Source organism: Nonomuraea sp. NPDC004186, assembly GCF_053603495.1.
In genome coordinates this window covers 1-45294 of record NZ_JBSGFQ010000102.1, presented here as the reverse complement: position 1 = coordinate 45294, position 45294 = coordinate 1, and the positions used below count along the sequence as shown (strand labels likewise).

Below are 45294 nucleotides of genomic sequence, written 5' to 3'. Positions count from 1 at the left end.
GTGCCCGATCAACCGGGCACGCGGGCAGGCTGGTTGAATGGACGCATGTCCCTTGACCCCAAGATCGCCGCGCGGTTGAAGCGCGACGCCGACGGCCTGGTCGCCGCCATCGCCCAGCAGTACGACACCGGCGAGGTGCTCATGCTGGCCTGGATGAACGACGAGGCGCTGCATCGGACGCTCACCACCGGCCGGGCCACCTACTGGTCCCGCAGCCGCGCCGAGCTCTGGGTCAAGGGCGGCACCTCCGGCCACGTCCAGCACGTCAAGGCGGTGGCCCTCGACTGCGACGGCGACGCCGTCCTCGTCAAGGTCGACCAGGTCGACGGCGCGTGCCACACCGGAGACCGCACGTGCTTCGACGCCGACCAGCTCGAGATCCCGCTCGGATAGCAGGCCGCATGGGGCACAGAGAGCTGTGGAGCTGGCTGGGGGCGACCGTCCTCGGATGCGTGCTCGTGCTGTTCGGCGCGAGCCGGGCCTGGGTGCGGATCCTGGAGCCGGGCGTGGCCGCGCCCACCGGAGCCGAGCTCAGCCCCGTCCTGACCCCCGTCGCCCTGGCCGCGCTGGCCGGGGTGGTGGCCGTGCTGGCCACCAAGGGCGCGGGGCGCCGCGTCGTCGGGGCGCTGGTCGCCCTGTGCGGGGCGGGCGCGGCGGCCGGGACGTGGACGGCGCTCGGCGGCGACACGGTCACCGGCTGGCTGCGCGAGCAGAACGTCCTGCGCGGCGCCGCCGACCTCCCCTGGGAGGCCGCCCCGCTCTGGCCGGCGGTCACGGCCGCCGGAGCGGTCCTGGTGATCGCCGGCGGGATCGTCGCGATCGTGCGCGGCGGCAGGTGGGCGGGCATGTCGGCGCGCTACGACAGGGGCACCGAGACGGGCGCCGGCGGGGGCGCCAATGGGGGCGCCGATGGGGGCGCCGGCAAGGCCCGCGCCGAGGTCAAGGACGACCGGGCGCTGTGGGACGCGCTCGACCGCGGCGACGACCCCACCGACTCCCGCTGACTCTCAGCGCTATGACGATTTCTTTACTGTTCTGAACCTCTGTCTGCTTGGCAAACGTTTCCTCAATAAGCTGCCGTTGCAACTCGCCACGAACACTTAGGAGCCAGGCGCATGAGCTACGGGGATCAGGGCAGCGGCGGCGGCTACGGCGCGCAGCAGCCCGGCGGTGGGTACGGCCAGCAGCCCCCCAGCGGCGGCGGCGGTTACGGCCAGCAGCCGCCCAGCTACGGGGGTGGGTACGGGCAGCAGCCACCGACCGGGGGTGGCGGTTACGGGCAGCAGCCTCCGAGCTCGGGCGGGTACGGCCAGGGCGGGTACGGGGAGCAGCCGCCCAGCTATCCGCAGGAGCCGCTCGGCTACGGCCAGCAGCCCCCGAGCGCCGGCGGCTACGGCCAGCAGCCCCCCAGCTACGGCCAGCAGGCCTACGGTCAGCAGGGCTACGGCCAGCAGGGTTACGGCTACGGCGCGCCGCCCCAGCAGCCCAGGTCGACCAACGGCATGGCGGTGGCCTCGCTCGTCCTGGGCATCATCGGCCTGATCTTCTGCGGGATCACCAGCATCCCGGGCGTGATCCTCGGCCACATCGCCCTCAACCGGATCAAGAAGACCGGCGAGGAGGGCTCGGGCATGGCCGTCGGCGGTCTGGTCACGTCCTACATCACCGTCGTGATCTGGGTGCTGTGCTGGCTCATCTTCGGCGGGCTCATCCTGTCGATGATCGGGCTCAGCGCCGCCGCCACGTCGTCCTCGTACGACTACTGAACCGGCCGGTAACCCTCCGCGAGTGTGGCCGGACCGTGACGAGCCGCTTGCGGTCCGATTACGAATTGTCCGCAAAATGGACGTTCTTCCACGTAGGGGGCGTATCCTCGCTAGGCTGCCGCGCGCAACTTGCCACGGATAACAACATGAGAGGTCCTTCATGAGTTACGGCAATCAGGGCGACGGCGGCTACGGCTCGCAGCCGCCCGGCGGCGGTTATGGCCAGCAGCCCCCGAGTGGTGGCGGCTACGGCCAGCAGCCTCCGAGCGGCGGCGGTGGCTACGGCCAGCAGCCCCCGAGTGGTGGCGGCTACGGCGGTGGTTACGGCCAGCAGCCCCCGAGCGGCGGCGGTGGCTACGGCCAGCAGCCCCCCAGCGGTGGCGGCTACGGCCAGCAGCCCCCCAGCGGTGGCGGCTACGGCCAGCAGCCCCCGAGCGGTGGCGGCTACGGCGGTGGTTACGGCCAGCAGCCCCCGGCCGGTGGCAACCCGCCGGACAACCACCTGGTCGCGGCCATCCTGACCACCCTGTTCTGCTGCCTTCCCCTGGGCATCGTGTCGATCGTCAAGTCTTCGCAGGTCAACTCGAAGTGGCAGATCGGCGACTTCCAGGGTGCCGCGCTGGCGAGCGAGGAGGCCAAGACCTGGTGGAAGCGGTCGTTGATCGCGGGCATCATCTGGTGGGTGCTGGTCATCCTCTTCTACGTGGTGGTGTTCGTCCTCCTGGCCGCCAGTGTCCCGAGCTCGAGCTACTGAGCCGGAAGGCGGATACTGAGAGCATGAGCATCGCAACAACCGAGCGGCGCGGCGCGGCACGTCTCAAGGGCCTGCTCGCGCCGCTCGGTGTTGCGGGCGCGACGGGCGCCGTGTTCGCGTTCGTCGGGATGGTGGACCCCAACCAGCCGGGCCACTACCCGACCTGCCCGTTCCTGTGGCTCACCCACCTCTACTGCCCGGGCTGCGGCACGCTGCGGACCATCCACGCGCTCGCCCATCTCGACCCGGCCACCGCGCTCGGGATGAACCCTCTCGCCGTGGCCATGATGCCGTTCCTGCTGTTCTGGTGGGGGAGATGGGTCGTACGCGCCTGGCAGGGCAGGCCGAGACGCACCACGCTCGCCCATCCGGCGTGGCTGTGGGCGTTCCTCGCCCTCGTCATGGTCTACTGGGTCGTCCGTAACCTGCCGTTCGGGGCGTTCCTCGCTCCGTAGGGACTCCCAGCCGGGGGGCCTGTGGTGAGGTGACCCCGTGCGGGCCGATACCATCGCAGGACAAGGCAGAGAGCGGACGCGACGCGAACTCTCCGCCGCCCCCACAGTCGACCGGAGGGACCTCAAGCGCGTGAGTGAGCGGACGGAAGGGCCGAGTGTCCTCGACGACATCCTCGACGGGGTGCGCGCCGACCTCGCCGCACGTCAGCAGGCCGTGTCCATTGACGAGCTCAAGCGGCGGGCCGAGCGTGCCCAGGCGCCCAGGGACGCCATGGCCGCGCTCGGGGGCGACAGGATCTCGGTGATCGCCGAGGTCAAGCGGTCGAGCCCGTCCAAGGGCGCGCTGGCCGCCATCGCCGACCCGGCCGCGCTGGCGGCCGACTACGAAGAGGGCGGCGCCCACGTCATCAGCGTGCTGACCGAGCGGCGCAAGTTCGGCGGCAGCCTCGAAGACCTGGCGGCGGTTCGCGCCCGGGTCGACATCCCGATCCTGCGCAAAGACTTCATCCTGACCTCCTACCAGCTCTGGGAGGCCCGGGCCCACGGCGCCGACCTGGCGCTGCTGATGGTCGTCTGCCTGGAGCAGGAGGCGCTGGTGTCGCTGATCGAGCGGGCCGAGTCGATCGGGCTCACCCCGCTGGTCGAGGTGCACACCGAGGAGGAGCTCGAGCGGGCGGTCGCCGCCGGTGCCCGGGTCATCGGGATCAACGCGCGCAACCTCAAGACACTCGAAGTCGATCGCGAGGTCTTCACGAAGCTGGCGCCCAAGATCCCCGATAATGTGATCAAGATTGCCGAGTCGGGCGTGCGCGGCCCGCACGACCTGCTCGCCTATGCCAGGGCCGGCGCCGACGCCGTCCTGGTCGGGGAGAGCCTGGTCACCGGCAAGGACCCGCGCAAGGCAGTGGAGGCCCTGGTGACCGCCGGCGCCCATCCAGCGACGCGCCCCGACCACTCAGCAGAGGGATAGCAGTGGCACACGAAGGCTCCATCCTGACCGCCGCCGACCTGACGGGCAACGGCCCGCTCGGCGACGACCCAGACGTGCACGGCAAGTTCGGCATCTTCGGCGGCCGGTTCGTCCCCGAGGCGCTCATCCCGGCGCTCGACGAGGTGGCCGCGGTCTACGAGAAGGCCAAGAACGACCCGGAGTTCCTGCGGGAGTTCGACCATCTGCTGCGCACGTACGCGGGCCGGCCGACCACGCTGACCGACGTGCCGCGCTTCAGCGAGCACGCCGGCGGCGCCAGGATCGTGCTCAAGCGTGAGGACCTCACCCACACCGGCGCTCACAAGATCAACAACGTGCTCGGCCAGGCCCTGCTGACCAAGCGGCTGGGCAAGAAGCGCGTGATCGCCGAGACCGGCGCGGGCCAGCACGGCGTGGCCACCGCCACCGCGGCCGCCCTGCTCGGCCTGGAGTGCGTGATCTACATGGGCGCGGTCGACTGCGAGCGCCAGGCGCTCAACGTCGCCAGGATGAAGCTGCTCGGCGCCATCGTGGTGCCGGTGACCAACGGCTCCCAGACGCTGAAGGACGCCATCAACGAGGCGTTCCGCGACTGGGTGACCAACGTCGACTCCACCCACTACCTGTTCGGCACGATCGCGGGGCCGCACCCGTTCCCCGAGATCGTCCGCGACTTCGCGCGCATCATCGGCGTCGAGGCCCGCCGCCAGATCCAGGAGCTGACCGGCGGCCTGCCCGACGCGGTGTGCGCGGCGGTCGGCGGCGGCAGCAACGCGATCGGCATCTTCCACGCCTTCCTCGGTGACGAGGGCGTCCAGCTGCACGGCTACGAGGCCGCCGGGCGCGGCCTGGAGTCCGGCGAGCACGCGCTCACGCTCACGGCCGGCTCGATCGGCGTGCTGCACGGCTCGCGCACCTACGTGCTGCAGGACGACGAGGGCCAGACCATCGAGTCCCACTCGATCTCGGCCGGGCTCGACTACCCGGGCGTCGGCCCCGAGCACGCCTGGCTGAAGGATTCGGGCCGTGCCACCTACCACGGCGTCACCGACGACGCGGCGATGGCCGCGTTCTCGCTGCTGGCCAGGACCGAGGGCATCATCCCGGCCATCGAGTCCTCCCACGCCCTGGCGGGCGCGCTGGAGCTGGGCCGCGAGCTCGGCCCCGAGGCGACCATCCTGGTCAACCTCTCCGGCCGCGGCGACAAAGACATGGGCACGGCGATGAAATACTTCAACCTCTGACGAGCCGCCACCCCGGCGTGGGGTCCCGCGCCGGGGGATAACTGGTGGGACTCGACCTTCGAAACGGACAGACATGACGACTCTTCAGACGGTTTTCGCCAAGGCGAAGGCGGACAACCGGGCCGCGCTCGTCGGCTACCTGCCCGCGGGCTTCCCCTCCAAGGGCGGCGACGTCGCCGCGGCAGCGGCCCTGGTCGAGGCCGGCTGCGACGTCATCGAGATCGGCCTGCCCTACTCCGACCCGCTCATGGACGGGCCGACGATCCAGGACGCGGTGCACCGCTCGCTGGTCAACGGCACGCGCATCGCCGACGTGCTGCGCACGGTCGAGGGCGTCGCCGCCACCGGCGCCGCCACGCTCGTCATGACCTACTGGAACCCCATCGACAAGTACGGCGCCGAGCGGTTCGCCCGCGACCTCGCCAACGCGGGCGGCGTGGGCACGATCACGCCCGACCTGACGCCCGAGGAGTCGGAGCCGTGGCGGGCGGCGTCCGCGTCCGCCGGCATCGACACGGTGTTCCTGGTGGCGCCGAGCTCGACCGAGCAGCGCATCAAGGCCGTCGTCGACTGCTGCACGGGCTTCGTGTACGCGGCCTCGCTGATGGGCGTCACCGGCGCCAGGGAGAGCGTCAACATCGCCGCCGAGGGCCTGGTCGAGCGGACCCGGGCGCACACGGACCTGCCGGTGTGCGTGGGCCTCGGCGTGGGCACGGGCGCGCAGGCGGCCGAGGTGGCGACCTACGCCGACGGGGTGATCGTGGGGTCGGCGTTCATCCGCCGCATCCTCGACGCGTCCGACGAGGCCGAGGGCCGGGCCTCCATCGGAGCCCTGGCCAGGGACATGGCCCAGGGGGTCCGCCGGTAAGGGCGCTTTACCGCCTATGTGACGAAATTTCGGGATTGCTGCAAGGATTTGGCGCGTAGGTCCTTGGCGTGCGGTCCGGGGCGGGTGATGATCGGGGCCCCGAAGCGGTGTGACGCACGACCCCGAAAGGACACCGATGCGTCCCAGCCCCCTCACGTTCGCAGCGGCCCTCGCACTCGCGGTCACGGCCATGACCGCCCCGGCGTCCGCCGATCTCGTCCCGGCGTCCGTCGGTCCTGCCCCGGTGTCGGTAGGCCCCGAACCGGCGTCTGCGAGCCCCGAACCGGCGGCCACCCCGCCGCCCGACGCGGAGCCCACCCCGACGTACGAGTTGCCGTCCCCGGAGACGCCGCCCACCGGGACGCCCCCGCCCAGCCCCACCGCGCAGAACGAGCCGCCCAGGCCCGCGCGGGTGGCCCGGCCGATCGCGATCTCGTCCCCGGCGCTGCGCGTCGAGCTCGACCCGGACTTCCCGCGCGTCCTGAGCTACACCGACCGGGCCGGCGGCGCCACGCTCGGCGGCAGCGTGGGCGTGCCCGCCGTCGTCCTCAACGGCCAGGCGCGAGCCGCCACCGTGGCACTGACCGGGAACGACGGCGCGACCGCCCGCTACCGGCTGACCTTCCCCGATCTCGGCGGCGTCGCGCTCGGGGCGAGCATCGGCGTCAAGGGCCGGGTGACGACGTTCCGGATCGACTCGGTGGCCGACACCGAGGCGTTCCGCGTCAACACCATCGACCTGCCCGGCCATGACCTGGTGTCGGTGTCGAGCGCGCAGCCGGGCGCGGCGACCGCGTTCACCCGGCTGGACCCCAACTCCACCCGCACCGCCGACGTCTTCGCCCAGGTCACGCCGGGCACCGCGCCCGACGACGGCCCGGTCGGGGCCACGTACGCGATCGTGAACACCGACCGGCTGGCCGCCGCGATCGAGACGAACTCCACCTACGACCGCCCCTCGGGCGTCACCGACCGGGACGCCGCCAGGCTCTGGCACCAGGCCAGGAAGGACGCCGGTGGCACCGTCTCCGTGGGCGTGTGGAGCGGCCAGTGGACGCACCGCGCGACCGGCTCGCCGTTCACCGAGGAGCCGCCCTGGGCCAAGGTCGTGGTCACGCCCGACGCCAACGGCGACGGGACGCTCGACTGGCAGGACGGCGCGGTGGCGTTCAGGACCGTCGCCGTCAAGGCGGCCGGCGCCGAGCGGACCAGGGACCGCGTGGTCACGCACATCCCGTTCAACTTCTCCAGCCAGGCCACGCACCCGTTCCTGCGCACCCTGGACGACGTCAAGCGCATCTCGCTGGCCACCGACGGCCTCGGGCAGCTCGCGCTGCTCAAGGGCTACCAGTCGGAGGGCCACGACGCGGCGCACCCCGACTACGGCGGCAACTACAACCGGCGCGCCGGCGGGCTGAAGGACCTGAACACGCTGCTCAAGGCCGGCAAGGGCTGGAACGCCACGTTCGGCGTGCACGTCAACGCCACCGAGTCCTACCCCGAGGCCAGGAACTTCAGCGAGCAGCTCGTCGACAAGGCCGCCAAGGGCTGGAACTGGCTCGACCAGGCGTACCTGATCGACCAGCGCGGCGACCTCACCAGAGGCACCCTGGCCGGGCGCTTCGCGCAGCTGCGCGCCGAGACCGACCGCAACCTCGCGGTGCTGTACGTGGACGTGTTCAGGCCGTTCGGCTGGGTCGCCGACCGGACGCTGGCCGAGCTGCGCGAGCAGGGCTGGCAGGTGACCACGGAGTGGTCGGACAAGCTCGAACGCGCGTCCCTGTGGTCCCACTGGGCCAACGACCTCAACTACGGCGGGGTCACCAACAAGGGGCTGAACTCCCAGATCATCCGGTTCATCCGAAACGACGAGAAGGACGTCTGGAACGCCCACCCGATCCTCGGCAACGCCCGCATCGTCGAGTTCGAGGGCTGGCAGGCGAAGAACGACTTCACCGCGTTCTACCGCAACATCTGGGAGCACAACCTGCCGGTCAAGTTCCTGCAGCACTACAAGATCATGGACTGGAACGCGGACGAGATCGTCTTCTCCGGCGGCGTGCGGGGCACGTACCGGGACGGGAGGCGCGAGCTGTTCGCCGGCAGGCACAAGGTGCTCGACGGGGGCGCCTACCTGCTGCCGTGGCAGGGCAGGTACTACCACTACAACCCGGCGGGAGGGGTGACGACCTGGGACGCCGACCGGCCGATGACCGTCTACCGGCTCACCGGCCAGGGCCGCGTGGCGGTCGGCACGGTCACCCCGGAGCACGGGAAGATCACGTTGCGGGCGGAGGCGGGCGTGCCGTACGTGCTCTATCCCGGCAAGGCGCCCCGGCAGCCGGACCCGGACTGGGGGCAGGGCGCCGGCGTGCGCGACCCCGGCTTCAACGGCGACCGGCTCGCCGGATGGACCGTCACGGGCCCCGTGAGCGTCCGCGAGAACGACCTGGGCCAGCGGGTGGCGCTGCTCGGCGGCGGGGCGCGGGCGCGGCTGGAGCAGCGGCTGACGGGCCTGCGGCCCGGCCGCACCTACACCGCCTCCGCCTTCGTCGAGGTCGAGCCGGGCAGGACCCGCGAGACCACCCTGGAGGTCGCCGGGCAGGCGGTGACCGTCAGCCGGTCCACGGCCAGGAACTACATCGCCTCCGACGAGAAGCACGACACCTTCTTCCAGCGGGCCAAGGTGACCTTCACCGCGCCCGGCACGTCGGCCACGCTGCGGATCACGGCCGCCGCCGCGGACGGGGACGTGCGGGTGGACGACGTACGGCTGTTCGAGCGGGAGCCGGCCGGTGACGTGGAGACGTTCGAGTCGAACGAGCCCGGCTGGGGGCCGTTCGTGAAGGGGGACGCGGGCGGGTCGTTCGACGCGCGCACGCACCTGTCCGAGCGGCACGAGCCGTACACGCAGGCCGGGTGGAACGGCAAGACGATCGACGACGTGCTGAACGGCGACTGGTCGCTGAAGGCGCACGAGGAGCGCCAGGGGCTCATCTACCGCACGTTGCCGTGGACCGCGCGGTTCGAGCCGGGGCACGCGTACGAGGTGTCCTTCGCCTACCAGAGCGCGCAGGCGGACGCGTACCAGTGGGTGACCGGCTACGACAAGGGCGGCGCCGGCGTCGAGACGCGGCGCACGCCCATCCCCGAGCGGCGGACCACGGGGACGTTCAGGGAGCGGGTGGTGGCGGGGTGCGGGGACGTGTGGGTCGGGCTGCGCTCGCTCAAGGCCGAGCAGGCCGGGGCCGACTTCGTCCTCGACGACTTCTCCGTGACCGACCTCGGCGCGGCGCCGGACGCGCAGGCGTGCGGGTCGCTGGAGGTGGTGCCCGCCGGCGTCTTCGAGCAGGGAAGGGCCAACGAGGTCGTCACCACGTTCACGAACCTCGAGGACTCGACGGCCCAGGACGTGCGGGTGACGCTGGACGTACCGGACGGGTGGACGGTCACCGGCGACGGGACCGGCGTCGTGGAGCCGGGCGCCAAGTTGACCACGACCTGGCAGGTCACCCCGCCCGCGGACGCCTCCGGGAGCTACGAGCTCGGGGCCGCGGCCGGCTACTCCGTGGGCGGCGTGGCGAAGCGGCTCACCGCGTCCGCGACCGTGCGCACGCCGCCCCGGCCGCCCGCGGAGGACGCCTACGCGAGCGACCTGGAGTGGGTGACCGCGGACAACGGCTGGGGGCCGGTGGAGCGCGACCGGTCCAACGGCGACACCGGCGAGGCCGACGGCGGGCCGATCGTCATCGGCGGGCGGACGTTCGCCAAGGGGCTCGGCACGCACGCGCCGGCCAGGGTTCGCTTCCACCTGGGTGGCGCGTGCACGGGGTTCACGGCGTTCGTAGGGGTCGACGACGTGCAGGCCACGCGGGGGTCCGTACAGTTCGCCGTGGTGGCGGACGGGGTGGAGAAGGCGCGCAGCCCGGTCCTGCGGGCCGCCGACGCGGCGTACGAGCTGAGCGCCGACCTGACCGGAGCCCGTTACGTGGACCTGGTGGCCGGGGACGGCGGCGACGGGAACGGCAACGACCACGCCGACTGGGGCGAGGCCAGGTTCGCGTGCGGCTGAGCGGGCCCCTCAGGCCCGGACCGCCCTGGCGAACAGCGCGGCCAGCCCGTCGGCGTACTCGTCCGGGTCGGCGTCGGGGTCGGCCTCCAGCAGGAACGGCAGCCCGTCCAGCGCGCGCTGGACCGCCATCGCGGTCACCCGCACGTTGAACGCCCCGAACTCGCCGCTCTCCTGCCCCCAGACCAGTAACCGCTCGAGGTGGGACAGAGCCGACAGGCCGGTGGCCCCGGGGCGGTGGTTGAGGAGGATCTCCGTGGCGGCGCGCATCTCGGCGCGGTGCTCGCTGACATACGCCGCTAAGGAACGGATGTACGTCTCCAGCGCCGCGCCGGCCGTGCGCTGTGTGCTCACCCGCTCGGCCATGAACGCCGAAAGCCGCCCCTGGATCGTCGCGATCACCTGAGCGATCAGCTCGTCCTTGCCCGCGAAGTGGTACGAGATCAGGCGCGTGCTGCTGAGCCCGGCAGATCGGGCGATCCGGGCGAACGACGCCTGATGGTAGCCGAGCTCGGCGATCGTCGCGATGGTCGCCGTCACGATCTGCGCTCGTCTTGCGGAGCCCGTGACCGTTACTTGCATGAGTAAATTTTTACTTGACTGCGTAATTCCCGCAAGAAACACGGCTTAGCCGGTGCTTATCCGCCGCGTGGTCATATGGATTCCCGATACTGTGCCCATCCCGGCGCAGAGAAAGAGGAGATGGCGTGTGGACGCGTCACTATCGTCACGCAGAGAGTTCTCGGCGATACCCTGGGTGACGACCGTCGCCCGGCTGGTCCTGGGCGGGGTGCTGATCGCGGCGGGTGGGCTCAAGATCGGAAACCCGGCCGATTCGGTCGTGGCGGTCAAGGCTTACCAGCTGCTGCCCGAGTCGATCGCCGTCACGGTGGGCTACGCCCTGCCGATCCTGGAGATCGTCGTCGGGCTGCTGCTGGTCGTCGGTCTGCTGACCAGGGTGGCCGCGGTGATCGCCGGGCTGCTCATGTTCGCCTTCGTGTTCGGCATCGCCTGGGCCTGGGCGCACGGTCTGCGGATCGACTGCGGCTGCTTCGGTGGCGGCGGCCAGCTGGGGGTAGGGGAGGAGCCGACGTACTTGCTCGACATCCTGCGCGACTTCGGGCTCGTGCTGCTCGGCGCCTGGGCGGTGCGTTTCCCGCCGGGCCGTTTCGCGCTCGACGGCGCCCTTGGACTGGGGGGCGACAATCGTATTGAAGGGGATGACGACGATGAGCAAGGCTGAGCGCACCAAGACGAAGACGGCGCGCGAGAAGATCAGGGAACAGCAGGCCGAGGCACGCCTGCGGGAAAGGCGCAGGCGCATCGCCACGTACGTGACCGCCGGGGCGGTCGCGGTGGCCGCCGTCGGGCTCGGCTGGTGGTACGCGGCCAGCAACTCGCAGTCCGAGCAGGCCGCCGGAGCGCTCGCGTCGGTCACGGTGCAGCCCGACGGCTCGGTCGTGATGGCCAACCAGGGCGTCGCCGGGCCCGTGGTCGACATCTACGAGGACTTCCAGTGTCCCGCCTGCAAGGAGCTCGAGCGGGTCAGCGGCCAGACCTTCAAGAACCTCGCCGCCGAGGGCAAGGCCAAGGTCGTCTACCACCCGATCACGATCTTCTCCCAGGAGCCGACCAAGTCCAACTCCGTACGCGCGGGCAGTGCCGCCCGATGTGTCGCCGACGGCAAGCAGTGGGTCGCCTTCCATGACCTGCTCTACCAGAACCAGCCGTCCGAGACCGAGGCCGGCTTCACGGTCGACCAGCTGAAGAACTGGGGCAAGCAGGCCGGGGTGACCGCGCCGGGCTTCGACCAGTGCGTCGCCACGCAGAAGCACGCCGACGCGCAGCTCTCGTACAGCAAGAAGATCATCGATGCGCAGAAGATCGACCATACGCCGACGGTGAAACTGAACGGCAAGGAAATCGACAATCCCGTACTCTTCAGCCCGCAAGATCTGCGCGAAGCGATTACGAAGGCGGCCAAGTAGTCTCTCTTCCGCTACCCTCACGTGACATGCCCCTTGCCTCGATTCCCAGCCCTTCCCAGGGGGTCTGGTATCTCGGAATCATCCCGATCCGGGCTTATGCGCTATGCATCGTGCTCGGCGTCATCGTCGCCGTCTGGCTGAGCGAGCGGCGCTGGCAGGCCCGCGGTGGCCAGAAGGGGACGATCGTCGACATCGCGGTCCCCGCGGTCATCTTCGGCCTGATCGGCGGCCGGCTCTACCACGTCATCACCGACTGGCAGACCTACTTCGGCAGCCGCGCGATCAAGGAGCCCATCCAGGCGCTGTTCATCTGGGAGGGCGGCCTCGGCATCTGGGGCGCGATCTCACTCGGCGCGCTCGGCGTCTGGTTCGCCGTGCGCAAACGCGGCATCTCCATGAGCGCCGTCGCCGACACGGTCGCGCCCGGCATCGCCTTCGCCCAGGCCATCGGCCGCTGGGGCAACTGGTTCAACCAGGAGCTCTACGGCTCGCCGACCACGCTCCCGTGGGGCCTGGAGATCGACGCCGACCACGGGGGCGAGCCGGGGGTGCTCTACCACCCGACCTTCCTGTACGAGTCGCTGTGGGACGTGGCGCTCGGCTTCGTGCTCCTCTTCGCGGGCCGGCGCTTCGCCCTGCGCCACGGGCGGCTGTTCGCCCTCTACGTCGCCGGCTACACGCTGGGCCGCTTCTGGATCGAAGGGCTGCGCATCGACCCGGTCGGCGGCGTGGACCACGCGGTGACGTTCCTCGGGCTGCGGATCAACCAGTGGACGTCGATCGTGCTGTTCGTGGCGGCGCTGGCGTACTTCTGGCTGTCCAGGAACCGGGACAGCGTGGAGATCGTGGCCCCGGCCGACCCGGCTCACCCCGCCGACCAGGCGGACGCCGACTCCGAGGACACGCAGGAGCCCACCTCGGCCGACGACGGAGAGGACGCTCCGAGCCCTCGACCATCGGCCGATACGTCCAAGGACCCCGAAGCCACGGACGACCCGGCTCCGGAGACCGACAAGACCACGGACGCGGAAGTCACGGACGCTCCGGTGCCGGGTGCCGAAAAGGCCGAGAAGCCTGAGCAGGCCGAGAAGGCCGAGGACGACGGAGCGAAGGATGCCCCGCCGCCGGCGGATGATGTGACCCCCGCCGACGGGGTAGAGGCATCTGACGCCGAAGTCGTGACGAAGGAGAAGAACTCGCGATGAGTGGTCGCGCGGAGATCCACCACCAGCATCGCGACGTCACCGGAGGCTGGTTGCGGCCCTCGGTGTTCGGCGCGATGGACGGCCTGGTGTCGAACTTCGCGCTCATCGCGGGTGTCGCGGGCGGGACGACCAACACGAAGGTCATCGCCCTCGGAGGCGTCGCCGGGCTCGCCGCCGGCGCGCTGTCCATGGCGGGCGGCGAGTACGTCTCGGTCGCCAGCCAGCGCGAGCTGGCCCAGGCCGAGATCGCCGTGGAACGGCGCGAGCTCGCCCGCCACCCTGACGACGAGCAGGCGGAGCTGGCACAGACGTTCGTCGACAAGGGCGTGGAGCCCGGCCTGGCCGCCGAGGTGTCCAGGCAGATCTCCCGCAACCCGGACCGCGCGCTGGAGGTCCACGCCCAGAACGAACTGGGCGTCGCCCCCGGCGAGCTGCCCTCACCGGTGGTGGCCGCGGTGTCGTCGTTCCTGTCGTTCAGCTTGGGGGCGGTGCTGCCCCTGCTGCCGTACCTGCTCGGCGCCAGGGACCTGGCGCTGTCGGCCGCGGTGTCCTGCGTGGCCCTGTTCGCGGCGGGCGCGCTGGTCTCGGCGGTGACGGCGCGCAGCTGGTGGTTCTCAGGGCTGCGCCAGCTCGTGGTGGGCGTGATCGCCGCGGCGGTCACGTTCGGCCTCGGCAACCTGATCGGGGCGGCGGGCCTGTGATGGCCCGCAGGAGAGCCGGTTCGGGCGGTCACGGCAGATCCTCCTCCGGCCAGGACGGCCAGGACGGCACGGGCCGCACCCGCGGCGGCCGCTCTCCCGGCAGAGACCAGGACAATCCCACCCCCGCCTCCGGCCATCCGACCCCAGACCCGAACGCCGCCGCCGGCCGGGCCGGCGGTAGTTGGCCTGCGCGAGAGGTGCAGGACGCGGGTGGTAGCTGGCCGGCGCGTGATGTGCAGGACACGAGCGGGAGTTGGCCGGCTCGGGATGGTGGCCGTGCTGGTGGTCGCCGGGCGGCGGGTTCGGATGGTGCTGGCCCGGCTGGTGGCAGTTGGCCTGCTCGGGATGTGCAGGACGCCGGCGGTAGCTGGCCCGCGCGGGACGTGCAGGATGCCGGTCGTGCTGGTGGCCGCCGGGCGTCGGGTGCCGATGGTGCCGGCCAGGCTGGTGCCAGTTGGCCCGCGCGAGAGGTGCAGGACGCGGGTGGTAGCTGGCCGGCCCGTGATGTCCAGGACACGAGCGGGAGTTGGCCGGCTCGGGATGGTGGCCGTGCTGGTGGTCGCCGAGCGGCGGGTTCGGATGGTGCTGGCCCGGCTGGTGGCAGTTGGCCCGCGCGAGACGTTCAAGACGCCGGTGGCAGTTGGCCGGCGCGGGATGTTCCAGATGCCGGCGGTAGTTGGCCGGCGCGTGATGTGCAGGACGCCGGTGGTAGTTGGCCGGCGCGGGACGTTCCAGACGCTGGTGGTACCTGGCCGGCCCGTGACGTGCAGGATGCGGGCGGCAGCTGGCCGGCGCGGAACCTGCAGGACGCGGGTGGTAGTTGGCCTGCTCGGGATGTCCAGGACGCCGGTGGCAGCTGGCCCGCTCGAGAGGCGCAGGACACCGGCGGTGCCGGGGGTCGCCGGGCATCAGGCTCGGATGACGCCGGCCGTACCGGCGGCGGCGGTCGGCCCGCGTTGGAGGGGCGAGGCAGCCGTCGTGCCGGTGGTCGCCGGTCGGCGGGCGCGGCCGACTCGGGGCGGGCCGGTCACGCCCGGCCGTCCGTAGACCCGGACGGTGGAGGCCAAGCAGCTGGCGGCTGGCCGGCGGCAGGCGCGGACGGTGGCTGGCAGCCGAGCGGCGACGGCCAGCCGACGCCGGGTGTAGGTGGCCGGCACGCTGGCGACGAGGGTAGGCCCAGCGCCGGTGCTGGTGCCGGTGCCGCTGCCAGGCCTGGCACTGGTCCTGGTGCCGCTGGCGGGGTGGGTGCTGGCGGGGCTGGAGTCGGCGGCGGTGGCTGGACTGCCGGAGGCCAGGGCGACGATGGTCAGCTGTTGGCCGAGGCGACCGGCGGCGGGCGGTTGCCGTCCGGTAAGAGCGGTGAAAGGCGTTCCGGGCGCAGGCGGGCGAAGACGAGCCACGGCGCGGATGACCAGTCGGCGAGCGGCGGCGACCGCGGAAACTGGGCAGCAGACGGCGACCTCGGAAACTGGGCGGCCGGCGGCGACGAGCCCGCGGCCGATGCGGTCGGCGGTGACTGGGCGGTCAGCGGTATGCGGTCCGTCACCGAGGGGACCCGACCCCGCAGATCCGGCGGCCGACGTTCGGCGGCCGAGACCGATGGAGGCCGTTCGGCATCCGGAGGCCGCGGTCGTCGTTCGGCGGCGGCCCATGGCGGCCGTTCGGCGGCTGAGACCGACGGCGGTCGCGCGGTGGCTGGGACGGAAGGCGGCCGCTCGGCAGCAGGTGCCGAAGGCGGCCGATTGGTGGCCGGCGCCGATGGTGGTTGGTCAGTGCTCGGGGCCGAGGACGATCGGTTGGCCGACGACGGTCCATTGGGCTTCGGGGCCGACGGTGGATTTGCGACTTCTGAGACTCGCGACGGGAAGGCCGATGGTGACGGGCGGCCTGGGAAGTTCTCGCGTACGCGACGGCGTCCGCCGCCTTCTGACTGGCAACTCCCGCTGCTCACCCACATGGGCTTGCAGCCCAAGCACCAGCGGCTGATCGTCATCATCGCCACGATCGTCGGCGTGCTGGCGGGCGGGGCCGGGCTGGTGGTCGCCATCAACTCCATCGGCGGCTACTCCCCGCAGCGGCAGGCCGGCTCCTCCATGATCGCGCCGGACACGGCGCTCCCGCACGTCTTCCGGGGGTGGGGTTCGCCCAAGCTGTTCGACCCCGTCACGGACAGGGCCAAGGACCAGCGGGCCCTGACCGAGAAGGAGGTGTTCGGGCAGAGCGAGCTCGCCGTGTCCAAGAAGCTCAAGCTCAAGCTGGTCACCAAGAAACTCGATTCCGACTGCTCGGCGGCGCTGTGGGGCGCGAACCTCCTCGAACTGGTGTCCGACGCCGGATGCACTCAAGTCGCCCGCGGCCTCTACGCGAGCTCCGACGGCCGGTACATCGGCCAGTACACGCTGCTCAACCTCAAGGACGGCAAGTCGGCCGCCGACCTGGTGGAGTCCTTGAAGACGCTCTACCGGGGCGGTTGGACGCGCCCCCTGGAGTCCGCCAAGGCCGCCTTCCCCGCCGGCGGCTACTCCGAGGCTGGCGGCTACGCCCTCGGCCACTACGTCGGCCTGGTGTGGCTGGGGAAGACCGACGGCGCGGATCCCGGACCCAAGGACGACTTCGTCTCACTCACTCTGGCGCTGCGCGGCGCGGAGAAGGCCGTCTACCGCCGCGTCGTCACGATCACCGGACCGTCCTCCTGATGCCGAACCACATACCCCCGAACAACACCCGCCCCTGGCACCGCTCCCGTAACGTCATCACGATCGCCAAGGACGGTTGCTGCCTGAGGTCCGGGAGAGTTGCCGCGATGGTGGAGGGCGGCGGCTCGGGGCCTGGGGATGTCGTCACGATCGCTGAGGGCGGTCGGCTGGGGCCCCGTGGAGTCGTCGTGATCGTGGAGGGCGCTCGCCCGGGGTCTCGGGATGACGTCACGATCACTGAGGGCGGTCGGCTGAGGCCTGGGGGAGTTGCCGTGATGGTGGAGGGCGGCCGCCTGAGGCCACGGGATGTCGTCGCGATTGCGGAGGTGACCTGCTGATGTCGCGTCGTGTTGTTATTCCCTTGGGGCTCGCCGTCGTGGCGGTCGTCGCGGTGACCGGTTGGCTGTGGCTACGGCGCGAGGATCCCAGGCCCGCCAGCTTCCACGCTGAGCCCACCTCCGCCTTCTACTCCGCCATCGACAAACGCCAGAACGACACCGCGCCTCTCACCCTGAACGAGGTCTTCACCCCGGCCACCCAGACCCTGGGCGCCATGCGTCTGGACGCCACGCAGCAGTTCAGCGACTGTGACGAGGTTCTCTGGGGGGTCTCGGCCACGGGCTGCACGCAGGCGCTCCAGGCTACGTACAAGGGGGGTGCGGTGGCGGGCCAGTTCGTCATCTTCAACCTGAGCGACGGGCGGGCGGCTGACGCGCTGGTGTCGGCGCTGGGCAAGGATGGCTTCGTACGGCAGGACATCGCGTTCGAGCCGGTCGGCAGCCGTGCCCAGGCGCGGGCGATGGGCCACTACGTGACTGTGAGCTGGGCCGGAGGATCGGCGCCCGCCCAGGACCTGGTGGCCACCCTCGTGGCGCTGGACGGTTTGGGGCGCGTAGTCCAGGGCCGCATCGTCGCCGCAACCTGAAGCCACCGCCACCCACCCGCCTCCGATGGCGACCCGCTCCTGTGGTGGCGACTCGGGGCGGCGGCCGCGACTGCGATGGCAACCCCTGAGAGAGGCGGAAGCCGCGACTGCGATGGCGACCCCTGACTGCGATGGTGGCCGGGACCCGCGACTGTGGCGGCGATCAGGGCGACTTGCGGCATCGGCCTGCTGCTGGCCTCGACCTCCACTGGACTCCACCTGGCTGGACTCCGCCTGACTGGGCCCGGCCTCGGCTGGACTTGGCCGTGGCGCATCGGCCTGGCTTTGGCAGTGGCTGGAAGCCCGGACTCCTCGGAGGGCGGGGTTTCCCGGGTCAGGTGGTTGTGGTCAGGGCCGAGATGGTTGTGGTGACTGCTTCGGGGAGGGCGGACAGGCGGTGGAGGGGGGCGTCCAGGGGGGTCAGGGCTTCCGACCAGGGCGCGGCTTCGGCGATGAGGGTGCGGGCCTCGTTCTTGGTCAGGGTCGAGCCTTGGGTACGGGCCACCGCGATGAGGGCCTCGCGCCATGTGTTGGCCAGCTTGGCGTGCCCGTTGTCCAGGATCCTGCGCAGTACCGAGGCCGCGTCGCCGGGCGGTTGTGGCAGGCGTACGGCGTCCAGGACGTCGCCGCCGGCGCTCAGCTTGTAGACGGTGGACAGCACGTCAGGCAGCGGCGGGAGGTCGGAGCCCACGACGCGTACGTGGGAGGCGCGGGTCGCCAGGAGGATGCGGGGGAGGGCGGCCTCCAGGCCCGGGGGCAGGGCCACGGCCACGCGGTCCAGGGTGGCGGCGTACGGCTTGGAGAGCCAGGTCGAGAGCCGGACCCGGGGCTCGGTGAGGTCCTTGGGCCATTCGCCCACCAGCAGGTCGGGGTCGAAGCCCTGGATGGCCTCCTGCGGGGCTGAGAGGACGTTATGGGCGCTTTCGACCGATTGTGGGCCTTGGGTGTAGATAGTGGTGGTTTGACGGCTCAGGCGGGACGTCACGGCCGGGCGCGTCTTGGTGGTGGGGCGGAGGATGTACATGTCTGCGGCCGAGCCGATAGCTTCTGCCCCGAAATATCGGTTGAAGTCAGGATAGATGGCTTCGTAGGCGAGGTTGAGGTCCGCCAGGGCCTGCTGGACCTTGAAGGCCAGCATCGGGGTGCGTTCGCTGGCTCCGTACGCGAGCAGGATGCGGCCGTTGTCCGTCAGCGCCTCGGCGGCGCGCGCCACGAACAGGCCCGTGCCCTCCGGCGTGTACGGCGGGTCGGTGAGCGCGAGGTCGTGGTCCCGGGCGGACGCGGGCAGGCCGAGGCGCAGGTCGGCCCAGCGGGTGCGGACGCCCAGGCGCTGGGCGTCGATGTACGCCAGGATGCGCTCGTCGATGTCGACCACCGTGACGTCGGTCTCCGGATGGATCAGCTTGACGGCCAGCGAGGTCAGGTCGTGGTCGCCGACGCACAGCAGGCGCGTGCCGGGGAGCCAGAAGCGGGCGCCGAGCAGCAGCGCCCGCCTCAGGATCGTTTCGGGGGTGGCCGAGACGTGGTCGAGCACGTGGCGGGCGCGCGGAGCCCGGGCCACGAGGTCTTTGAGGCGAGCGAGCTCGGAAGCGTAGTGGGGGAGCAGGTGGGCCACCGGATCCTCCGGCGGCGGGGCCAGCGCGAGGAGGTCCTGGTAGTCGTTGGTGTGGGTCAGCGGGATCCGGAACGCCTCGCCCTTCCGCTCCAGGGGGAGCTCGCGCAGGAGGGCCTCGACGGTACGCCTGGACGTGGCGGTCTCCCTGACCAGGTCGGCCAGCGTCCACCACTGGGCGTCGCACAGGAGGGTCAGGGCGTGCCGCAACCGCCTGCTGTCCGGCCCTGCCTCCGCAAGCAGGCGCTCTACCCCGTCACGCTCCATCAGATCCGCGCGGACTCCGCTGCCTGCCTCGGCCGGCGGAGGAGTCCGCGCTCCCTCCCTCCAGATTTTGTCGGCGCATGCCGATAGCGTGATGGTCTCGTTACTGAGGGTGGGAGGTGGTGGTGCACGGATCGTCCGCGTTCCTGCTGTGCCCCACCGGTGAGCAGGCGTACGGCGTGATCGATCGGACCGGGTGTGACGTCGCCGGTATGTCTGGAGCGAGATTGAGTGGATCGATCCTGGACGTGGGTCGGGGGGTGTCGGTGACGGTGCTTGTGCACGGGGCTGCCGGCATCTCCCGTGTGTGTTCTCGTCGCTCGCACTGTGCGCACGTCGATGACGACGGCGATGTCGATGTCGGCGCGTCGATCGAGCTTCGCGACGCTGCGCAGGCGGCTTGGCGAGAAGCCGCTCCCTTCGAGGAGCGGAGGAGTCACGAGGGCAACCCTATCGAGGTACGAGGGTGGACAGCCCGAGCGCGTGTCCGTGCGAGGCGTCGGTGTCCCCGGCCCGGCCACCCGTCCGTGCGAGGTGGTGGCGTCCGTGGCCCGGCCATGTGCCCGTGCGGGGAGGCGGCCCTGCTCTCTCGCGGTCATGGCGTGAGCGGGTGGCTCGGCGGTGGGGAAGGTCTGGGCAGGTGGGTTCGGCGGTGAGGGTCCGAGCGGGTGGTTCCGTGGTGAGGGAGGTCGTCGCGGAGTTGGCTGGCGTCGCGACATGTGGTGGCAGTCAAAGCGGGGTGGCTGTGGTGGTGGGTGGGAGTCATGAGGGCCGTGGGCGGTGGCGCGGGGGTGAGGCGGGGGAGTGATCGCGGCGGTGTGCCGGTTGAGGAACGGCGGATTGTGGTGGCTCTGGGGTGGGGGCAGTGGGTTGTGGCGCGCGTCAGGTGGGGAGCGGGGGATGGTGGCAGGGCGTGGGTGAAGCGGGGGAGTGATCGCGGCGGTGTGCCGGCTGAGGAGCGGGCGATGGTGGTGGCTCGTGGGTAGTGCGGTGGGTGATTGCGGCGGGGCGGCGGTGCCTCCGGTGAGGCGTGGGGGAAGTGTCGCAGGGCTTGGGTGGGGTGGTGGAGTGGTCGTGGTGGCGGGTGGGTGAGGTGGGCGGGTGATCGGGGCGGCGCGGGGGTGAAATCTGGGGGTGGGCGGGGTGGTGTGCGGGCGGATTGGTCGGGTTGGGGTTTGGGCGGGGGGTGGAGTGGGGACGAATCGCTCCCCATGCCGTAAATCGTGGACGTGTAGCGGGAATTTCTTTGCCTACGTCCGGGGTTTGGGATAGGGAGTTCGGATGCTGGGATAGGCCCCAATGTTCGCAATGCGGACGTGCCGGGCACCATTCCGGCAGCGTGCGGTAACCTCTACCCACGATATGCAGCAGGGCCAACGTCGTCCCCGCCTGTAGCGCAGTTAGAGACAGACGATGACGACGGGAGGGATTAAATGCCTGCTGCCCACCTCGGGTTCCCCGAGCCCCAGGGCCTGTACCACCCCGCCAACGAGCATGATGCCTGCGGTGTCGCCATGGTTGCCGACGTCGCTGGACGCCGTGGGCACGGGATCGTGGTCAAGGCGCTGACGGCTCTGTGCAATCTTGATCATCGGGGGGCCAAGGGTAGCGAGCCGGACACCGGCGACGGAGCCGGGATCCTGACGCAGATTCCCGATGGGTTCTACCGCGCGAGCGTGCCGTTCGCGCTTCCCCCGGCCGGCGCGTACGCGACCGGCATCGCCTTCCTGCCGTTCGACGAGCAGGCCAGGGGCATCGCCACCGGCCTGATCGAGGAGATCGCGGCCGAGGAAGGCCTCACCGTGCTCGGCTGGCGCGAGCTGCCGGTCGACCGCGAGTTGCCCGGGCCCAGCGCCAGGGCCGTCATGCCGCACTTCGCCCAGCTGTTCGTGACCGACCCTGAGGGCCGGGAGGGGCTGGAGCTCGACCGGCTGGCGTTCTGCCTGCGCAAGAGGGCCGAGCACGAGGCGGACGTCTACTTCCCCTCGCTGTCCGCCAGGACGATCGTCTACAAGGGCATGCTCACGCCCGACCAGGTCGAGCCGTTCTTCCCCGACCTGAGCGACGAGCGTTACGAGACGGCGATCGCGCTGGTGCACTCGCGCTTCTCCACCAACACGTTCCCGAGCTGGCCGCTCGCCCACCCGTACCGCTACATCGCCCACAACGGCGAGATCAACACGGTCAAGGGCAACCGCAACTGGATGCGGGCCCGCGAGGCGATGCTGGAGTCCGCCCACATCCCGGGCGATATTTCACGACTTTTCCCCATCTGTGACCCAGATGGCAGCGACACCGCCAGCTTCGACGAGGCCCTGGAGCTCCTGCACATCGGCGGCCGGAGCCTGCCCCACGCCGTGCTGATGATGATCCCGGAGGCGTGGGAGAACCACACCGAGATGGATCCCGCGCGCCGGGCCTTCTACGAGTTCCACTCCTCGATGATGGAGGCCTGGGACGGCCCCGCGTCGATCACGTTCACCGACGGCACGCTGGCCGGCGCCGTGCTCGACCGCAACGGCCTGCGCCCCGGACGCTTCTGGGTGACCGCCGACGGCCTGGTCGTGCTGGCCTCCGAGGCCGGCGTGCTGGACTTCAAGCCCGAGGACGTGGTCAGGAAGGGCCGCCTGCAGCCGGGCCGCATGTTCCTCATCGACACCGCCCGCGGCAAGATCATCGAGGACGACGAGATCAAGGCCGAGCTGGCCGCCGAGCTCCCGTACGAGGACTGGCTGCACGCGGGGCTCGTCCGCTTCGAGGAGTTGCCCGCGCGGCAGCGGGAGATCCCCACGCACGAGGCGCTCGTCAAGCGGCAGCAGACCTTCGGCTACACCGAGGAAGAGCTGCGCATCATCCTGTCGCCGATGGCCAAGGCGGGCCAGGAGCCGATCGGCTCCATGGGCACCGACACGCCCGTGGCCGTGCTGAGCGAGAAGCCGCGGCTCCTGTTCGACTACTTCACGCAGCTGTTCGCGCAGGTCACGAACCCGCCGCTGGACGCCATCCGTGAAGAGCTGGTCACGTCGCTGGCCAGCACCATCGGTCCCGAGGGCAACCTGCTCGACCCGGGTCCGTCGTCGTGCCGCCAGCTCGTGCTGCCGTACCCGGTGATCGACAACGACGAGCTCGCCAAGATCATCCACATCAACGACGAGCACGACCTGCCGGGCTTCCACCCGTACGTCATCAGCGGCCTGTACGAGGTCGCCGGCGGCGGCGAGGCGCTGCTGAGCCGCCTGGAGGAGATCAGGGCCGAGGCGTCCGAGGCGATCGCGGGCGGCGCGCGGATCATCGTGCTGTCCGACCGCGGCTCGTCGGAGACGCTGGCGCCGATCCCGGCGCTGCTGCTGACCGGCGCGGTGCACCACCACCTGATCCAGGAGAAGACCCGCACCAAGATCGGGCTCGTGGTCGAGACCGCCGAGGCCCGCGAGTGCCACCACATGGCGCTGCTCATCGGGTACGGCGCCGGCGCGATCAACCCGTACCTCGCGATCGAGACCATCGAGGACCTGGTCGACACCGGCGCCCTCCAGATGGACAAGCGCAAGGCCGTGCGCAACCTGATCAAGGCGTACGGCAAGGGCGTCATCAAGGTCATGTCCAAGATGGGCGTGTCCACGGTGGCCTCCTACACCGGCGCGCAGATCTTCGAGGCGCTCGGCCTGAGCCAGCAGGTCATCGACTCCTGCTTCACCGGCACCACCTCCCGCCTGGGCGGCGTCGGCTTCGACGTGCTGGCCGAGGAGGTCGCGCAGCGGCACCGCCACGCCTACCCGCGCGCGGAGAACGCCCACCGCAGGCTCCAGGTCGGCGGCGAGTACCAGTGGCGGCGCGAGGGCGAGCCGCACCTGTTCAACCCCGAGACCGTCTTCAAGCTGCAGCACGCCACCAGGACCCGCCGCTACGAGATCTTCAAGGAGTACACGAACCTCGTGGACTCCCAGGCGGAGCGGCTGATGACCCTGCGCGGCCTGTTCAAGCTGCGCAAGGGCGCCCCGATCCCGATCGAGGAGGTCGAGCCCGCCTCGGAGATCGTCAAGCGGTTCTCGACGGGCGCGATGTCGTACGGCTCCATCTCCATGGAGGCGCACGAGACGCTCGCCATCGCGATGAACCGGCTCGGCGGCAAGTCCAACACCGGCGAGGGCGGCGAGGACCCCGAGCGGCTCTACGACGCCACCCGCAGGTCCGCGATCAAGCAGGTCGCCTCCGGTCGGTTCGGCGTCACCAGCGAATACCTGGTGAACGCGGCCGACCTGCAGATCAAGATGGCCCAGGGCGCCAAGCCCGGCGAGGGCGGCCAGCTGCCCGGCCACAAGGTCTACCCGTGGATCGCCAAGACCAGGCACTCCACGCCGGGCGTCGGCCTCATCTCGCCGCCGCCGCACCACGACATCTACTCGATCGAGGACCTGGCCCAGCTCATCCACGACCTGAAGAACTCCAACCCGGAGGCCAGGGTCCACGTGAAGCTGGTCGCCGAGGTCGGCGTCGGCACGGTCGCCGCGGGCGTGTCGAAGGCGCACGCCGACGTGGTGCTCATCTCCGGGCACGACGGCGGCACCGGCGCCTCGCCGCTCACGTCGCTCAAGCACGCGGGCGCGCCGTGGGAGCTCGGCCTGGCCGAGACCCAGCAGACGCTCCTGCTGAACGACCTGCGCGACCGCATCGTCGTCCAGGTCGACGGCCAGCTCAAGACCGGCCGCGACGTCGTCATCGCCGCGCTGCTCGGCGCCGAGGAGTACGGCTTCGCCACCGCGCCCCTCGTCGTCAGCGGCTGCGTCATGATGCGGGTCTGCCACCTCGACACCTGCCCCGTGGGTGTCGCCACGCAGAACCCGGAGCTGCGCAAGCGCTTCAGCGGCAAGCCGGAGTTCGTGGTCAACTTCTTCGAGTTCATCGCCGAGGAGATCCGCGAATACCTGGCCGAGCTGGGCTTCCGCACGCTCGACGAGGCGATCGGGCACGTCGAGATGCTCGACATGTCGGCGGCCGAGGACCACTGGAAGGCCAGCGGCCTCGACCTGGCGCCGATCCTGCACCGGCCCGAGCTGCCCGCGGGCACCGTGCTGCGCAGGGTCGTCGAGCAGGACCACGGTCTGCAGCACGCGCTGGACAACACGCTGATCCAGCTCGCCGAGGGCGCGCTCAACGAGGGCACCCCGGTCACGCTGGAGCTGCCCATCCGCAACGTCAACCGCACGGTCGGCACCATGCTCGGCTACCAGGTGACCAAGCGGTACGGCGGCCAGGGCCTGCCCGACAACACGATCGACATCTCGTTCACCGGCTCGGCGGGCAACTCGCTCGGCGCGTTCGTGCCGCGCGGCGTCACGCTGCGGCTGACCGGCGACGCCAACGACTACCTCGGCAAGGGCCTGTCCGGCGGGCGGATCACCGTCCGGCCGCACGAGGAGGCCCCGCTCGACGGCCACATCATCTCCGGCAACGTCGCCCTGTACGGCGCCACGTCCGGCGAGGTGTTCATCCGCGGCGTCGTGGGCGAGCGGTTCTGCGTGCGCAACTCCGGCGCCACGGCGGTCGTCGAGGGCGTGGGCGACCACGGTTGCGAGTACATGACCGGCGGCCGGGCCGTCGTCCTCGGCCCGACCGGGCGCAACTTCGCGGCCGGCATGTCGGGCGGCATCGCCTACCTGCTCGACCTCAGGTCGGAGCGGGTCAACCGCGAGATGGTCGCCATCGAGACGCTCACCGAGGAGGACGGCGAGTTCCTCAAGGAGACCGTCGAGAAGCACTTCGCGGAGACCGGCTCGCCGGTCGCCAAGGAGCTGCTGGCCGACTGGGACGCGGCGCTGGGCCGGTTCGGCAAGATCATGCCGACCGACTACAAGCGGGTGCTGGCCGCCGCCGAGGCCGCCCGCATCGAAGGCAGGGACATCGACGAGGCCGTCATGGCGGCCGCGGTTCAAAGCTAGGGAGGCGTAACCGAATGGCTGACCCGAAGGGTTTTCTCACGCACGACCGGGAGCTGCCGGCGCGCCGCCCCGTGGACGTCCGCATCAGCGACTGGCGCGAGGTCTACCAGGACTTCTCGCAGGAGAAGCTGACCAAGCAGGCGGCCCGCTGCATGGACTGCGGCATCCCGTTCTGCCACAACGGCTGCCCGCTCGGGAACCTCATCCCCGAGTGGAACGACCTCGTCTACCGCACCGACTGGCGCGAGGCGATCGAGCGGCTGCACGCCACGAACAACTTCCCCGAGTTCACGGGCCGGCTCTGCCCGGCCCCGTGCGAGGCGGCGTGCGTGCTCGGCATCAACTCCGACCCCGTGGCGATCAAGCGGGTCGAGGTCGAGATCATCGACCGGGCGTTCGCCGAGGGCTGGGTGACCCCGCAGCCCCCGGCCGTCAAGACCGGCAAGCGGGTCGCGGTCGTCGGCTCGGGCCCTGCGGGCCTGGCCGCCGCGCAGCAGCTCACCAGGGCCGGGCATGACGTGGTCGTGTTCGAGCGGGCCGACCGGATCGGCGGCCTGCTGCGGTACGGCATCCCCGAGTTCAAGATGGAGAAGCGGCACATCGAGCGCCGCCTGGAGCAGATGCGGGCCGAGGGCACCGAGTTCCGCACCGGCGTGAACGTCGGCGTCGACATCACCGCCGCCGAGCTGCGCGAGCAGTTCGACGCCGTGGTGCTGTCGGGCGGGGCCACCCAGTGGCGCGACCTGCCGGTGACCGGGCGCGAGCTCAAGGGCGTCTACCAGGCGATGGAGTACCTGCCGCTGTCCAACAAGGTCCAGGAGGGCGACTTCGAGACCGCGCCCGTCTCGGCCGAGGGCAAGCACGTTGTGGTGATCGGCGGCGGCGACACCGGCGCCGACTGCATCGGCACGGCGATCCGGCAGGGCGCCGCGTCCGTCACCCAGCTCGAGATCATGCCGCAGCCGCCGGCGAGCAGGCCCGGCAGCCAGCCGTGGCCGACGTTCCCGATCCTGTTCAAGATGGAGAGCGCCCACGAGGAGCTGGCCGACGGCGGGGGAGAGCGGGTCTACGCGGTCTCCACGACCGAGTTCGTCGGTGACGCCGACGGCAACGTGCGGGCGCTGCGGCTGGTCGAGGTCGAGGGGCCGCAGGGCGGGTTCAAGCCGATCCCGGGCACCGAGCGCGAGATCCCGGCCGAGCTGGTGACGCTGTCGATGGGCTTCCTCGGCCCGGAGAAGGGCTCGCTGCTGCAGGACCTGTCCGAGGTCGGCGGTGACGGCTTCTACGACGCGCGGGGCAACGTCTCGCGTGACAAGACGTACATGTCCAAGGTGGACGGCGTCTTCGTGGCCGGCGACATGGGCCGCGGGCAGTCGCTCATCGTGTGGGCCATCGCCGAGGGCCGGGCCGCCGCCTCGGGCGTGGACCGGTATCTGACCGGGGAGACGGCGCTGCCGTACCCGATCCTGCCGACCGCGCGGCCGCTGGTGTAACTCGAAGAGGCCGGGACCGCTCAGTGCGGTCCCGGCTTTTTCACGCGCATTCGCGGGCGATGGCGTCGAGGACGCGCTGCGAGCCGGCGTCGGCGGCGCGGTAGATGACCAGCCGCTGGCCGGGGGCCTGGATCGGGGCCAGCACCTCGTAGTCGACGGTCAGCGGGCCCTTGACGGCGTGCCGCAGCCGCTTCTGGCCCCGGCCGTTGACCCGGACGTCGCGCAGCGCCCACAGGCGGGCGACCTCCTCGCTGCCGGCGGTGAGCTCGTCGACCAGCTCCGTCAGCGCCTTGTCATCGGGATGGGCCGCCCATGAGGCCCGCAGGTCGGCGATGCCCTCGCGCAGCGTGCGCTCCCTGTCGCGGAAGAAGTCGCGCAGCCCCGGGTGGAGCATGCACAGCCACAGGCTGTTGCGCTGCGCCGGCGGCAGCGTGCCGAAGTCCAGCATCAGCCCCGCCATCTCCGGGTTCCACGCGAGGATGTCGAAGCGGTGGTTGAGCAGCATGGCGGGCAGCGGCGACAGGTCGAGCACCAGCCGCGCCAGCGGGCCCGCCTCCTCCGCGGTGGGCGCCTGCCGGTTGGGGCGCTGGCGGGCCAGCTCGAACAGGTAGGCCCGCTCGTCCTCGCTCAGCCGCAGCGCGTCGGCCAGCGCCTCCAGCACCTCGGCCGACGGACGCAGCCCGCGGCCCTGCTCCAGGCGGATCACGTAGTCGACGCTGACGCCCGCGAGCTCGGCGACCTCCTCCCTGCGCAGGCCCGGCGTGCGCCGCTGGGCGCGACGGGCGGGCAGGGCGACGTCGCCCGGATCCAGGCGCTCGCGGCGGGTGCGCAGGAAGGCGGCGAGCTCGCGGGTCTGGTCCAGGGTGTTCATCCCTTTGATCCTACGACCCGCCTGCCTGGGAAGGCCCGTCCCAGGAAGGGCCTTCCCTTCCCCCCGGATCCGGGCCCGAGCAGCCTGGATGGCATGACGACTCTTGACACCTACCGCCTGCTCGGCCGCTCGGGACTGCGCGTCTCGCCGCTCGCGCTGGGGACCATGACGTTCGGCACGGACTGGGGCTGGGGCTCGGACAAGGACGAGTCGCGGCGGATCTTCGACACGTATGTGGACCGGGGCGGCAACTTCATCGACACCGCCAGCCAGTACACGGAGGGCACCGCGGAGACGCTGGTCGGCGAGTTCGCGTCGGGGCGGCGCGAGGAGCTGGTGCTGGCCACGAAGTACACCATGGCCAGGCGGCCCGGCGACCCGAACTCCGGCGGCAACCACCGCAAGAGCATGGTGCAGTCGGTCGAGGCGAGCCTGCGCCGGTTGAACACCGACTTCATCGACCTGCTCTACCTGCACGCCTGGGACTTCACCACCCCGGTGGAGGAGATCCTGCGGGCCATGGACGACCTGGTCAGGGCCGGCAAGGTGCTCTACGTGGGCATCTCCGACGCGCCCGCCTGGCAGGTGTCGCGCATGCAGGCCATCGCCGACCTGCGCGGGTGGGCGCCGCTGATCGCCCTCCAGATCGAGTACAGCCGGGTCGAGCGGACCGTCGAGCGGGACCTCATCCCGATGGCGCGGGAGATGGGGCTCGGAGTCATCCCGTGGTCGCCCCTGGCCGGCGGGGTGCTGACCGGCAAGTACGGCCGGGACGACCTCGCCCAGGAGGTCTCCGCCGACCCGTCCGGTACGCGCAAGAACGTGGCAGCGGCCAACGGATCGCTGACCGAGCGCGCCCTGGACATCGCCGACGTGGTCAAGCAGGTCGCCGGCGAGCTCGGGGTCAGGCCGTCGCAGGTCGCGCTGGCCTGGACGACGCTCAACCCCGGCGTCACGGCGCCCATCGTGGGGGCGCGCACGACGGCGCAGCTGGAGGACAACCTGGGGGCCCTGGACGTGCGCTTCGGCGACGGCCAGCTGGCCGCGCTGGAGGAGGCCAGCGGGGTGGATCTCGGGTTCCCGCACGAGTTCCTGGCCCGGCCGATGCCGCGCCAGGTCATGCTGGGCGGCGTCAAGCTCGACCTCACCCGCTGACCCCCGTGTCCAGAGGCGCCCGCCCGTACGGCGGGCGCCTTCGGCATGTCCAAGGAATTGCACACTCTGCAAGGCTTGCAGAGTGTGCAAGAGTTGCGTACAGTGCAAGGCATGGAGAGTCCGCAGCAGCGTCGAGACCGTCGGCGGGCCGAGAAGCGGCAGGCCATCAGGGTCGCCGCGGTGAAGATCGCGCTCGACGAGGGGATCGAGGCCGCGACCGTGGAGGCGATCAGCGCGGCGGCCGACATCTCGCCGCGCACCTTCTTCAACTACTTCGCCTCCAAGGAGGAGGCGCTCGTCATGGAGCCTCTCTGGCGCCCCGAGGAGCTCGTCGGCATGCTCGCGGAAAGGCCCGCCGACGAGCCCGCCTTCCAGTCGCTGAAAACGGTGATGCGGACCTTCGCCGTCCGGAGCCAGCGGATCTGGACGGACATGCAGCCGTTCATGGAGCTGCGCAAGCGCCACCCCGAACTGGCCGCCAAGTCCAGGGCCGCCGACGAGACGAAGATCATGGACACGATCTTCGACGCCGTCAGGAGCCGTCCGGGCGTCACCAGCCCCATCCACGCCAGATTGCTCATCGTCGCGTCGTTCGGCGCCGCCATCTCGGCGATCCAGGAGGCGACGGCCGACGGCGGCTCGGTGGAGGACCTGCTCGAAGAGGCGTTCACGCTGCTGGAGAACGGACTCTGACCCCATAGGAAAGCGGCGACCGGGGTGGCACCCCCGATCGCCGCGGATCACTCCTGCCCTCGCGAAAGAAGCAAGGAGACGACCAATGCTATCCACAACCACGCCCGAGGCCGCACCTCGGCGCTCACTCTGGGTGAGCATGGGCTCACTCATGCTCACCATGTTCCTGGCCGCCGTCGACCAGACGGTCGTGGCGACCGCCATGCCGACCATCGTGGGCGAGCTGAACGGCCTGGAGAGCCTGTCGTGGCTGGTCACCGCGTTCGCGCTGACCTCGGGCATCGCCACGCCCCTCTACGGCAAGCTCAGCGACATGTACGGCCGCAAGAACCTCTACCTGTCGGCCATCGTCCTGTTCGTCCTCGGCTCGGCCCTGTGCGGGCTCGCGCAGTCGATGGGCCAGCTCATCGCCTTCCGGGCCTTCCAGGGCATCGGGGCGGGCGGTCTCATGGTGCTGACCATGACCATCGTCGGCGACCTGGTCACACCCCGCGAACGGGCCAGGTACCAGGGCATCTTCGGCGCGGTCTTCACGCTGGCCTCGATCGCCGGGCCGATCCTCGGCGGCTACCTCACCCAGCACGTCTCCTGGCGCTGGATCTTCTACATCAACCTGCCGCTCGGCGTGGTCGCGCTGGCCGTGGCGTTCGCCGTGCTGAAGCTGCCCAAGCGCGTCTCCCCGCACCGCATCGACTGGCTCGGCGCCATGCTCATCTCCGGGCTGCTGACCTGCCTGACGCTGTTCGCCTCCTGGGGCGGCACCCTCTACGCCTGGTCCTCGCCGGTCGTCATCGGGCTCGGCGGCGGCGCGGTGCTGCTGGCCGTGCTGTTCGTGCTGGTGGAGCGGACGGCGGCCGAACCGGTGCTGCCGCTGCGGCTGTTCCGCGACCGGACGTTCACGATCCCGGTGGCCTCCGTCGTGCTCATGGCCACCGCGATGCTCGGCGCGGCCACGTTCCTGCCCGTGTTCCTGCAGCTGGCCACCGGGGCGAGCGCGGCGGACTCGGGGCTGCTGCTGCTCCCGATGATGGCCGGGATGGTCGTCTCGTCGACGCTGACGGGGCAGCTCGTGCACCGGTTCGGCCGGTTCAAGTGGTTCATGGTCACGGGGACGGCGCTCGCCGGGGTCGCCGGGCTCCTGTTCTCCACCATGGACCTCGGGACCAGCGGGTTCGTCTCCGGCGCGTACATGGCGCTCTTCGGGGCCGGGCTCGGCATGGTCATGCAGAACGTGCTGCTGGTCGTGCAGACCACCACCGCGGCGGCGGACCGGGGCGCGGCGACCTCGGCCGTCACGTTCGCCCGGGGCGTCGGCGGCGCGGTGGGCGTGGCGGTGCTGGGCGGCGTCTTCAGCGGCAGGCTCGCGCTGGGACAGGCCTCGCTCACGCCCGAGGCCATCCAGGCGCTGCCCGAGGCCGCGCGGCACGCCACGCAGCTCGCCTTCTCCGACGCCATCAGCGGGGTGTTCGCGTGGGTGGGGCCGATCCTGCTGGCCGCCGCGTTGCTGCTGGCGTTCCTGAGGAACGTACGCCTGACCGACCAGGCGCCGTCCGAGCCGGTCGCGCAGGAGCCCGCCCCGGAGCCCGGCGTACGGGCCTGAGCCCAGGGCTGAGCGGATCCCGTACCCGGGGTCCGCTTAGCTACCTTTAAGCCGAAATTTCGTCAGTTGGTTGCATCACCTGGTAAGTGTCGGGAAGATGCAGAATCTGCGGCACTGGGTGGATGGGGGAACAATGCGGCGGGTCGCCTCTGGCTTGACGGCGTTGGCCACCGTGGTCGCGATGGCCGCCTGCTCGCCCGGCGCATCGCAGGCCCCGCCTCGCGCCGCCACCCCCCAAGGCCCCGAATACCTCGTCTTCTACAACCAAGGCGGGCAGCAACAGGCGCAGCAGGCCGTCGAGAGCGCCGGCGGCACCACGCTCGCGAACGACGCCAAGCTCGGCTACCTGACGGCCACGGGCGGCGGCGGCAGGTTCGCTGAAAACGTGGGCGCGGACGGGTCCGTCGTCGGGGTGTCCCCGGACCGCAGCATCGGCTTCGCCGAAGCCGGCGCCGCCCGCGCCGCCACCCGCCGTACCGGAGGAGCCAAGGGCCGGACGGCGGCCTTCCCCGACGCGCGGTCGTTCACCAAGAGCGGCTCGGGAGAGCCGCTCGCCGGCCGCCAGTGGGACATGCGGATGATCGGCGCCGACCGCGCCAACGCCAAGGTGCCCGGCAGCAGGCAGGTGCTGGTCGGCGTCATCGACACCGGCGTGGACGGCAAGCACCCCGACATCGCCCCCAACTTCAACCGCGAGCTCAGCCGCAACTTCGTCACCGACAAGCCCAAGGACGAGGACGGCGAGACGCTCGACGGCCCCTGCGAGGTCAGCAGCTGCAAGGACCCCGTGGACGAGGACGACGACGGCCACGGCACCCACGTCGCCAGCACGATCGCCGCCCCGATCAACGGCATCGGCATCGCCGGTGTCGCCCCCGGCGTGCAGATCGTGAACATCAGAGCCGGCCAGGACTCCGGCTTCTTCTTCCTCAAGCCCAGCCTCGACGCGCTCACCTACGCCGGCGACATCGGCGTGGACGTCGTGAACATGAGCTACTACGTCGACCCCTGGCTGTTCAACTGCACGAACAACAAGGCCGACTCCAGGAAGCAACAGCTCGAACAGGCGGCCATCATCACCGGCATGCAGCGGGCACTCGACTACGCCCGCCAGCGCGGCGTCACCCTCATCTCCGCCCTCGGCAACGGCTCCACCGACCTCGGCCACCCCAAGGTCGACAAGGAGAGCCCCGGCTACCCGGTGGGCGAGAAGAAGGAGCGCCAGATCGACAACTCCTGCGTCAACGTGCCCGCCGAGTCCGCCGGCGTCATCTCCGTCGCCGGGCTCGGCCCCTCCGGCCGCAAGGCGATCTACAGCGACTACGGCGTCGAGCAGGCCGATGTGTCCGCGCCCGGCGGCGACGCGCTGGACGGCACGGGCGCCAAGGCCACCCGCTCGATCCTGGGCGCCGCGCCCGAGCACGTGCTGCGGGCCGCCGGGCGGATCGACGCGAAGGGCGAGCCCAAGGGCGCCGACGTCGTCAAGGACTGCAAGGGCGGCACCTGCGCCTACTACCAGTACCTCGACGGCACCTCCATGGCCGCCCCGCACGCCACGGGAGTCGCCGCCATCCTCATCAGCCGCTTCGGCAGACCCGGCAAGGGCGGCCTCGAACTGGCCCCGGCCACCGTCGAGGACCTGCTGTACAAGACCGCCACCCCCAAGGCCTGCCCCACGCCCCGCCAATATGTGTACAAAGCCTACGGCCAGGACGTCACGCAGGTCTGCGAGGGAGACCAGGCGGACAACGGCTTCTTCGGGCACGGTGTCGTGGACGCATGGAAAGCGGCTACCGTCGAACCATGATGTATCGCATCATCGCGGACGCCGCGATGATGGTGCACTTCGCGTTCCTGGCCTACCTGGCCGTGGGCGGGTTCCTCGCGTGGCGCTGGCGGCGTACGATCTGGGCGCACCTGGCCGTGGTCGGCTGGGGCCTGCTCTCGCTCGTGACCGGCGTCGAGTGCCCGCTCACCGAGATCGAGGACTGGGGACGCCGGAACGCGGGGCAGCCCGAGCTGCCCCGCGGTGGATTCATCGACAACTACATCGAGGGCGTGATCTACCCGGAGCAGTACACGAACTTGGTACGTCTGGGGGTCGCCGTTCTCGTTCTGTTCTCTTACGTAGGCTACGTTCTCCGTCGTCAGTGACTGCCAAGTGGTCTGTACCAATTAAGGTAGGACTCGTGACTCGTCGCGCGAAAATCGTCTGCACCCTAGGCCCCGCCACCTCCTCCAAAGAACGCCTCCGCGAGCTGATCGCCGCAGGCATGGACGTGGCACGGTTCAACCTCAGCCATGGCACTCATGACATGCACAGAGAGGTCTACGACCGGGTCAGGGAGGTGGCGGCCGACCTCGGCCGCGGCGTAGGCATGCTCGCCGACCTGCAGGGCCCCAAGATCCGCGTCGGCACGTTCGAGGAGGGCCCCGTCAGGCTGGGCTTCGGCGACGTCTTCACCATCACCACCGAAGACGTCCCGGGCGACCGCGAGCAGGTCTCCACCACCTACAAGGGGCTGCCGAACGACGTGCGCCCCGGTGACACGATCCTCGTCGACGACGGCCGCCTCGTGCTCGAGGCCACCCGCGTCGACGGTGAGCGCATCACCACCCGTGTCGTCATCGGCGGCATGATCTCCGACAACAAGGGCCTCAACCTGCCCGGCGTCAACGTCAGCGCCCCCGCCCTGACCGACAAGGACGAGGCCGACCTGCGCTGGGCGCTGCGCACCGGCTTCGACATGATCGCCCTGTCCTTCGTCCGCCGCCCGTCCGACGCCGACGTGGTGCGCAACATCATGGAGCAGGAGGCCGTACGCCTGCCGCTGCTCGCCAAGATCGAGAAGCCGCAGGCCGTCGACCGCCTCCCCGAGATCGTCGAGGCCTTCGACGGCATCATGGTCGCCCGCGGCGACCTGGGCGTCGAGCTGCCGCTGGAGCAGGTGCCGATCGTGCAGCGGCGCATCATCGAGCTGTGCCGCGAGAAGGCCCACCCGGTCATCGTCGCCACCCAGATGCTCGACTCGATGATGAACGCCCCGCGCCCCACCCGGGCCGAGGCCTCCGACGTGGCCTACGCGGTCATGGACGGCGCCGACGCGGTCATGCTGTCGGGCGAGACGTCGGTCGGCAACTACCCGATCGAGTCCGTCTCCACGATGGACCGCATCGCCTGCGCAGCCGAGGAGACGTCCCTGCACGCCACGCACACGCTGGAGCGCATGCCGGAGACCACCGGCGGCGCCATCGCGCGGGCGGCGGCCGAGGTGGGGGCCATCGTGGGGGCCAAGGCACTGGTGGCGTTCACGATGTCGGGGGAGACGGCGCGCCGCCTGGCCCGCTACCGCTCGCCGATCCCGCTGCTGGCCTTCACGTCGTCGCCGCACGTGCGGGGGCAGCTGTCGTTGACGTGGGGGGTGGAGACGTTCCACGTGCCGTTCGTGCACCACACCGATGACATGGTGCGGCAGGTGGAGGCTTCGCTGCTGTCGTCCGGGCGGCTGGAGAAGGGGGACAAGGTGGTCATCGTGGCCGGCTCGCCTCCCGGCACCCCGGGCTCCACCAACGCCCTGCGCGTCCACACCGTCGGTTCGGCCGTCTCCCACACGCACTAACCTTCAGTTTTTACGGCTGCGCACGGTGGGCACCACCCGCCGACCGTGGCTGAGGGCCCTCCAGGGAGACGCTTACCCGCCTCACCGGCGCGCCGCCGAAACGGCGCGCCGTGGGCCACCTCCGTGGGTTTCGCTTGACCGGCGTGCCAGGCGAAGCCCAAGGCGGGCGGCGCCGGTGGCCGGGCGCCGCCCGTAGGGGCGGTCAGGGGGTCAGTTGGCGTGCAGGGCGGCGTTCAGCTCGATGCCGCCGCCCGTGCGCGGCACCGCCTCCACCGCGCCCGACTGCGAGTTGCGGCGCAGCAGGACCCCGTTCGAGCCCGACAGCTCGGCGGCCTTCACCACCGTGCCGTCCGGGAGCGCGACCTTCGTGCCCGCCGTCACGTACAGCCCGGCCTCCACCACGCAGTCGTCCCCCAGCGAGATGCCGATGCCCGCGTTGGCGCCGAGCAGGCAGCGCTCGCCGATCGAGATGACCTGCTTGCCGCCGCCGGACAGCGTCCCCATGATCGAGGCGCCGCCACCCACGTCGGAGCCGTCGCCGACGACCACGCCGGCCGAGATGCGGCCCTCGACCATGGAGGCGCCCAGGGTGCCGGCGTTGAAGTTGACGAAGCCCTCGTGCATGACCGTGGTGCCGCTCGCCAGGTGGGCGCCCAGGCGCACCCGGTCCGCGTCGGCGATCCGCACGCCGGAAGGCAGCACGTAGTCCACCATCCGCGGGAACTTGTCCACCCCGTACACCGTCACCGCGCCCCTCGCCCGCAGCCGCAGGCGCGTCCGCTCGAAGTCCGGCACCGGGCACGGACCGAAATTGGTCCACGCGACGTTGGCGAGCAGGCCGAAGACGCCGTCCAGGTTGACCCCGTGCGGCCTGACCAGGCGCGCGGACAGCAGGTGCAGCCGCAGGTAGACGTCGTGGGCGTCCACGGGCGCCTCGGAGAGCTTGGCGATGCCGGTGCGCACCGCCACCACCTCCACGCCCCGCGCCGCGTCGGGACCCGTCAGCTCGGCCAGCTCACCGGCCTCGCCGGCGGAGAGCCGCTCGGTGCCCGTCGCGGGCGCGTCGCCCAGCTCGGGGGCGGGGAACCAGGTGTCGAGTACGGTGCCGTCGGCGGCGATGGTCGCGAGGCCGACGCCGAACGCGCCGGTCGAGGTGGGATCGATAGCAGTCACGGGCCCAAAAATACCGTTTCCGGGTCAGCCGAGAGCGCCCAGGTCGGCGGAGAGCCAATGCTCGGGTCGCATCCGGAACGTCATGAGCACGTGCAGGTCCGAGCCCTGCACGTACCCCTCCACCGCGTCGGGCGGCAGGTAGCGGGAGGAGATGCGCGTCAGGTCCTCCAGCGTCGTGGGCCCGGAGCGCACGACGGGCCCCTCAACGGACACGTACCGGTAGGTCGGGCTGACCCGCTGCACCAGCATCGAGAACCTGGTCGCCTTCGCGATCAGCTTGGCCTTGCGCGAGCCGCCGTCCGTCAGGAAGCGGATCTCACCGCCGGGGACGTAGTCGTACCAGACGGGCACGATCAGCGGCGCGCGCCCGTCACCCGTCTCCACCGCCAGGCTCGCGATGTGCGGCTCCGCCAGGAACGCCTCCCTCGCCGCCACGCTCAACGGCATGCCGCCCCACCTCCGTCTTCATCGATCTTGAGACCGATATTCCCGATGGGAGCGATCCCGAAAGCTCCTCGATCGCGGTTTTGCCCAGGTGATCCCCATCTGCGGCGGCCAGATTCCGGGCCGCGACCGTCGTCGCCGTGTGCACGAACCCCGCCAGCGCCCGCGACCGTACCCCCTCCGGCCAGGCCAGCACCACCGTCGTCGGAGCGCCGTCGAGCACCGGAACACACACCAGATCCCGCCGCAGATGATCCCGCACCGACTCCGGCACCACCGCGATCAACCGCCCCAACGCCACCAGTTGCATCAACATGGACGGATCGTGCAGCTCCGGATGCTGACCCGGCCAGCACGGAGTCGGGTCCTCCTCCAACTCGGCCAGGCGCACAAAAGGCCGCCCCGCCAGCCGGTGCCCGGGCTGCACGATCGCCACGCTGCCCTCCTCACGGAGCGGCTCGCTGTCGAAACCCGTCAGATCCTCGTACGGGCTGTGCAGGAACGCCACGTCGGCCGTGCCGTCACGCAGCATCCGCGCCCGCTCCGTCACCGCGCACAGGACCAGCTCCACCTCGACGGCGTCCGGATGGGCGCGATAGTCGGCGAGGATCTCCGGCAGCAGGCCGCCGTCGCCGCCCGCCTTCATCGCCACCACCAGCCGGGGCACGGCGCGCCCCGCCCGCTGCGTGCGCACCGTCGCGGCGGCCACCGCGTCGAGGACCTTGGCCGCCTCCCTGGCCAGCACCTCGCCCGCCGGAGTCAGCGAGATCCGCCGCCCCGACCGGTCGAACAACGTCACCCCGAGCCGCCGCTCCAGCTTCTGGATCGCCCTCGACAGCGGCGGCTGCGCCATGCCCAGCCGCTCGGCCGCCCGCCCGAAGTGCAGCTCCTCCGCGACGGCGGCGAAATAGGCCAGCTCGCGCGTTTCCATACCCTCAGGGTATGGCCCATGACCCACCCGGTGTTGGCCCCGGAACAGTCGGCGATGATGTGCTTCCCGACATGACCGACAAGACCACCGCCCTGGTGACCGGGGCGAACAAGGGCATCGGATACGAGGTCGCCGCCGGACTCGCGCGCACGGGCATGACGGTGCTGCTCGGCTCCCGCGACCGGGCACGCGGAGAGGAGGCCGCCGCCCGGCTCCGCGCCGAGGGCGGCGACGTGCGCCCCGTCCTGCTGGACGTCACCGACCCGGCCACGATCGACGCCGCCGCCGCCACGCTGACCCGCCTCGACGTGCTGGTCAACAACGCCGGCATCGCTGGCCCCATGGGCGACCCGCCCAGCGCCATGTCCCCGCGGACCCTCCGGGAGGTGCTCGAGACGAACGTCGTCGGCGTCCTCATGGTCACCAACGCCATGCTCCCCCTGCTCAGACGCTCACCGGCGGCCCGCATCGTGAACGTCTCCAGCGGCGTCGGTTCCCTCGCCCACCACACCGACCCCGGCCATTACATGTCCGCCCTGCCGCCCTCGGCCACCTATCCCGTGTCCAAGACCGCGCTCAACTCCCTGACCGTCCAGTACGCCAAGGAACTGCGCGAGGAAGGCATCCTCGTCAACGCCGCCGCCCCGGGCGCCTGCGCCACCGACCTCACCAAGGACCTGCCGTACAAACCCACCCGCACGGCCGCGGACGGGGCCGCCGTCGTCATCCGGCTGGCCACCCTCGGCCCCGACGGCCCGACCGGCGGCTTCTACGACGACGCCGGGGTCATGCCCTGGTGACCGGTCAGTATTTCGGGCCGACGTGAAGGTCGAGCAGCTCCACCGCCTCCCTGCGGGCGACCGAGAGCTCGTTGCGGTTGTTGAACCGCCAGGCCACACCGAGCAGATCGAGCGCCTCGCCGCAGAGGGCGAGGATGTCGGGGGACTCGTTCTTGAAGTGGTAGCGCGGATATTCGTACCAGCGGACGCCGCTGGGCAGGACGCGGCGGACCCGGTTGGTCCCACGCCAGCCGTCGGAGTGGATGAGGCCCCTGACGAACCTCCCAGGATGCGCCGAGACGATCTCCCGCTGCCACGGCTCGAGCACGATCGGGCGCTCATGCTTCTTGCCGGGGCCATGCTGCGGGAACAGGTGCGGCCAGTGCTTGGAGAGGCTCTTGACCTCGGTGCACCCGTTGCGCCTGCGCCGGCTCACGGCTGAGGCCGGCATCACCCGTGCCATCGTCGCGGCGGCTTCTTCGATGAGGCCGGGCCAGCTGTCGTCGCAGTAGACGGTGAGCAGATGGACCCCCTTGGGGCAGCGCACGATGTGGCCGTCGCCGAGGTAGAGGCCGAGCAGCTGGGCATAGCCGTCGGCGGGCGTCGGAGAGAGCGGAATCGGCGCACAACGGGCGCAACCGCGGGCCGTGAGGGAGCGACTCTCGGGGACCTCGCGCCACCGGCGGATGGTGCTCAGGCTGACGCCGGTCTGGCGGCTCGCCTCGCCGACGCTGAGCCCGGCCTCCAGCAGGCGCAGCGTGCGGTTGCGTAGAGTGCGATCGTGCATGCGGAGAGTGTCGCAGCCGGGTATGACAAAACCGCCCGGCCGAGAAGCCGGGCGGTTTGAAAGTGCCCCGGGTGGGATTCGAACCCACACTGAATGGATTTTGAGGCCATCGACTCTGCCGATTGGTCTACCGGGGCGGCATTTGTCCGGTCTGTGATCTCGGAGTGTAAAGCACCGAGCCGCACCGGCGTGGATCTAATCTACCGGACATCGGTACTCTTCTGCTCGTGAGTACGCAGCGGCGAGTAGTGATCGCGGAAGACGAGGCCCTGATCCGCCTCGACCTCAAGGAGATGCTCCAGGAGGACGGCTACGTCGTCGTGGGCGAGGCCGGGGACGGTGAGCAGGCGATCCGGCTGGCCGCCGATCTGAGGCCGGACCTCGTGATCCTGGACGTGAAGATGCCCGTGCTCGACGGCATCTCGGCGGCCGAGCGGATCGCGGCCGAGCGGATCGCCCCGTGCCTGATCCTGACCGCGTTCTCCCAGCGTGACCTGGTCGAGCGGGCCAGGGACGCGGGGGCGATGGCCTATCTGGTCAAGCCGTTCACGAAGGCGGATCTGGTGCCGGCGATCGAGATGGCGGTCAGCAGGCACGAGGAGATGGTCGCGCTGGCGTCCGAGGTGTCGAGCCTGTCGGAGCGGCTGGAGACCAGGAAGCTGGTGGAGCGGGCCAAGGGTCAGCTGATGACGCAGCACGGCTGGAGTGAGCCGCAGGCGTTCAGGTGGATCCAGAAGGCGTCGATGGATCGGCGGTTGAGCATGCGTGAGGTTGCTCAGATCGTTATAGATGACGCGGCCGAGCGGGGCTGAAAAAGGCTTATATCAAGTCTTTTGGGCCGGTGGGTTGTGGTGTGGTCACGAGTGGGCATCCAACCGGCTTCGAGTGCTTTTCGTGGGAGGTGTCCCGGCGCGTAACTGATGGGCGGACGGAAGGTCCGCTCATCTCGAACGGAGACGCTTTCGATGATCCGTATTTCCCGCGCGCCGGTCGCCGCCACAGCGATCCGCGTACCGGTGCTCGCCGCCGCCCGCTTGCCGGTCGCCGTCGCGGCGGCGTGTCTGGTGCTGGCCGCGTGTTCGGGCGGAGGCACGACCGCCGCCCCCGCCGGGTCCGCCTCGGCTTCGTCCTCCTCGGCCGGGGCCGCGAAGAAGGGGGACGGCACGCTGACGATCGGCACGGTGCTGCCGCAGACGGGTTCGCTCGCGTATCTGGGCCCGCCCATGTTCACGGGTGCGAACCTGGCGCTCAAGGAGGTGAACGAGGCGGGCGGGGTGCTCGGCAAGCCGGTCACCAAGTACGACACGGACTCGGGTGACACCACCACGAACATCGCCTCGCAGTCGGCCGACAAGCTGCTGACGCAGAAGGTGGACGCGATCGTGGGTGCGGCGTCGTCGTCGGTGTCGGAGTCGATCATCGACAAGATCACCCGTGCGGGGGTCGTGCAGTTCTCGCCGGCGAACACGTCGGACAAGTTCACCACGATCAACGACCGTGGGCTCTATTTCCGTACGGCGCCGCCGGACAAGCTCCAGGGCCGGGTGCTGGGTGACCTGGTGGTGGGCGACGGCAACGACACGGTGGGCATTCTGGCCATGCAGGACTCGTACGGCACGGGTCTGGCGGATCAGGTGCAGAAGACCATCACCGACGGCGGTGGCGAGGTCGTGGAGCGGGTGGACTACGACCCGAAGGCGGCCGACTTCTCCGCCGACGTGGCCAGGATCAAGGCGAAGAATCCGAAGGGCATCGTGCTGATCGGGTTCGAGGAGACGGCGAAGGTCGTGGCGGAGCTGGTCAAGCAGGGCCTGACGGCGGACAAGCACAAGTGGTACATGGTGGACGGCAACATGTCGAACACCAACTTCGTCAGGGCTCCGAAGGGCACGCTCAAGGACGTCAAGGGCACGCTGCCCGGCGCGGCGGCGCCCGAGGCGTTCCAGAAGAAGCTGCTGGCGGTCAATCCCAAGCTGACCGAGTTCACGTACGCGGCGGAGTCGTACGACGCGGTGACGTTGATCGCGCTGGCGGCCGAGGTGGCCAAGGACGACTCGGGGGCGGCCATCGCGGCGAACCTGGTGGCCGTGAGCAAGTCCGGCGAGAAGTGCACCGGTTTCAAGGAGTGCGTGGACCTGCTTAAGGCCGGTAAGGACATCGACTACGAGGGTGTCAGCGGACCGGTCGACTTCAACGAGGTGGGCGACCCGTCGGTGGCGACGATCGGGGTCTACCAGTACGGGGCGGACAACAAGTTCGACGCGGCGAAGGCGGTCGAATATCGCCAGGGCAACATCGCGGGCTGAGGAGCGCCCATTACACCCCAGATCCGGAAATTTCCGGATCTGGGGTGTGTCGTGTCTGACAGGACCGTAACTCACACGAAACACATCATTACTATCAGTGTTTGTGACATTACGAATCCGCATAAAAGCCGCGTAAGAACTCCCCATCACCTGTTCGAACAGGCATGCTGAGCTCGGAAAACCCAGCGAAGGTGATCGTTCCTTCGTTGAGATAGGGGGAGTCTCTTTTATGATCCGCATTGCTCCAACGGGGCGCGTGCTGGCCGTCGCGGCCGCGGCGAGCCTGGCTCTGACGGCCTGTGGCGGTGGCGGCGGCGACACGGCCGCGAAGCAGTCCGAGTCGGCGGCCCCGTCCACGGCGGCCTCCTCGGCGCCCGCGGCGAAGGGCGACGGCACGCTGACCCTCGGCACCGTGCTGCCGCAGACGGGCTCGCTCGCGTTCCTCGGCCCGCCCGAGTTCGCCGGCGTGGACCAGGCCGTCAAGGAGATCAACGAGGCGGGCGGCGTGCTCGGCAAGCCGATCACCAAGGTCCACACGGACTCGGGTGACACGAGCACGAACATCGCCTCGCAGTCGGTGGACAAGCTGCTGGCCCAGAAGGCCGACGCCATCATCGGCGCCGCGTCGTCGTCGGTGTCGGAGTCGATCATCGACAAGATCACGGGTGCGGGCGTGGTGCAGTTCTCGCCGGCCAACACCTCCGACAAGTTCACCACGATCAGCGACAAGGGCCTGTACTTCCGTACGGCGCCGCCGGACAAGCTCCAGGGCCGCGTGCTCGGCGACCTGATCGCCGCCGACGGCAACGACACCATCGGCATCCTGGCCATGCAGGACTCCTACGGCTCCGGCCTGGCCGACCAGGTCACCAAGACCGCCGAGGAGGCCGGCGCCAGCGTCGTGGAGCGGGTCGACTACGACCCGAAGGCGGCCGACTTCTCCGCCGACGTGGCCAAGATCAAGGCGAAGAACCCGAAGGCGATCGTGCTGATCGGCTTCGAGGAGGGCGCCAAGGTCGTGGCCGAGCTGGTCAAGCAGGGCCTGACGACGGACAAGTACAAGTGGTACATGGTGGACGGCAACATGTCGAACACCAACTACCAGAAGATGCCCAAGGGCACGCTCAAGGGCGTCAAGGGCACCATCCCGGGCGCCGAGGCGCCCGAGGAGTTCAGGAAGAAGCTCGTCGAGCTCAGCCCCAAGCTGAGCGACTTCACGTACGCGGCCGAGTCGTACGACGCGGCGAACCTGATCGCCCTCGCCGCCGAGGCGGCCAAGGACGACTCCGGCGCGTCCATCGCCGCCAAGCTGCCCGAGGTGAGCAAGGGCGGCGAGAAGTGCAAGAGCTTCAAGGAGTGCGTCGACCTGCTCAAGGCCGGCAAGGACATCGACTACGACGGCCTCAGCGGCCCGGTCGAGTTCAACGACGCCGGTGACCCGGCGGTGGCCACGATCGGCGTCTACCAGTACGGCGACGACAACAAGTACCCCGGCAAGGCGCTGGAGTACCGCACCGGCAAGATCGAGGGCTGACCCTCAGCCGCCCAACCCGCACGTCTTCATCGCCCAGGGGATGAGGCGGTCCTGCAGCGGCTTGGGCGGCACCACGATGACCACGCGCTCCTGACCCCCGTCGATGCTGGCCCGCACGGGGAACAGGAAGGCCTTCTTGGCCTCGGCGAACGCGTGGGGGTCGCAGCGGCCGGGGGTGAGCGCGATCGGCACCTCCAGCCGCTGCCGACCGGCGGCCAGCACGCCCAGGGGCCGGTGCTCGGGCGTGACGATGAAGTGGGTGGTCCCGCCCATGTCGTTGACGGTGACGGCGCCGTTCCCGCGCCGGGTGATCACCAGGTTGCCCCGCATGGCCTTGTCGGCGTCCTTCCACTCGGGGCCGAACTCGATGTCCGCCGCCTCCTTGATCAGGAACTCCGAGCACTCGTCGCGCAGCAGCCTGGCCAGCAGCGGGTCGGGGTGGGGGACGTTGAAGACCACCTTGCGCGGCTGCTCGGAGCCGGTGCTGACGTGCGCCACGACCGTGGCCGGCTGGACCTCGGGCAGCCCCTGGGGGAGGCAGTTGGCGGGCCCGTACGTGATGCGCAGGTCCGTCCGCTCGGTCTTCTTGAGGGTGGCGTCGGTCCGTTGCGCCGGCAGGGTTTTGAATGACGGCGTGACCAGCTGGACGTCGGCGAAATAGACCGGTGTGTCCGTGGTATTGCGGACGGCCACCTCCAGCGCGTGCACGGGCTCGTCCGAACGCCATTGCGCCAGTGAGACCGATACGCCCGCCGGGGGAGTCGCGGGCGGCGGCGAAGGCCGTTCGGAGGCGGCGCAACCGGCGAGGAGGAGCACCATGGCGAGGGGAACCGTAAAGCGCTTCACTCGATGCAGATTAAGCGTGCTTGCCCAGGTCCGTAAGTTGAGGACTGATTACGACTCCGCATCCAAGTGCCGACAGTTCCCCAGTGCATCTGGTTGGAGCACGCAGCAGTTTTATACGTTTCCTGCATTCGTTCGGGAACGCTCGGCGGTGCTGACCGATCCCGGCCTGGAAATGAAGGAGACACTTCATGATCCGCATTGCTCCCGTGGGGCGGGCGCTGGCTGTCGTGGCTGCCACCAGCCTCGCCCTGACAGCCTGCGGCGGTGGCGGCGGCAACACCGCCACGCAGACGTCAGAGTCTGCCGCCGCGCCGTCGTCGTCGGCGCCCGCCGCGGCGAAGGGCGATGGCACTCTCACCATCGGCACCCTGCTGCCCCAGACCGGTTCGCTGGCCTTCCTCGGCCCGCCCGAGATCGCGGGAGTCGATGCCGCCGTCAAGGAGATCAACGAGGCCGGTGGCGTGCTCGGCAAGCCGATCACCAAGTACGACACCGACTCGGGTGACACCACCACCAACATCGCCTCGCAGTCGGTGGACAAGCTGCTGGCGCAGAAGGCCGACGCCATCATCGGCGCCGCGTCGTCGTCGGTGTCGGAGTCGGTGATCGACAAGATCACGGGTGCGGGCGTGGTGCACTTCTCGCCGGCCAACACCTCCGACAAGTTCACCACGATCAACGACAAGGGCCTGTACTTCCGTACCTCGCCGCCCGACAAGCTGCAGGGGCGCGTGCTGGGTGACCTCGTGGTGGCCGACGGCAACGACACGGTGGGCATCCTGGCCATGCAGGACTCCTACGGCACGGGTCTGGCCGACCAGGTCCAGAAGACCGTCACCGACGGCGGTGGCGAGGTCGTCGAGCGCGTCGACTACGACCCGAAGGCGGCCGACTTCTCCGCCGACGTGGCCAAGATCAAGGCCAAGAACCCCAAGGGCATCGTGCTGATCGGGTTCGAGGAGACGGCGAAGGTCGTGGCCGAGCTGGTCAAGCAGGGCCTGCCCGCCAGCAAGCACAAGTGGTACATGGTGGACGGCAACACGTCCAACACGAACTACGTGAAGATGCCCAAGGGCACGCTCGACGGCGTCAAGGGCACGATCCCGGGTGCCGCGGCCCCCGAGGAGTTCGAGAAGAAGCTCCTGGCCATCAACCCCAAGCTCCAGGACTTCAGCTACGCCCCCGAGTCCTACGACGCCGCCAACCTGATCGCGCTGGCCGCCGAGGCCGCCAAGAGCGACGCCGGCACGGACATCGCGGCCAAGCTCGCCGAGGTGAGCAAGGGCGGCGAGAAGTGCAAGAGCTTCAAGGAGTGCGTGGACCTGCTGAAGGCCGGCAAGGACATCGACTACGAGGGCGTCAGCGGCCCGGTCGAGTTCAACGAGGCCGGTGACCCGTCCGTGGCCACCATCGGCATCTACCAGTACGGCGCCAACAACAAGTACGCCACCAAGGCACTCGAGTACCGCACCGGCAACATCGCCGGCTAGTACCGCCGCCTCACACGGAAGGGGGCGGCCCCCCTTGCCCGCCCCGCATCGTCGCAGATATGAAGCCCCCCCGCAGCTGTTTGGGGGCCCCCCGGAAAGAATGTTCCCCCCCCCCC

36 protein-coding genes and 1 tRNA gene are annotated in these 45294 nt (G+C 70.4%); 28 read left to right on the top strand and 9 right to left on the bottom strand.

Annotation, left to right across the window (positions count from 1 at the left end):
* The first annotated feature begins 45 nt into the window (after window positions 1-45).
* The 9 genes from hisI to ACWEPL_RS50370 all read left to right on the top strand — a co-directional run bounded on the left by hisI (window position 46) and on the right by ACWEPL_RS50370 (window position 10129).
* Window positions 46-393: a phosphoribosyl-AMP cyclohydrolase gene (gene hisI / locus ACWEPL_RS50410; RefSeq protein ID WP_350726255.1), complete on the top strand. Its 348-nt coding sequence runs from the start codon at window positions 46-48 to the stop codon at window positions 391-393.
* A gap of 8 nt (window positions 394-401) precedes the next feature.
* A complete protein-coding gene (locus ACWEPL_RS50405; RefSeq protein WP_452440549.1) occupies window positions 402-1004 on the top strand; it encodes a Trp biosynthesis-associated membrane protein in 603 nt (200 codons plus the stop codon).
* 111 nt (window positions 1005-1115) lie between these two features.
* A complete protein-coding gene (locus ACWEPL_RS50400) occupies window positions 1116-1766 on the top strand; it encodes a DUF4190 domain-containing protein (RefSeq protein ID WP_452440548.1) in 651 nt (216 codons plus the stop codon).
* Between the two features lie 160 nt (window positions 1767-1926).
* Window positions 1927-2520, top strand: coding sequence for a CD225/dispanin family protein (locus tag ACWEPL_RS50395; RefSeq protein ID WP_452440546.1), 594 nt, complete (start codon window positions 1927-1929; stop codon window positions 2518-2520).
* A gap of 23 nt (window positions 2521-2543) precedes the next feature.
* Window positions 2544-2975 (top strand): DUF2752 domain-containing protein, encoded by a 432-nt coding sequence (locus ACWEPL_RS50390; protein ID WP_363963766.1) that lies wholly within the window; start codon window positions 2544-2546, stop codon window positions 2973-2975.
* Window positions 2976-3105: 130 nt separating this feature from the next.
* Complete coding sequence (gene trpC, locus ACWEPL_RS50385) at window positions 3106-3945, top strand: indole-3-glycerol phosphate synthase TrpC (RefSeq protein ID WP_452440545.1); 840 nt, start codon at window positions 3106-3108, stop codon at window positions 3943-3945.
* A gap of 20 nt (window positions 3946-3965) precedes the next feature.
* Window positions 3966-5189, top strand: a complete 1224-nt coding sequence (gene trpB / locus ACWEPL_RS50380) for a tryptophan synthase subunit beta (protein ID WP_452440551.1) — start codon at window positions 3966-3968, stop codon at window positions 5187-5189.
* A 73-nt stretch (window positions 5190-5262) separates the two neighbouring features.
* Window positions 5263-6057, top strand: coding sequence for a tryptophan synthase subunit alpha (gene trpA, locus ACWEPL_RS50375; protein WP_452440544.1), 795 nt, complete (start codon window positions 5263-5265; stop codon window positions 6055-6057).
* A gap of 136 nt (window positions 6058-6193) precedes the next feature.
* Entirely contained in the window at window positions 6194-10129 is a 3936-nt protein-coding gene (locus ACWEPL_RS50370; protein ID WP_452440543.1) for an endo-alpha-N-acetylgalactosaminidase family protein, read from the top strand.
* Between the two features lie 9 nt (window positions 10130-10138).
* Here the strand turns inward: ACWEPL_RS50370 and ACWEPL_RS50365 are convergent, their stop codons facing one another.
* The gene (locus tag ACWEPL_RS50365; protein ID WP_452440542.1) at window positions 10139-10666 is read right to left on the bottom strand and encodes a TetR family transcriptional regulator; all 528 of its coding nucleotides are present in this window, start codon (window positions 10664-10666) and stop codon (window positions 10139-10141) included.
* 217 nt (window positions 10667-10883) lie between these two features.
* On the opposite strand from ACWEPL_RS50365, the gene ACWEPL_RS50360 reads away from it, so the two are divergent.
* The 6 genes from ACWEPL_RS50360 (at window position 10884) to ACWEPL_RS50335 (ending at window position 17641) form a co-directional block, all read left to right on the top strand.
* A complete protein-coding gene (locus tag ACWEPL_RS50360; protein WP_192792298.1) occupies window positions 10884-11369 on the top strand; it encodes a MauE/DoxX family redox-associated membrane protein in 486 nt (161 codons plus the stop codon).
* Window positions 11356-12114: a DsbA family protein gene (locus ACWEPL_RS50355; protein ID WP_363963772.1), complete on the top strand. Its 759-nt coding sequence runs from the start codon at window positions 11356-11358 to the stop codon at window positions 12112-12114. The genes ACWEPL_RS50360 and ACWEPL_RS50355 overlap by 14 nt, the downstream gene beginning before the upstream one ends.
* A gap of 110 nt (window positions 12115-12224) precedes the next feature.
* Entirely contained in the window at window positions 12225-13319 is a 1095-nt protein-coding gene (gene lgt, locus ACWEPL_RS50350; protein ID WP_452440540.1) for a prolipoprotein diacylglyceryl transferase, read from the top strand.
* A complete protein-coding gene (locus ACWEPL_RS50345; RefSeq protein WP_355191814.1) occupies window positions 13316-14020 on the top strand; it encodes a VIT1/CCC1 transporter family protein in 705 nt (234 codons plus the stop codon). Before lgt ends, ACWEPL_RS50345 begins: the two co-directional genes overlap by 4 nt.
* Window positions 14021-15975: 1955 nt before the next feature.
* Window positions 15976-16716 (top strand): hypothetical protein, encoded by a 741-nt coding sequence (locus ACWEPL_RS50340; protein WP_363963778.1) that lies wholly within the window; start codon window positions 15976-15978, stop codon window positions 16714-16716.
* A gap of 337 nt (window positions 16717-17053) precedes the next feature.
* A complete protein-coding gene (locus ACWEPL_RS50335; RefSeq protein ID WP_452440539.1) occupies window positions 17054-17641 on the top strand; it encodes a hypothetical protein in 588 nt (195 codons plus the stop codon).
* 334 nt (window positions 17642-17975) lie between these two features.
* Here the strand turns inward: ACWEPL_RS50335 and ACWEPL_RS50330 are convergent, their stop codons facing one another.
* Window positions 17976-19520, bottom strand: a complete 1545-nt coding sequence (locus ACWEPL_RS50330) for a bis-aminopropyl spermidine synthase family protein (protein ID WP_452440538.1) — start codon at window positions 19518-19520, stop codon at window positions 17976-17978.
* 1430 nt (window positions 19521-20950) lie between these two features.
* On the opposite strand from ACWEPL_RS50330, the gene gltB reads away from it, so the two are divergent.
* Both gltB and ACWEPL_RS50320 read left to right on the top strand, forming a co-directional pair.
* The gene (gene gltB / locus ACWEPL_RS50325; protein ID WP_452440537.1) at window positions 20951-25456 is read left to right on the top strand and encodes a glutamate synthase large subunit; all 4506 of its coding nucleotides are present in this window, start codon (window positions 20951-20953) and stop codon (window positions 25454-25456) included.
* 14 nt (window positions 25457-25470) lie between these two features.
* Window positions 25471-26949 carry a glutamate synthase subunit beta gene (locus ACWEPL_RS50320; RefSeq protein WP_452440536.1) on the top strand — a complete coding sequence of 493 codons (1479 nt, stop codon included), beginning with the start codon at window positions 25471-25473 and terminating at the stop codon, window positions 26947-26949.
* Between the two features lie 40 nt (window positions 26950-26989).
* On the opposite strand, the gene ACWEPL_RS50315 is transcribed toward ACWEPL_RS50320, so the two are convergent.
* On the bottom strand, window positions 26990-27820 hold the full coding sequence (locus tag ACWEPL_RS50315) for a helix-turn-helix domain-containing protein (protein WP_452440535.1): 831 nt from the start codon (window positions 27818-27820) through the stop codon (window positions 26990-26992).
* 93 nt (window positions 27821-27913) lie between these two features.
* On the opposite strand from ACWEPL_RS50315, the gene ACWEPL_RS50310 reads away from it, so the two are divergent.
* The 6 genes from ACWEPL_RS50310 to pyk all read left to right on the top strand — a co-directional run bounded on the left by ACWEPL_RS50310 (window position 27914) and on the right by pyk (window position 34888).
* Entirely contained in the window at window positions 27914-28975 is a 1062-nt protein-coding gene (locus ACWEPL_RS50310; RefSeq protein WP_452440534.1) for an aldo/keto reductase, read from the top strand.
* 111 nt (window positions 28976-29086) lie between these two features.
* Window positions 29087-29668, top strand: a complete 582-nt coding sequence (locus ACWEPL_RS50305; protein ID WP_452440533.1) for a TetR/AcrR family transcriptional regulator — start codon at window positions 29087-29089, stop codon at window positions 29666-29668.
* 85 nt (window positions 29669-29753) lie between these two features.
* Complete coding sequence (locus ACWEPL_RS50300) at window positions 29754-31268, top strand: MDR family MFS transporter (protein ID WP_452440532.1); 1515 nt, start codon at window positions 29754-29756, stop codon at window positions 31266-31268.
* 172 nt (window positions 31269-31440) lie between these two features.
* Window positions 31441-33075 carry a S8 family peptidase gene (locus tag ACWEPL_RS50295; RefSeq protein WP_452440550.1) on the top strand — a complete coding sequence of 545 codons (1635 nt, stop codon included), beginning with the start codon at window positions 31441-31443 and terminating at the stop codon, window positions 33073-33075.
* The gene (locus ACWEPL_RS50290) at window positions 33072-33422 is read left to right on the top strand and encodes a DUF2784 domain-containing protein (RefSeq protein WP_363963796.1); all 351 of its coding nucleotides are present in this window, start codon (window positions 33072-33074) and stop codon (window positions 33420-33422) included. Before ACWEPL_RS50295 ends, ACWEPL_RS50290 begins: the two co-directional genes overlap by 4 nt.
* A gap of 35 nt (window positions 33423-33457) precedes the next feature.
* Window positions 33458-34888 carry a pyruvate kinase gene (gene pyk / locus ACWEPL_RS50285; RefSeq protein WP_355191838.1) on the top strand — a complete coding sequence of 477 codons (1431 nt, stop codon included), beginning with the start codon at window positions 33458-33460 and terminating at the stop codon, window positions 34886-34888.
* Window positions 34889-35098: 210 nt separating this feature from the next.
* On the opposite strand, the gene dapD is transcribed toward pyk, so the two are convergent.
* The 3 genes from dapD to ACWEPL_RS50270 are packed head-to-tail and all read right to left on the bottom strand — an operon-like array spanning window position 35099 to window position 37436.
* Window positions 35099-36061 carry a 2,3,4,5-tetrahydropyridine-2,6-dicarboxylate N-succinyltransferase gene (gene dapD / locus ACWEPL_RS50280; protein ID WP_350726299.1) on the bottom strand — a complete coding sequence of 321 codons (963 nt, stop codon included), beginning with the start codon at window positions 36059-36061 and terminating at the stop codon, window positions 35099-35101.
* Between the two features lie 24 nt (window positions 36062-36085).
* Window positions 36086-36508: a pyridoxamine 5'-phosphate oxidase family protein gene (locus ACWEPL_RS50275; RefSeq protein WP_350726301.1), complete on the bottom strand. Its 423-nt coding sequence runs from the start codon at window positions 36506-36508 to the stop codon at window positions 36086-36088.
* Window positions 36432-37436 (bottom strand): LysR family transcriptional regulator, encoded by a 1005-nt coding sequence (locus ACWEPL_RS50270; RefSeq protein WP_452440531.1) that lies wholly within the window; start codon window positions 37434-37436, stop codon window positions 36432-36434. The genes ACWEPL_RS50275 and ACWEPL_RS50270 overlap by 77 nt, the downstream gene beginning before the upstream one ends.
* A gap of 71 nt (window positions 37437-37507) precedes the next feature.
* Here ACWEPL_RS50270 and ACWEPL_RS50265 point away from each other — a divergent pair, with 71 nt between their 5' ends.
* On the top strand, window positions 37508-38236 hold the full coding sequence (locus tag ACWEPL_RS50265; protein ID WP_452440530.1) for an SDR family oxidoreductase: 729 nt from the start codon (window positions 37508-37510) through the stop codon (window positions 38234-38236).
* Window positions 38237-38240: 4 nt separating this feature from the next.
* On the opposite strand, the gene ACWEPL_RS50260 is transcribed toward ACWEPL_RS50265, so the two are convergent.
* Both ACWEPL_RS50260 and ACWEPL_RS50255 read right to left on the bottom strand, forming a co-directional pair.
* On the bottom strand, window positions 38241-39002 hold the full coding sequence (locus ACWEPL_RS50260) for a hypothetical protein (protein ID WP_452440529.1): 762 nt from the start codon (window positions 39000-39002) through the stop codon (window positions 38241-38243).
* A 63-nt stretch (window positions 39003-39065) separates the two neighbouring features.
* Window positions 39066-39139 (bottom strand) — tRNA-Leu (locus ACWEPL_RS50255).
* 90 nt (window positions 39140-39229) lie between these two features.
* Here ACWEPL_RS50255 and ACWEPL_RS50250 point away from each other — a divergent pair.
* The 3 genes from ACWEPL_RS50250 to ACWEPL_RS50240 all read left to right on the top strand — a co-directional run bounded on the left by ACWEPL_RS50250 (window position 39230) and on the right by ACWEPL_RS50240 (window position 42842).
* Window positions 39230-39814 carry an ANTAR domain-containing response regulator gene (locus tag ACWEPL_RS50250; RefSeq protein ID WP_350726309.1) on the top strand — a complete coding sequence of 195 codons (585 nt, stop codon included), beginning with the start codon at window positions 39230-39232 and terminating at the stop codon, window positions 39812-39814.
* A 153-nt stretch (window positions 39815-39967) separates the two neighbouring features.
* The gene (locus ACWEPL_RS50245) at window positions 39968-41308 is read left to right on the top strand and encodes an ABC transporter substrate-binding protein (RefSeq protein ID WP_452440528.1); all 1341 of its coding nucleotides are present in this window, start codon (window positions 39968-39970) and stop codon (window positions 41306-41308) included.
* A 229-nt stretch (window positions 41309-41537) separates the two neighbouring features.
* On the top strand, window positions 41538-42842 hold the full coding sequence (locus tag ACWEPL_RS50240; protein ID WP_364263982.1) for an ABC transporter substrate-binding protein: 1305 nt from the start codon (window positions 41538-41540) through the stop codon (window positions 42840-42842).
* Window positions 42843-42845: 3 nt separating this feature from the next.
* Here ACWEPL_RS50240 and ACWEPL_RS50235 read toward each other — a convergent pair whose 3' ends face one another.
* Window positions 42846-43688 (bottom strand): hypothetical protein, encoded by an 843-nt coding sequence (locus tag ACWEPL_RS50235; RefSeq protein WP_452440527.1) that lies wholly within the window; start codon window positions 43686-43688, stop codon window positions 42846-42848.
* 188 nt (window positions 43689-43876) lie between these two features.
* On the opposite strand from ACWEPL_RS50235, the gene ACWEPL_RS50230 reads away from it, so the two are divergent.
* The gene (locus ACWEPL_RS50230) at window positions 43877-45178 is read left to right on the top strand and encodes an ABC transporter substrate-binding protein (protein ID WP_363963812.1); all 1302 of its coding nucleotides are present in this window, start codon (window positions 43877-43879) and stop codon (window positions 45176-45178) included.
* Window positions 45179-45294 lie beyond the last annotated feature (116 nt).

Excerpts from the sequence above, each read along its gene's own strand:
- hisI (WP_350726255.1), top strand. The coding sequence starts at position 46 with ATGTCCCTTGACCCCAAGATCGCCGCGCGGTTGAAGCGCGACGCCGAC.
- ACWEPL_RS50405 (WP_452440549.1), top strand. The coding sequence starts at position 402 with ATGGGGCACAGAGAGCTGTGGAGCTGGCTGGGGGCGACCGTCCTCGGA.
- ACWEPL_RS50400 (WP_452440548.1), top strand. The coding sequence starts at position 1,116 with ATGAGCTACGGGGATCAGGGCAGCGGCGGCGGCTACGGCGCGCAGCAG.
- ACWEPL_RS50395 (WP_452440546.1), top strand. The coding sequence starts at position 1,927 with ATGAGTTACGGCAATCAGGGCGACGGCGGCTACGGCTCGCAGCCGCCC.
- ACWEPL_RS50390 (WP_363963766.1), top strand. The coding sequence starts at position 2,544 with ATGAGCATCGCAACAACCGAGCGGCGCGGCGCGGCACGTCTCAAGGGC.
- trpA (WP_452440544.1), top strand. The coding sequence starts at position 5,263 with ATGACGACTCTTCAGACGGTTTTCGCCAAGGCGAAGGCGGACAACCGG.
- ACWEPL_RS50370 (WP_452440543.1), top strand. The coding sequence starts at position 6,194 with ATGCGTCCCAGCCCCCTCACGTTCGCAGCGGCCCTCGCACTCGCGGTC.
- ACWEPL_RS50355 (WP_363963772.1), top strand. The coding sequence starts at position 11,356 with ATGAGCAAGGCTGAGCGCACCAAGACGAAGACGGCGCGCGAGAAGATC.
- ACWEPL_RS50345 (WP_355191814.1), top strand. The coding sequence starts at position 13,316 with ATGAGTGGTCGCGCGGAGATCCACCACCAGCATCGCGACGTCACCGGA.
- ACWEPL_RS50340 (WP_363963778.1), top strand. The coding sequence starts at position 15,976 with ATGGGCTTGCAGCCCAAGCACCAGCGGCTGATCGTCATCATCGCCACG.
- ACWEPL_RS50335 (WP_452440539.1), top strand. The coding sequence starts at position 17,054 with ATGTCGCGTCGTGTTGTTATTCCCTTGGGGCTCGCCGTCGTGGCGGTC.
- ACWEPL_RS50330 (WP_452440538.1), bottom strand. The coding sequence starts at position 19,520 with ATGGAGCGTGACGGGGTAGAGCGCCTGCTTGCGGAGGCAGGGCCGGAC.
- gltB (WP_452440537.1), top strand. The coding sequence starts at position 20,951 with ATGCCTGCTGCCCACCTCGGGTTCCCCGAGCCCCAGGGCCTGTACCAC.
- ACWEPL_RS50320 (WP_452440536.1), top strand. The coding sequence starts at position 25,471 with ATGGCTGACCCGAAGGGTTTTCTCACGCACGACCGGGAGCTGCCGGCG.
- ACWEPL_RS50315 (WP_452440535.1), bottom strand. The coding sequence starts at position 27,820 with ATGAACACCCTGGACCAGACCCGCGAGCTCGCCGCCTTCCTGCGCACC.
- ACWEPL_RS50310 (WP_452440534.1), top strand. The coding sequence starts at position 27,914 with ATGACGACTCTTGACACCTACCGCCTGCTCGGCCGCTCGGGACTGCGC.
- ACWEPL_RS50305 (WP_452440533.1), top strand. The coding sequence starts at position 29,087 with ATGGAGAGTCCGCAGCAGCGTCGAGACCGTCGGCGGGCCGAGAAGCGG.
- ACWEPL_RS50300 (WP_452440532.1), top strand. The coding sequence starts at position 29,754 with ATGCTATCCACAACCACGCCCGAGGCCGCACCTCGGCGCTCACTCTGG.
- ACWEPL_RS50290 (WP_363963796.1), top strand. The coding sequence starts at position 33,072 with ATGATGTATCGCATCATCGCGGACGCCGCGATGATGGTGCACTTCGCG.
- ACWEPL_RS50275 (WP_350726301.1), bottom strand. The coding sequence starts at position 36,508 with ATGCCGTTGAGCGTGGCGGCGAGGGAGGCGTTCCTGGCGGAGCCGCAC.
- ACWEPL_RS50270 (WP_452440531.1), bottom strand. The coding sequence starts at position 37,436 with ATGGAAACGCGCGAGCTGGCCTATTTCGCCGCCGTCGCGGAGGAGCTG.
- ACWEPL_RS50265 (WP_452440530.1), top strand. The coding sequence starts at position 37,508 with ATGACCGACAAGACCACCGCCCTGGTGACCGGGGCGAACAAGGGCATC.
- ACWEPL_RS50260 (WP_452440529.1), bottom strand. The coding sequence starts at position 39,002 with ATGCACGATCGCACTCTACGCAACCGCACGCTGCGCCTGCTGGAGGCC.
- ACWEPL_RS50245 (WP_452440528.1), top strand. The coding sequence starts at position 39,968 with ATGATCCGTATTTCCCGCGCGCCGGTCGCCGCCACAGCGATCCGCGTA.
- ACWEPL_RS50240 (WP_364263982.1), top strand. The coding sequence starts at position 41,538 with ATGATCCGCATTGCTCCAACGGGGCGCGTGCTGGCCGTCGCGGCCGCG.
- ACWEPL_RS50230 (WP_363963812.1), top strand. The coding sequence starts at position 43,877 with ATGATCCGCATTGCTCCCGTGGGGCGGGCGCTGGCTGTCGTGGCTGCC.